Below are 56,549 nucleotides of genomic sequence, written 5' to 3'. Positions count from 1 at the left end.
GGCGCCGGCCGCGCCAAGGCGGTCCAGCAGCCTGACGGCACCTGGCACATCGAGGGCGTCAAGCGCTTCATCACCAGCGGTGAGCAGGACATGACCGAGAACATCTTCCACCTGGTGCTGGCCCGCCCGGAGGGGCACGGGCCCGGCACCAAGGGACTGTCGATGTTCCTGGTGCCGAAGTTCCACGTCGACCTGGAGACCGGCGAGCTCGGCGAGCGCAACGGCGTGTACGTCACCAACGTCGAGAAGAAGATGGGCCTGAAGGTCTCCACCACCTGCGAGCTCACCTTCGGCGACAAGCACCCGGCGATCGGCTGGCTGATCGGCGACGTGCACGAGGGCATCAAGCAGATGTTCATGATCATCGAACACGCCCGCATGATGGTCGGCACCAAGGCCATCGCCACGCTGTCCACCGGCTACCTGAACGCCCTGGAGTACGCCAAGTCGCGGCTGCAGGGCGCCGACCTGACGAAGATGTCGGACAAGACCGCCCCGCGCGTGCCGATCATCGACCACCCGGACGTACGCCGCGAGCTCATGCTGCAGAAGTCCTACGCCGAGGGCATGCGCGCGCTGGTGCTCTACACCGCCACCCTCCAGGACACCATCCAGGTCAACCCTGGGGACGAGCACGCGCAGGCGCTCAACGACCTGCTGCTGCCGGTGGTCAAGGGCGTCGGCTCGGAGCGTTCGTACGAGCTGCTCTCCCGCTCGCTGCAGACTCTCGGCGGCTCGGGCTATCTGCAGGACTACCCTATCGAACAGTACATCCGCGACGCCAAGATCGACTCCCTGTACGAGGGAACGACCGCGATCCAGGGCCTGGACCTGTTCTTCCGCAAGATCCTGCGGAACCAGGGCGTGGCCGTCGGCGCGCTGCTGACCGAGATCAACGAGTTCGCCGCGTCCGAGGCCGGCAACGGCCGACTGAAGGAGGAGCGCAAGCTGCTCACCGAGGCGGCCGCGGACATCAAGGCCATGGGCGACACGATGGCCGGCTGGGCGCTGGGCTCGCTGGAGGCTCCCAGCGAGGTCTACAAGGTCGGCCTGAACTCCACCAGGTTCCTGCTCGCGCTGGGCGACCTGGTGATCGGCTGGCTGCTGCTGCGGCAGGCCGAGGTGGCGCTGGGCAAGCTGTCCGACGGCGAGGACAGCTTCTACCGGGGCAAGGTGGCCGCCGCCTCGTTCTTCGCCAAGACCGTGCTGCCCCGCCTGGCCGCCGAGCGCCAGGTGCTGGCCGCCACCGGCCTGGAGCTCATGGAGCTCCCGGAAGAGGCATTCTAGACCCCCTCCAGGCCCCTGGACCCTCTGCCTCCCGCGGCAGTCACAGGGAGAACGCCCACTCCGATCCCGGAGCGGGCGTTCGCCGTTATGGAGCCGTCGCCCCGCGGCGGGTGTGTTCGCCCATACTCGGGTATGACCGTGGGCGTACTCGTTCTTTGCTCAGGAGGCCGTTATGGGTGTCGGGGTCAGCATCTTCTTCCTCACGCTCGGCGCCATCCTGAGATTCGCGATCGAGCCCGACGTGTTCGGCGAGAGCGTGCACATGGACATCATCGGCCTGATCTTCATGATCGTCGGTGGTGTCGGCATCGTGCTGAGCATCGTGCTGGCGCCCAGGCGCGGCCAGACCTCCGACAACCGGCTGATGCACCGCGAGAACAACCCGCCGGACGTCTGATGATCGGCTAGCAGCTGAACTGCACGGCCGCCCGGCTCGCCAGGATCGGGGTGATGAACGCGTCGATCAGCGCGCGATGCGCGGGATGGTCGCGATAGACCCGGTAGTCGTCCTCGTTGTCGAAGTCGGCGTTGACCACGAAGTCGTGATTGCCGGGGTTGAGGCCGAGGTCCGGGCCGAACTTGTAGGAGCGGATCTCGGGAATCCGGCCGGGGAGCTCGGCCAGCTCGGCCGCGAGCGCGGCCTTCTGCTCCTCGGTCGTGTCCTCTGACCAGGTGAAAAGCACCACGTGACGAATCATGCGGCGAATCCTATCGACAGCGCCGCGTCACCCTGGTTATTCTCATAGAGAGATTTACTCAGCTTGAGAAGGACATGGGTGGATGGAAGAGTTCCTGGCCTCGTACAACCCGCGGCTCTACGCGCCGGTGGCGGTGACCGTGGACGTGGTGGCGCTGACCGTTCGTAACCGGCGGCTGCACGTCCTCATCGTCGAGCGCGGCGTCGAGCCGTACGCGGGGAGCTGGGCGCTGCCCGGCGGCTTCATCAAGCCGGACGAGGACCTGGCGGAGGCGGCGGTGCGCGAGCTGGCCGAGGAGACCGGGCTCGACACCCGGCCCGCGCACATCGAGCAGCTCGCCAGCTACGGCGCCCCCGCCCGGGATCCGCGCATGCGCGTGGTGTCGATCTCCTACCTGGCCTTCGCCCCCGACCTGCCCGACCCGCTGGCCGGCAGCGACGCGGCCGCCGCCGTCTGGCATCCGGTCGACGACCTGCCCCCGCTCGCCTTCGACCACGGGCGGATCCTGGCCGACGGGGTCGAACGGGCCCGGTCCAAGCTGGAGTACACCCCGCTGGCCACGGCCTTCGCGGGCGACACGTTCACCATCTCCGAGCTGCGGCTGATCTACGAGAGCGTCTGGGGGACGCCGCTGCACGCGGGCAACTTCCACCGCAAGGTGCTGTCCGTCCCCGGGTTCGTGGAGGGCACCGGCGAGACGACCGAGTCCGGCGGCGCCAGGGGCGGTCCCCGGGCCAAGCTCTACCGCGCGGGCGACGCCCGGCTGCTCCATCCCGCGCTGCTCCGGCCCTCGCGCGAGGAGGAGATCCGATGACCGCTCCGATGACCACGGCCGAGGCGGAGGCGATCGTCACCGGGGCGCGATCGGCCGCCGAGCTGTTCGCGGGCGGCTCACCGGTGGGCGTGTACCGGCGGCTGGCGCGGTTGCTGCACCCCGACGTGTCCCCCGGCTCGGTGGCGGCGTTCGGCCGGCTGGCGACGCTGTGGGAGATCCACAACCGGGGGCAGCGCGTCGGCCGCTACCGCGTCGGCCCACCCCTCCACAAGGGCCGCACCGCCGTCCTCTACCCGGCCACGCCGGACGCCGACCCGGGCACCGGGCCGGGCACCGGGCCGGACGCCAGGTCGGGTGCTGGGCCGGGCGGCGCGGGCGGGTCGGGTGGGTCGGGGCCGGCAGGAGTGGAGGCGGTGCTCAAGGTGGTGCGGGTGGCGGCGGACGGTCATCTGCTGGTGCGGGAGGCCGCGGTGTTGCGGGAGCTCGCCGTCAACGCCGACCCGCGTTTCCTGCCATACATCCCCCGCTTGATCGACAAATTCCGCTACAAGACCGGCGATACGGTACGGCAGGCGAACGTGATCAGCCGGGCCCCCGACGGGTTCGTCGGCCTGGACCGGATCGGCACCGGGCTCGATCCCAGGGACGTGGCGTGGATCTGGCGGCGCATGCTGGTGGCCGTCGGCCTGGCCCACCGCGCCGGGATCGCGCACGGTGCGGTGCTCCCCCGCCACGTTCTCGTCCACCCCATGGACCACGGCCTCATCCTCGTCGACTGGTGCCAGGCCCAGGACCTCACCCCGAACGGGAGCGGCGCCGGGGCTCGCGGGGATGTCCAGGCCGTCACGCGGTGCGTCGCCGGGTTGCTGGGCGAGCACCCCGGGGCGATGCGCGCCTTCGTGCGCGGCTGCCTGCTGCGCCCGCCGGCCGACGCCTGGGCGCTGCTCGCCGAGCTGGACGAGCTGCTCGAAACGCTTTACGGGCCGCGCACGTACCGGCCCCTTCACCTCTAGAGAAGGATCCCCCATGGGAAGCGGAATCTGGTCCACCGACGTCTACACCTCAGCCGCCAACTACCGGGCCGCCACCGGCGCCAGTGCTTTCGCCCACACCGACAGCGGCGCCACCACCACCCACCCCGACCTCTCGCCGTACAAGATCCACAGGGAGAGCCGCGACTCCGCCGAGCACCCGAACTCGCTGGCCATCTCGGTGCTCTTCGACGTGACGGGCTCCATGGGGCACGTGCCGCGCAGGCTGCAGACCAAGCTGCCGGACCTGCTCGGGCTGCTGCTGCGCAAGGGGTACGCCGAGGACCCGCAGATCATGTTCGGCGCGATCGGCGACGCCACCTGTGACCGGGCGCCGCTGCAGGTCGGGCAGTTCGAGTCCGACAACCGGATGGACGAGCAGCTCGGCCGGATCCTCCTCGAAGGCGGGGGCGGCGGCCAGAAGAGGGAGTCGTACGAGCTCGCCATGTACTTCATGGCCCGGCACACCTCGATCGACTGCTACGAGAAGCGCGGCCGGCGCGGCTACCTGTTCATCATCGGCGACGAGCTGCCCTACCCCAGGGTCAGCGGCAAGATGGTGCACACGCTGATCGGCGACCCCCGAGAAGGTGACATCAAGGTGGCCGACCTGGTCACCGAGCTGACCAGGAAGTACGACGTCTACTACATCCTGCCCTCCGGGACCAGCTACGCCGGCGACCGCGAGGTGCTGTCGGTCTGGCGCGGCCTGCTCGGGCAGAACGTGCTGGAGCTCGACGACCTCGACGCCGTCTGCGAGACGATCGCGCTCACGGTCGGGCTCGGCGAGGACGCCATCGACCTGGCCCAGGGGCTCGACGACCTGGCCGGGCTGGGATCCGGCGCCGGGGCGTCGGTGTCGAAGGCGCTGGCCAAGCTGGACCGGGGCACACTGGTCGTGTCCGAGCCGCTCGACGGGCTCGACGGTTGAACGAGCACGTGATCGTCGCCGACCTCGGCTACGGCGACGCCGGCAAGGGCACCGTCGTGGACTGGCTGTGCTCCCGCGAGCGCTCTCGCGAGCCGGTAGTGGCGGTGGTCCGGTTCAACGGCGGGGCCCAGGCGGCGCACAACGTGGTGCTGCCCGACGGCAGGCAGCACACGTTCGCGCAGTTCGGGTCGGGCACGTTGCGCGGTGTGCCGACGTACCTGTCGAGGCACGTGGTGGTCGATCCGCTCGCCCTGTCCGCCGAGGCGGCCCACCTGGCCTCCATCGGCGTGCGGAGCCCGTACGAGCTGCTGGGTGTGGACCGTGAGGCGCTGCTCGCGACGCCGTACCACGTGGCGGCCGGGCGGCGGCGTGAGCTGGCGCGCGGGGCGGACCGGCACGGGTCGTGCGGGATGGGGGTGGGCGAGACGATGGCGTTCGCGCTGGCCCGGCCGGAGCTGGCGCCGCGTGTCGGCGACTGCGCCCGGCCCCGGGTGCTGGCGGGCAAGCTGCATGCGGTGCGTGAGGCGCTGGGGGTGAGCGGGCCGCCGGTGGAGGACTGCGTGGCGGCCTACGGCGCGTTCGCCTCGGCGGTGACCCTCACCGATGACGATCATCTGGCACGGCTGCTCAGGCGGGGGCCGGTGGTCTTCGAAGGGGCGCAGGGGGTGCTGCTCGACGAGCGGCACGGCTTCCACCCGTACACGACCTGGAGCACCACCACGTTCGGCAACGCGGTCGACCTGCTGGCCGGCGTCGGCGCGGCGCGGCTGGGCGTGCTGCGCACCTACACCACCCGGCACGGGCCGGGGCCGCTGGTCACCGAGGACCCCACGCTGGAGCTGCCCGAGGCGCACAACGGCACGGGACCATGGCAGGGGGCGTTCAGGCTGGGGCACTTCGACGCGGTCGCGCACCGGTACGCGCTGGAGGCCGCCGGCGGGTGCGACGGGCTGGCGCTCACCCACCTGGACGCGCCGGTGTCCCGGATATGCGTGGCTTACGAAGGTGGCGCGCCCGCCGTCCTGGAGGCGCAGGTGGGAGAGGAGCAGGCGCTGGCCCGGCAGGGCGCTCTCGCCGCCCGGCTGTCGCGGGAGAGGCCGGTGTACGGCGAGCCGGTGACGGACTGGCCGGCCGCCGTGTCCGAGGCGCTGGGCGTGCCCGTGGTGCTGGGGTCGTGGGGGGCCACCTCCCGCGACAAGCGGCTGCTCACCGGGGTGGGAGGGCGCTGAGGGCGCCCTCCCGGCAGGTCAGGTCCAGGCCAGGACCCGGAGCGGGTCCTCCCGGCGGGTCAGGTCCAGGCCAGGACGCGGAGGGGGTCCTCCAGCATGGCGCCCACGTCGCGGAGGAAGAGCGAGCCGAGCTCGCCGTCCACCACGCGGTGGTCGAAGGAGAGCGACAGGGTCGTCACCTTGCGTACGGCGAGTTGGCCGTCCACCACCCAGGGCTGGTCCCTGATCTGGCCGAAGGCGAGGATGGCGGTCTCGCCGGGGTTCAGGATCGGGGTGCCCGCGTCCACGCCGAACACGCCCACGTTGGTGATCGTGATCGTGCCTCCCGCCATCTCGGGCGGCTGGGTGCGGCCCGCTCTGGCGGTCTCCGTGAGCTGACCCAGTTGCGTGGCCAGGTCGGGGAGGGAGAGCTGGTGGGCGTTCTTGATGTTGGGCACCACCAGGCCGCGTGGGGTCGCGGCGGCTATGCCCAGGTTCACGTAGTGCTTGACGATGATTTCCTGGGCTGCCTCGTCCCAGGCGGAGTTGATCATCGGGTGGCGTTTCGCGGCGGTGAGGACTGCTTTGGCCACCAGAAGGAGGGGCGAGACCTTGACCTCGGCGAACTCGGGCAGCGTCCTCAGGCGCTGGACGGCCTCCATGGTCTTCGTAGCGTCCACCTGGAGGAACTCGGTCACGTGCGGGGCTGTGAAGGCGCTGCCGACCATGGCCTGGGCGGTCATCTTGCGCACGCCCTTGACGGGGATGCGCTCTTCCAGCTGCTGTACGGGCCGCGGCGCGCCGGGGGCTTCCTGCGCTGCGGCGTGGACGTCCTCGCGGGTGATGGAGCCTTGCGGGCCTGTCCCGGTGATGGCGGCGAGGTCTACGCCGAGGTCCTTGGCCAGTTTGCGTACCGGTGGTTTGGCCAGGACGGTTGTCCGGCTGACGTCCGTGGTCGTTGCGCCGGGCTCCGCCGTACCCCTGCTCTCCGCCCCGGCGCGGGGGGAGGGCGGAGGTGGGGGTGCAGGTGGAGGTGAGGTGGGGGCGGGGGCGGTGGCGCCGGGGAGCTCTGTTCGGTCGGGGTTGGCTACCGGGGGGGCTGGGATGGTCGCGGGGGTTCGGGTTTTGCGGGGGCGGCGTTTGGTGGCGCCGGTTCTGACGCCGTAGCCCACCAGGACCGCCTGGCGTTGCTCCTTGGGGGCGGGGCTGCCGTGGGCGCCGGGCTCGACGGCGCCTTCGGCGGGTGGGGGCGGCACAAGGTCCTCCGCCAGCGCGCGCCGCTCCTCGGTGACGCCCGTGTCAGGGGCCGGCTCGCCGGTTTCGACGGCGATGATGGGCAGGCCCACCTCGACGGTCTCGCCCTCGGCCGCCAGGAGGTCCGCCACCACGCCGTGCCACGGGATGGGCAGCTCGACGATGGACTTGGCGGTCTCGATCTCGACGACGATCTGGTTGACCTTGACCTCGTCGCCCGGCTGGACGTGCCAGCGGACGATCTCGGCCTCGGTCAGCCCTTCGCCCACGTCGGGGAGCTTGAATTCACGTCTCACGAACGGGTCCCCCTGTCAGAAGCCGAAGGCGCGGTCGACGGCGTCGAGCACCCTGTCGAGGTCGGGTAGGTAGTGCTCCTCCAGCTTGGACGGCGGATAGGGGGTGGAGAATCCGCCGACGCGCAGCACGGGCGACTCCAGGTGGTAGAAGCACTGCTCGGTGATGCGCGCGGCCAGCTCGGCGCCGAAGCCGCTGTTGACGGGGGCCTCGTGCACGACCACGACCCGGCCGGTCCTGCGCGCGGAGTCCATGACGAGGGGGGCGTCCAGGGGGTTGAGGGAACGCAGGTCGATGACCTCCAGGGAGCGGCCGTCCTCTTCGGCGGCCGTGGCGGCCTCCAGGCAGGTCTTGACCATGGGCCCGTAGGCGAGCAGCGTCGCGTCGGCGCCCGGCCTGACCACCTTGCCCCGGTCCATGGGGGTCCACCAGCCGGTGTCGGAGGTGTCGACGTCGGCCTTCTCCCAGTAGCGGCGCTTGGGCTCGAAGAAGATGACCGGGTCGTCGCACTGGATGGCCTGCTGGATCATCGCGTAGGCGTCGGCCGGGTTGGAGCAGGCGATGACCCGCAGGCCAGCCGTGTGGGTGAAGTACGCCTCGGGTGACTCGCTGTGGTGCTCAACCGCGCCGATGCCGCCGCCGCAGGGAATGCGTACGACGACCGGGAGTTTGATCGCGCCGAGTGAGCGCATCGGCATCTTGGCGAGCTGGGTGATGATCTGGTCGGCGGCGGGGAAGACGAACCCGTCGAACTGGATCTCGCACACCGGCCTGTAGCCGCGCAGCGCCAGCCCGATCGCGGTGCCGACGATGCCGGACTCGGCCAGCGGCGTGTCGATCACCCGGTCCTCGCCGAAGTCCTTCTGCAGGCCGTCGGTGACGCGGAAGACGCCGCCGAGCTTGCCGACGTCCTCGCCCATGATGAGGACCTTGGGGTCGTCCTCCATGGCCTTGCGCATGCCCTCGTTGAGCGCCTTGGAGAGGCTCAGCACGGTCATCTCTCGAACCCCTCCAGGTAGGTGGCGTACTGGGCGCGCTCCTCGTCCATCAGCGCGTGCGGCTCGGCGTAGACGTGGTCGAAGATGGCGAGCGGCCCGGGGTCGGGCATGGCCAGGCAGCGGGTGCGCAGGTCGGCGCCGAGGGCCTCGGCCTCGCCGTCCACGGAGTCGAAGAACGCCTGGTCGGCCAGCTCGTTCTTGAACAGGAAGGCCTTGACGCGCTCGATCGGGTCCTTGAGCTTCCACGCCTCCAGCTCACTGGCCACGCGGTAGCGGGTGGGGTCGTCGGTGGTGGTGTGGGCGCCCATCCGGTACGTGAACGCCTCGATGAGGGTGGGGCCCTGGCCTTCGCGGGCGTTCTTCAGCGCCTGGCGGGTGACGGCGAGGCAGGCGAAGACGTCGTTGCCGTCGACCCTGATGCCGGGGAAGCCGAAGCCGGAGGCCCGGCGGTAGAGGGGGATGCGGGTCTGCTTCTCCAGCGGCTCGGAGATGGCCCACTGGTTGTTCTGGCAGAAGAACACGATCGGCGCGTTGAAGACGCTGGCCCAGATGAACGACTCGTTCACGTCGCCCTGGGAGGTGGCGCCGTCGCCGAAGTAGGCGATGGTCGCCGCGGTGGCGTCGTCGCGCTGGATGCCCATGGCGTAGCCGACGGCGTGCAGCGTCTGGCTGCCGATGACGATCGTGTACAGGTGGAAGTTGTGCTCCTTGGGGTCCCAGCCGCCGTGGTTGACGCCCCGGAACAGGCCGAGGAGCTTCACCGGGTCGACGTCGCGGCACCAGGCCACGCCGTGCTCGCGGTAGGTGGGGAAGGCCATGTCGGTGTCGGTCAGAGCTCTGCCCGAGCCGATCTGGGCGGCTTCCTGGCCGAGGAGGGAGGCCCAGATGCCGAGCTCGCCCTGCCGTTGCAGGGCCACGGCCTCAAGGTCGATGCGCCGTACGAGGACCAGGTCCCGGTAGAGGGATCTGATCTCCTCCGGAGTCAGGTCGATGTCGTAGTCGGGATGCTCGACCCGCTCTCCCTCGGGGGTGAGCAACTGCACGAGCTCAGGGGGTGCTTCAGCACCACGAGAGGCGTCGACGGTCACGTGCCACTCCTGTGCGGTCAGGGCCGGTCTCGATGGGGTCGCCACTGGACCGGCCTGCTGTGCGCCGGACCATGTGATGGTGGTTCGTGCGCGTTTGGGGCCATAGTGGCAGACGTCACAGCCCTTCGCGCAAGCCCCATCTCCTCCCCGTTCCCGTTGTGCCCGCTGCCACACGCGCCGGTAGGCTGTCCTTTGCCAACCCCGCCTTACCCAGGAGGAACGCAGTGGCGCGCGTCATCGTAGACGTCATGCTGAAGCCCGAGATTCTCGACCCGCAGGGCCAGGCGATCGCCCGTGCGCTGCCCCGGCTGGGGTTCTCCGGCGTGTCAGCCGTACGGCAGGGCAAGCGGTTCGAGGTGGAGCTCGACGGTCCGGCCGACGAGGCGGCACTTGCGGACGTCCGAAAGATGGCCGAGACCCTGCTCGCCAACACCGTGATCGAGGACTTCACGCTGCGTGTCGAGGGGTAGAACACCACATTTGATACCTGAAATGGCCCTGACGGGCCAAAGCGGGGTTCTGGCGTGCCACAATGCCACGGCCCGGCCAACACTAAATAACAACAGCGTGATTTTGCGGTTAGCCCCGATTTCACGGGGAAACTTACTCCAGGTGACATTCCGGAGCCCGGAGGAGTCCGGTGGACATTGAGTTCTCGTTGGCACTGCCTCGGGATGCGATCGGCATCCCGATGGTCAGGCGAGTGCTCGGCGACGCGATGCGCTCGTTGCACGTGAGCGAGTCGTGCATCGCCGACATGCTGCTCGCGGTCTCCGAGGCCTGCTCCAACGCGGTGCGGCACGGCGGTCCCGCCAACCGCTACGAAGTGACGGCGTCGATCGGATACGGCCGCTGCGACGTGCGGGTGGCAGACAGCGGAGGTGGTCTGCCGTCGGTGCCGCTGCACTTTCCACCCGCCGACACCGAGAACGGCCGTGGTCTGCTGATCATGCGCTCGGTGGTCGACGAGATCTCCTTCGGCATCACCCCCGGCCGCGGCACGACCGTGCACATGCGCAAGCAGCTCGCCTGGGACGACGCGGCCGACGACCGCTCCCGCGAGCTCGCCGCCGTCTGAGTCCAGGGCCCTGACCTGGCATTTCCCTGCGGCAAGCGGGAACTGTCCCCTGGTTCATGTCAGAGTTGCCCCCTCCGCATGTCAGAAACGTCCATGATCAACTGTCATTTCCGTCCGCGCCCTGCTCGTCGATCACCGCCGAGGACTCTGCAGGTGGGAGGTTGATGAGGAGCATGGGGACGTACCCGATAACCTGAAGTGACCGCCGCCTGCCACGGGGATGGCGGCTGCGTAACTCCACTGCGTAACTCCACTGCGTAACTCCACTGCGCAACTCCTCTGGAGGGGACGACTGTCATGAGCGCTGCCCGCGTGGGCGTAGTCACGTTTCCCGGCACTCTCGACGACCAGGACGCCGCCAGGGCCGTAGGGCTCGTGGGGGCGCAGGCCGTGCCCCTGTGGCACGGCGATCACGACCTCAAGGGGGTCGACGCCGTGTTCCTGCCCGGCGGCTTCTCCTACGGCGACTACCTGCGGTGCGGGGCCATCTCCCGGTTCGCGCCGCTGATGGAGGAGCTCATCCCGGCCGCCCACGCGGGGCTGCCGGTGCTGGGCACGTGCAACGGGTTCCAGATCCTGTGCGAGGCGCACCTGCTGCCCGGCGCGCTGACCCGTAACGCCTCCCTGCACTATGTCTGCCGTGACCAGCGGGTCCGGATCGAGTCCACGGAGACCGCCTGGACCGGCGCGTTCGAGGCGGGCCAGGAGATCGTGCTGCCGGTCAAGCACGGCGAGGGCCGCTACGTCGCCTCCGCCGAGACGCTGGCCGAGCTTGAGTCCGCCGGGCGGGTGGTCGTGCGCTACCTCGACGGCAACCCCAACGGGTCGATGAACGACATCGCGGGCATCCGCAACGAGGCGGGCAACGTCGTCGGCCTCATGCCGCACCCGGAGCACGCCGTCGAGGACCTGGTCGGCGCGCCGAGCACCGACGGCCTCGGCTTCTTCACCTCCATCCTCAAGAATCTGGTGAACGCATGAGCACCGACTCCGTCAGCAGGGCAGAGGGCACGCCCGACGAGCCGATGCCCTACGCCGAGCTGGGCATGAAGCGGGAGGAGTACGACCGGGTCCGCGAGATCCTGGGCCGTCGCCCCACCGGCTCCGAGCTGGCCATCTACAGCGTCATGTGGTCCGAGCACTGCTCCTACAAGTCGTCCAAGGTGCATCTCAAGCAGTTCGCCACCAAGGCGCCCAAGTCCGAGGCGCTGCTGGTCGGCATGGGTGAGAACGCCGGCGTGGTGGACATCGGCGACGGCTGGGCGGCCACGTTCAAGATCGAGTCGCACAACCACCCGTCCTACGTCGAGCCGCACCAGGGCGCCGCCACCGGCGTCGGCGGGATCGTGCGCGACATCATGTCGATGGGCGCCCGCCCGATCGCGGTCATGGACGCGCTCCGCTTCGGCGGCGCCGACCAGGACGACACGCGCCGCGTGCTGCCGGGCGTGGTGGAGGGCATCAGCCACTACGGCAACTGCCTGGGCCTGCCCAACATCGGCGGCGAGGTCGTCTTCGACCCGTGTTACATCGGCAACCCGCTGGTCAACGCGCTCTGCGTGGGCCTGCTGCGCAAGGACCAGATCAAGCTCGCCGTCGCTCCCGGCCCCGGCAACAAGGTGGTGCTGTTCGGCGCCTCTACCGGCCCTGACGGCATCGGCGGCGCCAGCGTCCTGGCCAGCGCGACCTTCGAGGACGAGTCGCACGCCAAGCGGCCCGCCGTGCAGGTCGGCGACCCGTTCATGGAGAAGCTGCTCATCGAGTGCTGCCTGGAGCTCTACGCCGCCGACGTGGTCGTGGGCATCCAGGACCTGGGCGCGGCCGGTGTGTCCTGCGCGACGACCGAGCTGGCCGCCAAGGGCACCGGCGGCATGCACGTCGACCTCAACCTGGTCCCGCTCCGCGATCCCTCCCTGCTGCCGGAGGAGATCCTGATGAGCGAGTCGCAGGAGCGGATGATGGCCGTCGTACGGCCCTCCGACATCGACGCGTTCATGGCGATCTGCGAGCGGTGGGACGTTCCCGCCACCGTGATCGGCGAGGTGACCGACACCGGCAGACTGGTGATGACCTGGGACGGCGAGACCATCGTCGACATCCCGCCGGGCACCGCCGCCGACGAGGGCCCGGTCTACGAGCGGCCCCTGCACGAGCCCGCCGGCCAGGTCGCCCTCAACTCCGACACCCCCGACGGCCTGGCGCGGCCCGCCGATCTGCGAGCCACGCTGCTGCAGCTCCTCGGCTCGCCCAACCTGGCGTCGAAGGAGTGGGTGACCGGCCAGTACGACCGCTACGTGCGCTCCAACACCGTGCTCGCCCAGCCGGCCGACGCCGGGATGCTGCGCATCTCCGAGGCGATCGCCGGCGCCGAGCCGACCACCAGGGGCATCGCGCTGTCCACCGACGGCAACGGCCGCTACGCCAAGCTCGACCCCTACGCCGGCGCCCAGCTCGCGCTGGCCGAGGCCTACCGCAACGTCGCGGTGACCGGGGCCAAGCCGCTGGCCGTCACCAACTGCCTCAACTTCGGCTCCCCCGAGGACCCGGAGGTGATGTGGCAGTTCGCCGAGGCCGTGCGCGGTCTGGCCGACGCCTGCAGGACCCTCGGCGTGCCGGTCACCGGCGGCAACGTCTCCTTCTACAACCAGACGGGCTCGACCCCGATCCACCCGACGCCCGTCGTCGGCGTGCTCGGTGTGATCGACGACGTCGCCAAGCGGGTGCCGACCGGGTTCACCGCCGATGGGCTGCGGGTCGCGCTGCTCGGCGAGACGAACGAGGAGTTCGGCGGCTCGGAGTGGGCGCACGTCGCCCACGGCCACCTCGGCGGCCTGCCGCCGCAGGCGGACCTGGTGGCCGAGCAGGCGCTCGGCGCGGTGCTGGTCGAGGCGGCCAGGCGCGGCCTGCTGGAGGGCTCGCACGACCTGTCCGACGGCGGGCTGGCCATCGCGCTGGCGGAGTCCTGCATGGCACGCGGCGTCGGCGCCACCGTGGCGCTGAGCGGCGAGCCGTTCACCGGCCTGTTCAGCGAGTCGGCGTCCCGGGCGCTGGTCGTGGTCCGGCCGGAGTCCTTCGACGAGCTCGCGGTGCTCTGCGCCGAGCACGACGTCCCGTGCTACGGCCTCGGCGTCACGGGCGGCACGTCGCTGGTGGTGGAGGACGTGCTGGAGGTCCCGGTCGAGGAGCTCCGCGCGACCCACACGGCCACGCTGCCGGCGCTGTTCGGCTGATCGTCAACCCTCAAGGGCCGGTACGGACTCCGTACCGGCCCTTGGTCGTTCAGCCCCTTCTTCAGGCATGACGACGTAGACCATGCCGACCGTTCATCCACGTAAAAAGCCACAGCAACAGGCGCGGCAGCACGTGGATAATCAAGGACGTTCGCAGCCATAGCGCGTCGAAGGCGGAAATGACCTTGTCCACTCCCAGCCCGTACCTGCCGCCCGCCACGCAGCCCGTGCGCGGGGTCGTCTGGGCCATCCACCTGGGATTGCCCCTGCTCGGACTCTGGCTGCTGCTGGCCCAGCCGCAGCTGAACATCATGTGGGAGCACAACTCCAGTCACTTCTGGCTGATCCTCCTGGTGGCCGGGCTTAACGTGGCGCTCGGCATGCTGATCAGCGAGGCGTCACGCAGGAGGCAGGACGCCAGGCTGTTCCTGGTGTCGATGGTCTTCCTGAGCAGCGCCGGGTTCTTCTTCCTGCACGGGCTGGCCACTCCGAAGATCATCCTGCCCACCGGGTCGCTCGGGTTCGACATCGGGCAGCAGGTGGGGCTCTCGATCGCGTCGCTGTTCGCGTTCGCCTCCGCCTTCCCGCTGGGCGAGAAGGCCGCGCAGGTGGTGCTGCGCTCGCAGCACCTGGTGCGCGGTGTGCTGGTCGGATTCATGATCCTCTGGGGGCTGGCGTCGCTGATCCCCGGCCTGACGCCGCTCAGCCGGCCGCCGCTGCTCACGCCGGTCGACTGGCTGGCGATCGGGTCGCTGCCCGGCCTGGCGCTGTACCTCGCGGCCAGCGTGATGATGTTCCTGCTGCACAGGCGGCGGCCGTCGGCCATGCTGATCAGCCTCATCACCGCCTACGCCCTGCTGGCCGAGTCCATGGTCGCCGGGATGTCGCAGCTCAACTGGCATCTGTCGTGGTGGGAGTGGCACATCCTGCTGACGTTCGCGTTCGTCTTCGTCGCCTATAGCGCCTATCTGCAGTTCAGGCGGGAGGGGTCGAGCGCGGGGCTGTTCGACTCGGTGGCGCTGTCGGCGACCGTGCGGCGCATCCAGCGCGACTACGACGCGGCCCTGGAGGAGCTGGTCGAGCACGTGCGGCGGGGTGAGCCGCTGGCCGCGACCCGGATGTCGGGCAAGTTCCGGCTGAACGAGGGGCAGGCCGCGGTGCTCGACCGGGCCGGCCGGGCGCTGGCCGAGGAGCGGGAGCTGTCCGAGCGGCTGGCCGCGCTGGTCGAGGTGAGCGCCCAGACCCGGATCGGCCTGCCGGAGACCGAGCTGCTGGCGACCGCGCTGGAGAGCGTCCGGCAGGCGTACGGCGACGTACGGATCGGCCTGGTGTCCGAGGGCAAGGCCCAGATCGGCTCACGTGAGTACGAGTTCACCGGGACCACGCCCATCAGGCGCGACAGCCTGGTCGCCTACCCGCTGACCGTCAAGAACCATCTGGCCGGGGTCCTGGAGGTGCCGCTCGGACGCACCGGCCAGGACGAGGCGCTCGCCGCCACCCTGGCCGGCCAGCTGTCCATCTCGCTGGAGAACGCCCGCCTCTATCAGGAGCTCGACACGCTCTTCCGCCAGTACATGTCGCCCGACGTGGCCCAGGCCCTGCTGGCCGACCCCACGCAGGCGGCGCTGGGCGGCGAGCTCAAGGAGCTGACCGCGCTCTTCGCCGACCTCAAGGGCTTCACGACGTTCTCCGAGCGGGTCACGCCCGGCGAGATCGTGGAGATGCTCAACCGCTACCACACGGCCGCGGTGCCCTGCATCCTCGACAACGGCGGCACGATCGTGCAGTTCGTCGGTGACGCGCTGCTGGCCCTGTTCAACGCCCCCGCCACCCAGGGCGACCACGCCGCGGCGGCCTGCCGGGCGGCGCTGGCGATGCAGCAGGCGGCTGCCGAGGTGGCGGAGGAGGCCGCCTGGACGAAGGGCGACGTCGAGTGGCCGACGTTCCGGGTCGGGGTCAACACCGGTCCGGCGCTGGTGGGCAACATCGGCAGCCCCCGGCTGCGCGGGTTCAACGCGATGGGCGACTGCGTCAACGTGGCCGCCAGGTTGCAGGCGCTGGCCGAGCCCGGCACCGTGGTGATCGGCGCGACCACGCGCAAGCAGCTCGGCGCCGGCGCGACGGTGCGGCCGCTGGGCAAGCTGAGCCTCAAGGGCAAGGAGGAGCCCGTGGAGGCGTACGTTCTGACGGCGCTGACATAGAAAGGTCACGCGCTGTACGGACATAATCAGGCACATGAAGCCAGAGCCCGGCGAGTTCCTAGCCATGTTGACCCCCGAAGACATCGAGGTCCTGCGTGCGGCCGGCCGGCCCCGGCGGTGGGATCGTGGGACGACCGTGATGTCCGAGGGCGACACCTCCGACTGGGTGCTCGTGCTGACCGAGGGCCGGGTGAAGGTCTCCTCCCACACCAGCAGCGGCACCGAGGTGGTGCTGGCCGTGCGCGGCCCCGGCGCGCTGCTCGGCGAGATGTCGGCCATCGACGGCTCGCCGCGCTCGGCCACCGTGACCACGCTGGAGCCCATCGCGGGCATCGCCATCCGTGATTTCACCGGCTTTCTGCAGGAGCACGGGCGGATCGCCGTACTGCTCATGCAGCTTGTCACCGGGCGGCTGCGGGACGCCGACCGGAAGCGGATCGAGTACGGCGCGTTCGACACCACGGGACGGGTGGCGACCCGCCTGCTGGAGCTGGCCGAGCGCTACGGCGAGAAGACGAACGACGGGGTCCGCGTGGCGCTGCCGCTGTCGCAGGACGAGCTGGCCGGGTGGACCGGCGCGTCCCGGGAGGCCGTCAGCAAGGCGCTGCGGACGCTGCGCGACCGCGGGCTGATCGAGACGGGCAGGCGGCGCGTGGTGGTCCACGACATGGAGGGGCTGCGCAAACGGGCACGCTGACCCAACCGTACGTACGCCGTACGTCATAGTTAGGGGCATGGCCGCGAGCACCTCCGATGACGCCGGCCGCCTGCGCTACGCCTGGCGGGTGTGCTCGGTCACCAGCCTGGGGCTGGTCCTCATCGGTATCGCGGGCAGCACGCTCAACGTGGCGCTGCCCACGGTCGTGCGGCACTTCCACGCCACGCCGTTCCAGTCGGGCTGGATCCTGCTGGCGTTCCTGCTGGTCAACACCGCGAGCCTGGTGTTCTTCGGGCGGGTGGCCGACCTGCTGGGCAGGCGTGAGGTCTATCTGACCGGGTTCGCGCTGTTCACGGTGGCCTCGCTGCTCGCGGGGCTGTCGCCGGACGTGTGGTTCCTGATCGTGATGCGGGTGCTGCAGGCGGTCGGCGCGGCGATGATCCTGGCCAACGGCACAGTGATCATCACCGAGGCCTTCCCGCCCGACCGGCTCAGCCAGGGCATGGGCGTCTACATGGGCACCCTGTCCGTGGCGCAACTCGCCGGCCCCACCCTGGGCGGGCTGATCGCCGCGACCGCGGGCTGGCAGTGGATCTTCTGGGTGAACGTGCCCGCCGGGCTGGTCGCGATCATCTGGGGCGCGATCATCCTGCGCAAGGTCCCGAAGGGACCGAGACGCCCGGTGGACGGGATGGGCAACGCGCTGGTGTTCGCCGCGCTGACGGCCATCATCCTGGCCCTGTCCGAAGCCGGCTCCAGCGGGCCGACGAGTCCGGTCGCGCTGATCGGGGCGGGCCTGTTCGTGGTCCTGGCGCCGCTGATCGTGCTGGTGGAGCGGCGGGCCGCCAATCCGGTGCTGGACCTGCGGCTGTTCGGCGGGCGAATGCTGGCCTGCGCGAACCTGGCCTCCTTCTGCAACGCCGTCGCCCGTGCGGCGCTGATCCTGGTGGTGGCGCTCTACTTCCAGGCGGCCAGGGGGGTGGACCCGTTCACCGCCGGGCTGAGCGTGCTGCCGGTGCCGGTGGGCATGGCGCTGTCCTCTCCCATCGTCGGGCTGCTCGGCCGCAGGGTCTCGCCGTACCTGCTGTCCATCGGCGGCGCGCTGATGAGCGCGGCCGGGCTCGGCGTGCTCATGCTCACGGCCGACCCCGGCACGCCGTACTGGATCATCGGGATCGGCCTGTTCGTGGCCGGCTGCGGCAGCGGCACCTTCCTCACCGGCAACACCACGCAGGTCATGAGCGCCCTGCCGACCGGCAGCCTCGGGGTGGTCAACGGCTTCCGGCTCATGGTGATGAACGTCGGCATCGTGCTCAGCGTGGGCCTGTCGCTCAGCGTGCTGGGCAGCGCGGTGAGCCCGGAGGTGCGGGCCCAGGTGTACGCGGGCACCCTGTCCACGCTGTCACCGGTGGCGGTGGGGCAGCTCATGCAGGGCTTCGAGCGCACGTACGGGGTCCTGTTCGCGGTCGCCCTGGCCGGCGCCCTCCTCGCCGCCCTGGCCCGCTCCCCGCGCCGCTGAGCGCGCCCATCGAGCTTGCTATGAGCGGCGGGCGGCGAGGGTTTCGATGCCGGACAGGATGAGGTCGACGCCGAAGGAGTCGTAGAGACTCGGGGGGCAGTCGACCATGGGGCCGGCCATTCTGACCAGGTACGGGTAGGCGTCGGCGGGGAGCGACTCCAGGCCCAGGCGCTTGACCCGGACGATCTCGGCGATCTCCTCGTCGCTGTGGCCGGGGCGGAAGTGCACGGGGACGTCGGCGATGGAGATCGCGCTGTGCAGCAGGTACTTGGAGATGAGGCAGCACTCCTCGTCGGCGAACCCGGCGGCGTGGGTCAGCCCCAGGGCCTCGTTCCAGACGGTCAGGTAGCTCGGCACGTCCTCCTGGTCGACCTGCTCCAGCACCGTGCGTGCGCACGGGTGGGCGCGAAGGACGCGGACGAGCCCTTCCACCAGCTCGCGTAGCCGCTGCTGCCAGGGCCGGTCGTCGGCGGGCTCGGGCGCGAAGTTCGCGATGAGGTGATCGGCCATGCCGATCAGGAGCTGCTCCTTGTTCTTGAAGTGCCAGTAGAGGGCCATCGGGGTGACGCCGAGGTCGGTGGCCAGCCGCCTGATGGTCACGGCGTCGAGGCCCTCGGTGTCGCCGATCAGGAGGGCGCGCTCGACGATCGCGGGGGCGGTCAGTTTTCCCATCACGGTTGACAACTATACGCCGTACGAGTTGAACTATACGGCGTACAAGTACGCCGTATAGGGGGATTGCCGTGGACCGGAAGTGGTGGGCGCTGATCGCGCTGACGCTGGGCACCTTCATGACCGCCCTGGACAACAACGTGGGCAATGTCGCCTTACCGACGATCCAGCGGGAGCTGGGGCTGACGATCTCCGGCCTGGAGTGGATCGTGAGCAGCTACATCCTGGTGTTCGCCGGGCTGATGCTCGTCGGCGGCAGGCTCGCGGACCTGTTCGGAGCCCGGCGGGTGTTCGTCGCCGGACTGATCGTCTTCACCGTCGCCTCGCTCGGCGCCGGGCTCGCCACCAGCGGCGGGACGCTGATCGCCGCCCGCGCGGTGCAGGGCGTCGGCGCGGCGCTGCTCACCCCGACCTCGCTGTCGCTGCTCTCCCAGATCTTCACCGATCCGGCCGAGCGCGGCAGGGCCGTGGGCATCTGGAGCGCCTCCGGCGCCCTGTCCATGGCGCTCGGCCCCGTCACCGGCGGTTTCATCAGCGAGAACACGCACTGGGGGTGGATCTACCTGATCAACGTGCCCATCGGAGCGGTGACGCTCGGGCTCGCGCTGTGGGCGGTACGACCCGCCTTCACCCGGGTACGGCACAACCTCGACCTGCCGGGCCTGGTCACCTCCGCCCTCGCACTGCTCAGCCTGACCTACGCGCTCATCGAGGGCGAGGCGGCCGGCTGGACCTCACCGGGGATCCTGGCCGCCGTCGCCGTCTCGCTGGCGTCCGCGACCGCGTTCGTGCTGGTCGAGAGGCGGTCCGCGGAGCCGATGATCGACCTGTCGCTGTTCCGCGCCAGGCAGTTCACCGGTGGCGTCATCACCAGCGGCATCTGGTCGTTCGGCGTGTTCGGCATCTACTTCTTCAGCGCGCTCTGGCTGCAGAACGTGCTCGGTTTCAGCCCCACCGAGGCCGGGGCCGCGTTCGTGCCGATGGCGCTGATCATGGCGGTGGTGGCGGTGCTGTCCCAGCGGATCAGCGCGCTGCTCGGCATCGGGCGGACGGTGGCGCTCGGGATGGCGCTCATGGGGGCCGCCATCCTCATGCTCGCCGGCGTCGGCGCGGACGCCGGCTACGCGGACGTGCTTCCGTGGTTCATGCTGTACGGCCTGGGCGGCGGCATGCTGGTGCCCCTGACCGCCGCCGTGCTCAACGGGATGCCGGCGGGACGGTCAGGGGTGGCCTCCGGGGTGCTGAACGTCTTCAGGGAGGTGTTCGGGCTGCTCGGCATCACCGTCCTGGGCGCGCTGCTCAGCGCCAGGCAGGCGGCGAGCGACCGGCCGCCGCTGACCGCCTTCCTGGAGGGCTACCAGTTCACCCTGGTGGTCGCGGCCGTCGTCGTGCTGGTGGGCATCCCGGTCGCCCTCTTCACGATGCGCGGGACGCGTACACCTGAGAAAGGGCAGGAGGAGCGGCCTCAGGCCGCGATGGCCGGGTCGGCGAACTGAGTGCGGTAGAGCTCCTCGTAGCGACCGCCGTCGGCGAGCAGCTGGGCGTGCGTGCCGCGCTCGACGATCCGCCCGTCCTCGATGACCAGGATGACGTCGGCGGCGCGGATCGTGGAGAGCCGGTGCGCGATCACCACCGCGGTCCGCCCGGCCAGCGCCTCGGCCAGCGCCTCCTGCACGGCGGCCTCCGAGGTGGAGTCGAGCGCCGCGGTGGCCTCGTCCAGGATCACCACCCGGGGGCCGGCCAGCAGCAGCCGGGCGATCGTCAGCCGCTGGCGCTCGCCGCCCGACAGCCGGTAGCCGCGCTCGCCCACCACCGTGTCCAGCCCGTCGGGCAGTGACTCGATCATGGTGGCGAGCCTGGACCTGCGCAGCGCGTCCCACAGCTCCTCCTCGGTCGCCTCCGGCCGGGCGAACAGCAGGTTGCCCCTGATCGAGTCGTGGAACAGGTGGCCGTCCTGGGTGACCATGCCGAGCGTCTCGCGGATGGAGTCGGCGGTCAGGTCCCGCACGTCCACGCCACCGATCCGCACCGCGCCCTCGTCCACGTCGTACAGCCTCGGCAGGAGCTGTGCGATCGTCGACTTGCCCGCGCCGGAGGAGCCGACCAGGGCCACCATCTGGCCCGGCTCGGCCGTGAAGGAGACGCCGTGCAGCACGTCGACCCCGCCACGGCTGTCCAGCGCCGCCACCTCCTCCAGCGAGGCGAGCGACACCTTGTCGGCCGAGGGGTAGGCGAAGCGCACGTCGTCGAACTCCACCCCGACCGGCCCGGCGGGCACCTCGCGCGCGCCCGGCCTGTCCTGGATGAGCGGCTCCAGGTCGAGCACCTCGAAGACCCGCTCGAAGCTGACCAGCGCGCTCATCACGTCCACGCGGGCGTTGGCCAGCGCGGTCAGCGGCGAGTACAGACGGGTGATCAGCAGCGCCAGCGCCACCACCGAGCCCGGGTCGAGCTGGTCGCGCAGCGCGTAGAAGCCGCCCAGGCCGTAGACGAGCGCCAGGGCCAGCGCCGACACCAGCGTCAGCGCGGTGACGAAGACCGACTGGGTGAAGGCCGTGCGCACACCGATGTCACGCACCCGCCGCGCCCTGGCCGCGAAGTCGGCCGACTCCATGGCGGGCCTGCCGAACAGCTTCACCAGCGTCGCGCCCGGCGCCGAGAACCGCTCGGTCATCTGGGTGCCCATGGTCGCGTTGTGGTCGGCCGCCTCGCGCCTGAGCCGGGCGATCCGGACGCCCATCCGGCGGGCCGGCAGCACGAACACCGGCAGCAGCAGCAACGCCAGCAGCGTGATCTGCCAGGAGATGCCCACCATCACGGTGAGCGCCAGCAGCAGCGTCACCACGTTGCCCGCCACGCTGGACAGCGTGTCGGTGAACGCCCGCTGGGCGCCGATCACGTCGTTGTTGAGCCTGCTCACCAGCGCGCCGGTGCGCGTCCGGGTGAAGAACGCGATCGGCATCCGCTGCACGTGGTCGAACACGGCCGTGCGCAGATCCAGGATCAGCCCTTCGCCCAGCCCGGCCGACAGCCACCGGGTCACCAGGCCGAGCCCGGCCTCGGCCACCGCCAGCCCCGCGATCAGGCCGGCCAGGCCCACCACCACGCCGGCCGGCGCGCTCTGCCCGATCGCGTCCAGCACCCGGCCGGCCAGCACCGGCGGAGCCACCGCCAGCGCCGCCATCACCACGCTCAGCGCGAGGAAGACCGCGATCCTGCCACGGTGCGGCCGGGCGAACCCCCAGACGCGGCGGAGCGTCGCCTTCGACACCTGGCGACGCTCCGAGCGGTTGTTCAGCGAATACAGCTGGTTCCATGCGGTCACTTCCATGCTCATGGCATGGAGACTAGGACCTCAAGTTAACTAGAGGTCAACTGCCGATCTTCTTGCCCTTGTCGTGCCACACCACCGCGACGGACGGCCGCGGCTGGTCACCGTCGGGCCAGCGGCTCGCCGGCTTGTCCGGGCTCGCCCCGTCGACCTCACCCGGGTGCTGCACCGCCACGAACACGCTGCGCTGGTCATCGGTGATCATCGGGCCACAGGTCTCCGCCCCGATCGGAACCGTGAGGAACTGCCGCACATGGCCGCGCTCCCGGCCGCGCACCGGCATCACGAACAGGCCGTCGTGCCCGCCGAGCTGGTTGCCGTCCGTGGAGATCCACAGGTTGCCGTCACGGTCGAAGGCCAGGTTGTCCGGGCAGGAGATCGGCGACACCTTGGACTTGTCGTAGCCCGCGAAGTACGTCGAGGCGTCGTCAGGGTTGCCGCAGACCAGCGGGATCGACCAGGCGAACGACTCGGCCGCCGCGTCGTTACGGCGCTCCACGATCTCCAGCACGTGACCGTGCTTGCTCTTGGTGATCGGGTTGGCCTCGTCCGTCTGCGCCGCGGTGCGGTTGCTGTTGTTGGTCAGCGCGACGTAGACGGCGCCCGTCACCGGGTTGCGCTCCACGTCCTCCGGGCGGTCCATCTTCGTGGCCGTCACCTTGTCGGCGGCGATACGCGTGTAGACCAGCACCTCGGCGGCCGTCATGCCCTCCACGTGCGACTTGTCGCCCGTGACCAGCGGGATCCACTCGCCGGCGCCGTCGAACTCGCCGTCCTTCGGCAGCTTGCCCGAGCCGTCGATCTCGTTCGCCGGGCTGTCGCCGGTGAACCTGGCCACGTACAGCGTGCCCTCGTCCAGCAGGGTGCGGTTGTGGCGATCGTTGCCGCGGCGGTAACGCTCCTTCGAGACGAACTTGTACACGTACTCGAAGCGGGAGTCGTCGCCCATGTAGACCACCAGGCGGCCGTCGCGGGCCAGCGACGTGGTCGCGGCCTCGTGCGCGAACCGGCCCAGCGCGGTCCGCTTGACCGGCGTCGAGTCCGGGTCGAACGGGTCGATCTCCACGATCCAGCCGAACCGGTTGACCTCGTGCGGGTGCTTGGCCAGGTCGAAGCGCTCCTCGATCCGGTCGAAGCGCCGGTTGTCGTCGGGGACGCCCTTCGTGATCGCGTACCGCTCGATGGAGGGCGCCTGCTCCGCGGGCACCTTGTCACCGTTGACGAAGTACTGGTTGAAGTTCTCCTCCGCGGTCAGCACCGTGTCCCACGGGGTGGTGCCGCCGGCGCAGTTGTTCAGCATGCCCAGCGGCTTGACGCCCTGCGGGTCGGCGGCCGTCTTGAGCAGGTCGCTGCCGGCGGCCGGGCCGGTGAACCGCATCGCCGTCTGGGCGGTGATACGCCGGTTGTAGCGGCGGCGGCCCTTGGTCACCAGCTTCCACTGGCCGTTGGCGTGCGCCCGCTCCACCTCGACGACCGAGCCGCCGTGCGCGGCCAGCGCGATCTTGATCTGCTCCTCCGTGGCGGCGTCCCCGGTCGTGTAACCGCGGAACATCAGCACCTCGTCGGTGTACTCGTGGTTCACCCAGAGCAGGCCACGGCTGCGGCCCATCGGGAAAAGGGTGACGAAGTCACAGTTGTAACCGAACTGCTTGGCCTGCGCCTCGGCGGTCTGCTTGTCGAAGTCGAACGCCGGCGCACCCGGCAGCACCGGGTCGCCCCAGCGCACCACCACGGACGAACGGTAGCCGCTGGGCACACGGAGCGCGTCGTCGGTGTTCGGCGGGACGGGCGTGAAGTCGATGCCGCCACCGGGGCCGCCATGCTTCGCCGCGGGCTTGGCCGGATCGGCGAACGCCGGCGCGGCACCGGTGACGCCGACACCCGCGACCAGCGCGCCGAGCGCGCCCGCGCGCAGCGCGCCCCGCCGCGACAGCGCCTGCTCGGCCACCTCACCGAAGTACGGATTGGCGCTGGTGTTGGCCACATCGTGCGCACACGCGTTGCCGCACCGGAACTGACAGGTCATCGCGGAACGGCCACCCTTGTGCGGGGTGGAAAGCAGCGGCAGCAGCCGGCGCGGCGACAGATTCGCCACAGGTCCTCCAAGGTAGTGCGGTCTTCGGCCGGGACACTACGGTTACAGCGAAAACCGCAGATGAACGACGCCCTCCGGCACGATGAACGCTTCCAGGGAGCACAATGGGCCGGTGGCACCACGCAAACCGGACCCGGACAAGCTCAGAGCCGCCCTCGACGCGCAGTTGGTCGCGCTCGACGAGCCGCCGTACGACGGCCCCGCCGCCTCACTGGCCGACGCGCTCGTACAGGCCGTGCTCGCCGCCTACGACCGCGGTCTGCGGCCCGAACGCGACGCCGCCCGCCAGGCCGTGCGGCACCTGCTCGACCGGCTCACCGCCGCCGCGCCCGGCCGCACCGTCGAGGTACGCGTGCCGCCGTACGCCGCCGTACAGGCCATCGCCGGACCCCGGCACACCCGCGGCACCCCGCCCAACGTGGTGGAGACCGACGCCCGCACCTGGATCGAGCTGGCCGTCGGGCGGATCACCTGGGCCGAGGCGATGGCCAAGGGCGCCGTCTCGGCCAGCGGCGCCCGCGCCGACCTCTCCGACCACCTGCCCCTCCGGGCCGATGCCTGATCGGCCGGTCACCCCCCTGGCAGATGGACGTCCTGTGCCTGCGGATCCCAGATGGCCAGGCGAAACTCCGCCGCGAGCTCCTCGATCGCGCTGATCGCCGCGTCGCTCCTCGACGAGAAGCTCAGCTGCACGATCACGTGGTCGATGCCGACCGCCAACGGCGTCGACATCCATGGAGAGTCGGAGGCGTAGGGCGGCTGGTCCGGGAACCGCGAGCGCAGCCGCTCGTAGAACCCGGCCACCCGCTCATCCACCTCGCCCTCGACATGATCGCCGGAGACGCAGCGCTCGAACATCGCACGCGCCGCAGCGGCGTCAGCCGACCCGTCCATCGCGAGAACCGCAAGATCGAAGCTCACGAGCCCATCTTCTCCCCAGCCTGCTTACCTAGGGGCCAGCCAGGGGATGCGCGCCTCCAGGCAGCGGTCGGCGAGCCCGTTGGGGAGCTGGCCGCACTCCTGCACCACGCTCCAGAACCACAGGGCCAGGGCGGTGAAGATGATCAGAGCGAGCACGCTGAACGCGATCCCGGTGATCGCCCGGCCCTTGCCCGTCCGCCGGACGATCGCCACGATGCCGAACACGATCGACAGGATCGCGGTCAGCAGGCCGACGAAGCAGACGAAGACCAGGAACGGACTCGCCACCCCCAGCACCAGCGACGCCGTGGCCAGCCCGTTCCCCGGCTGACCGGGTGCCCGCCAGTCGGGCGGGTACTGCCCGCCAGGCGGGTACGGCACGGACGAGCCGGGCGGCGGCGTGTAGGCGGCCCCGCCCACGGGGGCACCGTAAACAGGCCCGGCTCCCGGCGGCCCGCCGTACGGACTGGAGGGCGACGTCCCGGGCACCGCGGGCTCCTGCTCCTGCCCGTACGCATCGGCAGGCAGGCGGCAAACCTCCTGCGCCTCCTTACCGTCCGAACCCGAAGGCCTGGCACCAGGCTGTTCCCCGTACGCACCCGAGGGCGTAGCACCCGGCTCCCCGTACGGACCTGAAGGCGTGGTGTCGCCGTGTGCCGGTTCTTGTTCTTGGGAGCCGTCTTCGTACGGCCTGGAGGGTGAAGGCGTGCCGCTGTCGGGGCGGTCCTGGCGCGGTGGGGTGGCTGCGGGCTCCTGGCCGCCCGGGGTGATCGCTCCTCCCTCCGTGAGTCGCTCCGGGGAGGGCTGTTCTCCGTACGGCGTCTCCCTGCTTCGGTCCTTGGGGGCGCCCTCGCCCGGGGTCGCGCCGCTGGAGGCCGACGGGCCTTCACCCGGTGGCTGGGTGGGCGGGTCGTAGCGGGACGGGGGCCGTACGGCTGCGGGGCCGGGCTCGTCGCCTGTGTCGGCCTCTTCCCAGCCGGGGTAGGTCGGGATGCTTCCAGGCTGGCGAGGCGGCGGTCCGCCTGGGCGGCTCCGGTCGCGGGTCTCGAAGACCGCCGTACGCTCGGCGTCCGTCTCGTCAGGAACCTGGATCGGCTCGGGGACCTCAGGCGAGGTGGGCAGATCGGGATGCCGAGGCTCGCCGGGCCCACCACCAGGCGCCGGCCCAGGCCGCCCCGGCTCAGGCACAGGACCAGGTCCTGGTCCTGGTCCTGGTCCAGGTCTGGGTCCAGGCTCAGGACCGGGACCGGGCGCAGGACCAGGCACAGGCACAGGACCGGGACCGGGGCCCGGCACAGGACCCGGACCCGGCACAGGGCCTGGTTCGGGCGCAGGTCCCGGGTCGGGGCCGGGTACAGGGCTTGGGCCTGGGTCAGGCACAGGGCCCGGACCTGGGCGGGGTACCGGGCTCGGGCCAGGGGCGGGTGGCTCGTCGGTGAGCGGCACGACGGGAGGTGCGGGTGTGACGGGCTCCTCGCCCGGCTCCTCCTCAGGCACCCGCTCCCAGGAGCGCCGCTCCTCGGATTCGCGGTGGGACTCACCCGGCGAGAGGGGCTCGGATTCGCGGTGGGACTCACCCGGCGGGAGGGGGCCGGATTCGCGGTCGGGCTTCCCCGGCGGGAAGGGCTCGGATTCGCGGTGGGACTCACCCGGCGGGAGGGGGTCGTCGTCGGCGTAGCGACGTGCCGCCGTGCCGGGTTCGGGGGCGGGTGGCTGGTCCTCCGGGACGCCCTCGGCCCACCAGGGGACCTCCTCGGGCGGCTGGGAGGCCGGGTCACGGCCGGGTTCGTCCGGGTTTGGACGGTCCTCGCGCGCGCGAGGCTGGTTCGGGTCCCCAGGTGTGGTCACGTCTGCGTCTCCCGATGGGTCTGCATGCCGGATACTTCACCTTTTCGCGGAAGCCGCCATTGAAACCCTCTGACACGGTAAGACCCCGGTCATTCTTGGGCCACTATGTGCCAAATCCCCAGGCGGTAGGCAAGACGAGGGCATCCTGGACGCGTTCCGACGCCCCGGATCGGCCGTGGCGCCGGGCCTGCCGCACCCGCCGGGGAGCGCCCTCGGCGGCGGATCCGTACACAACTCCCAAGCCGGCGGAGCCGCCCGATCCGTCCTGATCTCGGCCCTGGTGTGCGAGCACGAGAGACGCCGACCTAGACTGAAGTACGTGCTGAAGGGCGACGGCCGACTCGGTCATGACCTGGACCCCGAAGACCGCGCACCGAAGGACGCATGTGGCGTCTTCGGCGTTTGGGCGCCAGGCGAGGAAGTTTCCAAACTCACCTACTACGGGCTGTACGCGTTGCAACACCGCGGCCAGGAGTCCGCGGGCATCGCAGTCAGCGAGGGCAGCCGTATCCTCGTCTACAAGGACATGGGCCTGGTGGCCCAGGTCTTCGACGAGTCGGTGCTCGGCACCCTGCGCGGCCACCTGGCCGTCGGGCACTGCCGCTACTCCACGACCGGCTCCAGCGTGTGGGAGAACGCTCAGCCGACGCTGAGCTCCACCGACGTCGGCGGGCTCGCGCTCGCCCACAACGGCAACCTGATCAACACTCCGGAGCTGGCCCAGCGCCTCGCTCCGGGCGCCACCAGGGCGACCACCGACACCGAGGTGCTCACCGCGCTGCTGGCCCAGGATCGCACCCGTTCCATCGAGGACTCCGCGGCTGAGCTGCTGCCGCAGGTCAAGGGCGCCTACACCCTGGTGTTCATGGACGAGAAGACGCTCTACGCGGCGCGTGACCCGCAGGGCATCCGCCCGCTGGTCCTGGGCCGGCTGGAGCGGGGCTGGGTCGTCGCCTCCGAGACGGCGGCGCTCGACATCGTGGGCGCCACCTTCATCCGCGAGGTCGAGCCCGGCGAGATGCTCACCATCGACGAGCGCGGCGTGCGCTCGCGCAGGTTCGCGCTCGCCGAGCCCAAGGGCTGTCTGTTCGAGTACGTCTATCTGGCGCGTCCCGACACCACCATCGCCGGGCGCGGCGTCCAGGTCACCCGGGTCGAGGTGGGCAAGGTCCTGGCCCGCGAGCACCCCGTCGAGGCCGACCTGGTCATCCCGACACCGGAGTCCGGCACCCCCGCCGCCGTGGGCTACGCCCAGGAGAGCGGGATCCCGTACGGCCAGGGCCTGGTGAAGAACTCCTACGTGGGCCGCACGTTCATCCAGCCCTCGCAGACCATCCGCCAGCTCGGCATCCGGCTCAAGCTCAACCCGCTGCGCGAGATCGTCGAGGGCAAGCGCCTGGTCGTGGTCGACGACTCGATCGTGCGCGGCAACACCCAGCGCGCCATCGTCAAGATGCTGCGCGAGGCGGGCGCACGCGAGGTTCACGTACGCATCTCCTCGCCGCCCGTGTCGTGGCCGTGTTTCTACGGCATCGACTTCGCCACCAGGGCCGAGCTCATCGCGGGCTCGCTCTCGGTCGAGGAGATCCGCGCCTCGCTGGGCGCCGACAGCCTCGGTTACATCTCACTCGAAGGGCTCACCGAGGCCACCACCATCCCGGCGGATCGGCTGTGCCGGGCGTGCTTCGACGGCTCCTACCCCATTCCGATCGACCAGGACAACGTCGGCAAGTTCGTGTTGGAGAGCAAGGCGTGAGTACGTACGAGGCCGCTGGTGTGGACATCGAGGCGGGTGAGCGTGCCGTCGCGTTGATGAAGGACAAGGTGGCCCGCTCGCGCCGGCCCGAGGTGGTCGACGACGACAGCGGCTTCGCCGGGCTGTTCGACGCCTCGGCGCTGCTGCGGTACAAGCGGCCGTTGCTGGCCACCTCCACCGACGGCGTCGGCACGAAGGTGATGCTGGCGCAGCGGTGGGGCAAGCACGACACGATCGGGATCGACCTGGCCGGGATGGTCCTGGACGACCTGGTGGTGTGCGGGGCCGAGCCGCTGTTCATGACCGACTACATCGCCTGCGGCAAGGTCGTGCCCGAGCGGATCGCCGAGATCGTCGGCGGGGTGGCCGAGGGCTGCCGTCTGGCGGGCGCGGCGCTGGTGGGCGGCGAGACGGCCGAGCACCCGGGCGCGATGGGCGCCGACGAGTACGACCTCGCCGGAGCGGGCACCGGGGTCGTGGAGGCCGATCGGATGCTGGGCCCCTCCCGGGTGCGGGAGGGTGACGTGGTGCTGGGCCTGGCCTCGTCCGGCGTCCACTCCAACGGCTACTCCCTGGTGCGCCATGTGATCAAGACCGCCTCGCTCGATCTTGACACGGTGCTGCCGGAGCTGGGGCGGCCGCTGGCCGAGGAGCTGCTGGAGCCGACCCGCATCTACTCACTCGACTGCCTGGAGCTGGCCCGCTCGGTCGACGTGCACGCCTTCGCGCACATCACCGGCGGCGGCGTGGAGAGCAACCTGTCCCGTTCGCTGCCGGGTCACCTCGGCGCCGTGCTGGACCGGTCGTCGTGGACTCCGCCCGCCGTCTTCGAGGTGCTGGCCGGTCACGGCCGCATCGCGCAGAAGGACCTGGACCGCACCTTCAACCTGGGCGTCGGCATGGCCGCGATCGTCGCGGCCGAGGTCGCCGACGAGTCGATCCGGCTGCTGAAGAGCCGGGGCCTGCCCGCGTGGGTCCTGGGCGAGATCGTGCCGGGCGCCGGCGAGGCGGCGTACGGCTAGTACGGCTAGTACGGCTAGTACGGCTAGGACACGACGAAAGCCCCACGGTCACCCGTGGGGCTCTGACGCACTTGAACGGATGGACCCGCGCCGGAGCGCGTGTCCATCCTCACTCTGAAGAACGGCTAGCGGCGTCCGGACGTACGATCATCGTCGTCGTCTCCGGGGCCGTAACCCTCGGCGTAATCGGCATAGCGATCCGCCAGCTCGTCGTTGATGTCGTCGGCGTCGTCGTTATGGTCGGGCTCGCCGACCCCGAGTTCGTCGCGAAGTCGGTCAAGATCCGTGCCACCGCTGTTGTACTTCAGCTGGCGAGCAACCTTGACCTGCTTGGCCTTTGCTCGGCCGCGCCCCATTGGCTCGACCCCCTCGTGTGGGGTCGTCCCCGACCCCTCGTCGCTAACGCACCACACACTGACGTCGCCCTGACTATGGACGTCAGCCTATCGTTCGCCTATTACCGTACCTGTTTTGTGCCCAGCTCGGTACGTCGTATGGGCGCGGGGCGTCAGCCGCCCAGCCAAATGCCCCTTAGACGCCCTACTTCCGACATTCTGCGCTCGGCCAGCCTATCTGCTGCGACCGCCGGAGGAACTCCCTCCTCAGCGGCGATCCCGAAGATCTTCAGAGTCGTGTCGTAGATCTGGGCCGCCTTGGCGCGCGCCCGTTCCATCACGAATCCGCCGATCTCATCGGCAACCTGGATCACGCCGCCCGAGTTGACGACGTAGTCAGGCGCGTAGAGGATGCCACGCTCGTCGAGCTGCTTCTCGACGCCGGAATGGGCGAGCTGGTTGTTGGCCGCGCCACAGACGATCCTGGCCCGCAACCTGGCCACGGTGGCCTCGTCGAGCGCGCCGCCCAGGGCGCAGGGGGCGAAGACGTCGATGTCGCCCCCTGTCATGGCCTGCGCGTCCGCCACCACGTCGACCTCCGGGTGGCGCCGGCGTACGCGCTCGATGGCCTGCTCGCTGACGTCGCAGATCACCACCTCGGCGCCGTCCTCGCGCAGCAGGTCCACCAGGCGGTGGCCCACCTTGCCCACGCCCTCGACGCCCACCCGCCTGCCGCGCAGCGACGGCGTGCCGTAGACCCGCTCGGAGGAGGCGCGCATGCCCTGGAAGACGCCGAACGCGGTGAGGATGGAGGAGTCGCCGGCGCCGCCGTGGGAAAGGGTGCGGCCGGTCACGAAGCGTGACTCGCGGGCGACGAGGTCCATGTCCTCGCTGTAGGTGCCGACGTCGCAGGCGGTGACGTAGCGCCCGCCGAGCGACTGGACGAACCGGCCGTAGGCGCGCAGCAGCGCCTCGCTCTTGTCGCGGCCCGGGTCGCCGATGATGACGGCCTTGCCGCCGCCGTGGTCGAGCCCGGCCAACGCGTTCTTGTACGACATGCCCTTGGCGAGGCTGAGCACGTCGGCCAGCGCGGCGTGCTCGTCGGAGTACGGATAGAACCTGGTGCCGCCGAGCGCCGGTCCCAGTGCGGTGCTGTGGACGGCGATGATGGCACGCAGGCCGCTCTGCTCGTCGGCGCAGAACACGACCTGCTCGTGAACGTCCTTGTGGGACGAACTGAAGACGTCGGTCACGGTAGTGACTCCCTGTCCGGTCCGCCGCACCTTCGCGGCGGAGATCGCCTTCCAGCGTAGTAGGCGCGATGCGCGGCAGGTTGGCTTCGTGACACGATGCCTCCGTGCTGCCCTATGCCGCCTACCTCCGCGTCTATGAGCCGCTGACCGCGTTCGCCGAGTCTGAGCGCAAGGTCTGGGCCGACTACGCCGATTCGCGCGACCGTCCACGCCGCGCCAACGCCCTGCACGCCGAGCACGCGGAGTCGCTCAGGCGACTGCTCGGCATGCCCCCAGAGCCCGTTCCGTCACAGGAGAGCCCCAACGCCTACCTGCGGCGCGTTGAGGACAGACTGTACGTCTGCCCATGGCAGACGCGGTTGCGCTCGTGGCTGGCGTTCTCACGGCTACGCGGCAGCACTCCCGCGAAGCTGATGGACCATCTCGTCCCTCATGCCATCGCCGAGCAGACGGCCGACGACTTCGACCGTTTCAAGCGCAGGGGTGACTCCTCGATGCTGCGCACCCACATCCGCACCACGGCCTGGCACGTGCCACCGTCGTGGTTCGTGCCGTTCGACGGGAACGAGCGCTGGCTGGTGCTCGGCGCCGCCGCGCCCGGACAGGACGTGACCACCGCCACGGGGCGCAACCTCATCTACGTCACCTCCATGGCGCAGGCCCGGCGGCGGGCGGCACGGGCGCTGCAGGTGATGCGCCGGCATCTGGGCGAGACCACGCCCAACTTCGACGTCGAGGACATCGCGCGCTGGCTGGAGGAGTTTCATCCGCACTCGCTGGTCGAGCTCGACTACGGCGGCCTGGTGCATCTCATGGACGACGACGCTTTGCAGGCGGACCAGTCCGTCGCGGAGCTTTCGGCGGCTTTGACAGGGCTGGACACGGGTCAAGAAGAACTTGCCTACGCCATGTATCAGAGGGTCATCCTTCGCTGGAAGTCAATGCAACTTCTGGAATCTGCCAACTGAACCCCAATACGACCGTCTGACCTGCATGAGTAGGTCACGACTCGCGGCTGCACTCTTCTGCGAACTGAGTAGTTTGCCGTTTTCACTGCGATACCACGAAACGTGTCGCTAGAATCACCGAGCGTGACATCGCCATGGGGGCGGGCAGTTGAGTCGAAAGAAGGGCTCGCCAATCGCTCTGCGTGGCTGTATGGTCACATCGGGTGATACCGCATATGGCCCAGAAAAGCCGCACGCTCTGGACCATAGAGGGACATCCGTGACAGGCGCACAGGCAGTCACAGGATCGCGAAGCCGGTCCACACGGAGGAGAGGCCGCACAAATGTCAGCTCGTACACCCGAGGCCGAGCCACTGCTCACGCCCGCCGAGGTCGCGACCATGTTCAGGGTCGACCCCAAGACCGTTACCCGGTGGGCCAAGGCGGGCAAGTTGACGTCGATTCGTACCCTCGGCGGTCACCGGCGTTACCGGGAGACCGAGGTCCGCGCTCTGCTCGCGGGGATTCCGCAGCAGCGCTCGGAGTAGTGCCAGGGTCGTCACGAACCTCAGGGGGGTTGAACGGTGGGCCAGGTCGGCGCGACCCGGTCCACCCCTGTGACGACACAACGTCGCAAGGGGAGTTGGCGCCGCCCGCCCGGCGCCATTCTTCTTCTTGACAGCACCGACCGTGACACAGCCGGCTCAGCGCCTCCAGCCGGTCGACCTCGGTGTCGTAGCCGGCCGCCACGCCGAACGACGCGATCAGCGTCCGCTCGCCCCCGCCGCCTCCTCGGGAGCGATCCACGACCTCGGTGTCGTGCGCCACTCAGCTGCACTCCAGCATGAGCCCGAAGCTCACCGTGCCGACCTACCGGTGATCGCACATGCAAGTCGTCGCGGCGATCGACCGATTACCGGCCTCCCTCATTTCAGGCCGTACCCTGCGGCGAACTCGATCGTTTGGTGAGACAGGTGCCCAACTTCGCATCGCGGGGGAGACACATGTCAGGTCCGCCAGTCAAGACTTCAACCATCACCAAGCTGAGAGAGGTAGACACGCTGCCTCGGCCACGACCCACCATCCGCAACGTCGCCGAACGAGCCGGCGTCTCCAAATCGCTGGTCTCACTCGTGCTGCGCGGATCCCCGCACGTGAGTGAGCACAGACGCCAGGCCGTGCTGCAAGCCGCCCGCGAGCTCGGCTACCGGCCGAACGCGGTGGCGCGCAGCCTCGTCGAAGGGCGCACCCACCTCATCGGAGCGCTCGTCGCCGACCTGCACAATCCCTTCTACGCGGAGTTCCTCGACGGGCTGCAGGAGAGCCTGCACGGCGACGGCCTGCGCATGCTGATCGGGAACAGCCAGTGGGACCCCGCCTTCGAGGACGAGGCCGTGGAGGCCTTCCTCGAGCTCAGGGTCGACGGACTGGTCCTGTTAGGCATCGCGCCGACCAACGAGACGCTCATCGAGGCCACCGCCTACACCCCGACGGTCGTCGTAGGGGAACGTGACATCGAGCTGGAGAGCGTCGACATCGTCGTCGACGACGACCAGCTCGGCGCCCGGCTGGCCATCGACCACCTGGTCGAGTCCGGTCACAAGCGCATCGCACACATCGAGGGCGCCCGGCCCTCCCGCTGCGAGGGCTACCTCGTGGCCATGCGCAGGCACGCGCTCGCGCCGTACATCATGGTCGAGGCCGCGGACTCGACCGAGAGCGGCGGCAGGGACGCGGCGCTCGCCCTGCTGACCCGCGAGCCCAGGCCCACGGCGATCTTCGCCGCCAACGACGTGGTGGCGCTCGGCGTGCTGTCGGCCGCCGACCAGCTGGGCCTGCGCGTGCCGGAGGACCTGTCGGTGGTCGGCTACGACAACACCCATCTGTCGGCGTCCGGCCGGATCTCGCTGACCTCCGTCGACCAGCCGCGCCGCACCATGGGCAGGACGGCCGCCGCACTGCTGAGCGACCGGATCACCAACCCCACCACACCCGCCCGCCTGCGTGAGGTGACTCCGGAACTGATCGTGCGCCGCAGCACGGGACGGGCCTAAGAGCAGGCCAAGGCTGGGTCAACATGCTTCGCGACACCGCCGCACGGCGGTTTACTCACCAGGGTCATGCTAGTTGTGGCCGGATTCGATCCGGCCACGATCTGATCCGGGGGGACAGCCATGCGTGATCCAGAACTGGTGTCGTGTGCCCAGCGCGCCGCGGCCGAGCTCGAACGCGCCTGGGCGCAGTGGCGGGCTGGACGAGGGAGGGGAACCGACGTCGGCGCCGAGTCCGTCGCCAGCTACGTCGCCCACTCCCTCGACCACCCGTGGGGCCGCCCCCGCGTCGTGCTCGGCCTCGACGCCGAGGACGCGCGGGAACTGGCCGCGCTGCTCCAGCGCCAGGAAGTCGGCGAGCACGTCTGGTAGGGCCGCCGCGTTCGCCCGCCTGTGGGGGCGTTCGCCCGCCGGAGCGCGGTGTGCCCGTTCGGCGCGTTCGCCGGAGTCCGGAGGCGGCTTGACGTAAGTTGGAGCCCATGCGTGCTCTACCAGCCTCCGTCCTCGCCGCCTGCGGCCTGATCGTCTGCGCGTGCGGCGGCGCCGCCTCCAGCGGGTCCACGGCAGGCCAGGCCGTCGAGCAGGCCCCGGCGCGAGCCGGCGGCGCATCGACAGAACACACCGCCAAACCGCAGGCCGACGGCACCGGCGCGGCCTCCAGGCCCGCGCCGGCCGTCGACGAGCCCGCGGCCGTGCCGCTCGACGGCAAGGTCGTGGTCATCGACCCCGGCCACAACGGAGGCAACTTCCGCGATCCGAAGGCCATCAACCGTCAGGTCAACGTGCTGACGAAGTGGAAGGCCTGCGACACCACCGGCACCGCCACCGCCAACGGCTACTCCGAGGCGGCATTCACCTGGGACGTCTCCACCCGGCTCGCCAAGATCCTCAAGAGCCGGGGAGCCACGGTCAAGCTGACCAGGTCCAACAACACCGGCGTGGGACCGTGCATCACCAAGCGGGCCGCCATCGGCAACCGCAACAAGGCCGACGCCGCGATCTCGGTCCACGCCGACGGCTCGGCGACCCACAACCGCGGCTTCCACATCATCATGCCGAAGAAGATCAACGGCCCGGTGGACCCGGTGGTGAACGCCTCCAGCAGCCTCGGCAAGGCCGTACGCGACGCCTTCCGCAAGGGCACCGGCCTGCCCTACTCCACCTACATCGGCAACAAGGCCCTCGACTACCGCGACGACCTGGGCGGGCTCAACCTCTCGACCGTGCCGAAGATCTTCCTTGAGGCGGGCAACATGAAGAACCCGACCGAGGCGGCCAAGTTCCAGGACCCGCGCTTCCGGCAGAAGATCGCACTGGCTTTGGCCAACGGTTTGCAGCAGTATCTCCAATCATGATTCCTCGCCCGAAGGTGCTCAATCCGCTGTCCGGCTCCTACGACCTGGCCGCAGGCTCCACCATCTCCGGGCCCGACACTCTGGTCGAGCCGATCCGGACCGCGCTGCCCATGCTCGACCTGCGGCCGGGCGACGACGGCGCGATCGCCACCAGGCACGATCCGGCGCTCGGCGCCGAGGCCTACCGGCTGATCGCAGGCTCGCGCGGGATCGAGATCACCGCGGGCGGCCCGGCGGGCGCCTTCTACGCCGCCCAGTCGCTGCACCAGCTCCTGCCCGACGCCTCCTACCGCGTCACCGCGCGGGGATCGTGGACCGTGCCCGGCGTCCGGATCGAGGACTCGCCCCGCTTCCCGTGGCGCGGCCTGCACCTCGACGTGGCCAGGCACTTCTTCCCCAGGCGGGAGGTCATGCGGCTGATCGACCTGATGGCCGTGCACAAGCTCAACCACCTGCACCTGCACCTGGCCGACGACCAAGGGTGGCGGGTGGAGAGCAGGGCCTATCCCCTGCTGCACGAGGTCGCCTCGCACCGGCCGCGCACCGCAGTCCACTTCTACCGCGAGGACGAGGCCTACGACGGCGTCCCGCACGGCGGCTACTACACCCTCGCCGACCTGGCCGAGCTCGCCGACTACGCCCGCGCCCGCGCCGTCACGATCGTCCCCGAGATCGACGTGCCCGGCCACGCGTCGGCGATCCTGGCCGCCTACCCGTCGCTCGGCGTCACGGACGAGCCCCATCAGGTGATGGAGCGCTGGGGCATCTCCCCCGCCATCCTGTCGCCGTTCCCGTCCACCATCGAGTTCCTCACCACGATCTTCGACGAGCTCCTCGAAGCCCTCGGCGACACCCCGTACGTGCACATCGGCGGCGACGAGGTCGTGCTGGACCGGTGGACGTCCTCCCCCGAGATCGTCGCCTACCGCGACTCCCTCGGCCTGGCCACGTCCAACGACCTGCAGGCGTGGTTCCTGCGGCAGCTCGCCGACGCGCTGGCCGAGCGGGGCTCCCGCGCCGTGGTCTGGGACGAGGCGTTCGTCAGCGGCGGTCTCAGGCAGGACACCGTCGTGATGCCCTGGCGCGGCATGAACGTCGGCCGCCGCGCCGCCACCGCGGGCCACGACGTGGTCGCCACCGCCGTCTTCCCGCTCTACTTCGACTACGCCGAGGCGGCCTCCGCCGACGAGCCGATGGCGATCGGCGAGACCATCACCGTCGCCGACGTGGCCGCCTTCGACCCCGCACCCGGCGACTGGTCCCCCGACGAGCGATCCCACGTCCTGGGCGCGCAGGCCCAGCTCTGGACCGAACGCGTGCCGGACGCCCGCACCATGGACTACCGGCTGTGGCCGCGCGCCTGCGCGGTCGCCGAGATCGCCTGGGGGCCGCGTGACGACTTCGACGGGCGGCTCGACGCCCACCTGGGCAGGCTGGACGCGCTCGGCGTGGAGTACCGGCCCCCGGCGGGCCCCCGGCCCTGGCAGCGCCGCCGCCCCCACCGGCCGGGGCTGAACGACGTGTCGGCGGTGATGTCCCGCATCGACGAGATGACCCACGACGCGGAGTCGACCCGCCCAAGCGTCTGAACCTGTGCCGGTCAGGGATTTGGTAACTGTTGCTTATTTAGTGTTCATGAGTGACCATCACTGATCAAGATTTGTATAGCATCTTGTCTTGTGAACCTGACGGAATGGGCGCGAGCGCAGGGAGTTGCTCCCCGCACCGCGTACCGCTGGTTCCGTGAGGGCACGTTGCCGGTACCTGCGGAGCGAGTGGGGCCACGCACGATCCTGGTCAACATCGACGCGAACACCTCACCGCCGGTGACCGGAGGCGTGGGTCTGTATGCCCGCGTCTCCTCCCACGATCAGAAGGCGGATCTGGACCGCCAGGTCGCCCGGCTGTCGCAGTGGGCGGCGACGGCGGGGCACACGGTCGTTCGTGTGGAGTCCGAGGTCGCGTCCGGTATGAACGGCGGCCGGGCGAAGGCCCGTCGTCTGCTGGCCGATGCGAAGGTGACAACGGTGGTGGTCGAGCATCGTGACCGGCTGGGCCGGATGAACACCGAACTCGTCGAAGCCGCCCTCGAAGCCGCTGGTCGTCGTCTTGTCGTCCTGGATGACGGTGAAGTCGAAGACGATCTCGTGCGGGACATGGTTGAGGTGCTGACCTCGTTCTGCGCCCGCCTGTACGGTCGCCGCTCGGCGAAGAGCCGGGCGACCAAGGCCCTGGAAGCAGCGGCTGCCGATGAGTGAGAGGCCGAAGAAGAAGCGGCTGCGCGCCATCGATGCGCCGTTCGTCGCCCTCGGCCCGTCCGGTGTGGCGATACGCGACCGTCTCAAGAACCTCACGATCGCCGACGATCGGGTGTTGCGGCTGATCGGTGATCACCTGGGCGCGCTGGCGTCGCTGGACCTCAAGGCACGCTGCGCAGACGGAAGCGATCACGACTCGGAGAAATGGGCGGCCCGTAAGCAGCGGCTGACTTCCGAGTCTTCGTCCCGGTGGGCCGGGTCGATCACGAAGGCCACGCACGATCAGTGGGCTCTGTCACGCCGTTGCCAGCTCGCCCACATGGAAAACCTCGAAGCCGGTGTGCGCATGCTGATGCACCGGCTGTCGCAGCCACTCGGGGACAAGGGCACCAAACGGGCTGCGGGCGGCTACCGCTCGAAGGGCGAGTGGTTCTACAAGTCCCGTCGCCTGCACATCCTTCAGCACCGCCTCGAAAGGGCCCGCACCGATCGCGAAGATGGGCGCGTGCATGTGGTGCGCGGCGGCAAGCGCCTGCTGGGCACCCGCCACAACCTCGACAAGGCCCAGCTCACCGAGCATGAGTGGCGGCAGCGGTGGGAAGCTGAGCGCTGGTTCCTCGCCGCCGATGGAGAGTCGGGCAAACGCTTCGGCAACGAGACGATCCGCCTCACCCCGGACGGCGAAGTCTCCATCAAGCTCCCGGCCCCGTTGGCGCACCTGGCCAACAGCGAGCACGGCCGGTACATCCTCGCCTCCAAGGTCACCTTCGCGCATCGAGGACACGAGTGGCGCGACAGGATCGACAGCAACCGGGCCGTGGCCTACCGCATCCACCTCGACGTGGCACGCGGACGCTGGTACCTGACCGCATCCTGGCAACGCCCGGTCGTCAAAACCATCCCGCTGGAGACCGCCCGCGCGAACGGCATGATCGGTGTCGACACCAACGCCGATCACTTCGCTGCCTACCGGCTCGACCGGCACGGCAACCCGGTCGGTGAGCCGCACCGGTTCTCCTACGACCTGTCCGGGTCGGCCGATCACCGTGACGCGCAGATCCGGCACGCCATCACCCAAGTCCTGCACTGGGCCAATAGCTGCGGCGTGGCTGCCATCGCGATTGAAGACCTCGACTTCACCGCCGAGAAGACCCGTGAGAAGCACGGCCGTAAGAAGCGGTTCCGTCAGTTGATCTCCGGCATGCCCACCGGCAAGCTCAAGGCTCGGTTGATCTCGATGGCCGCCGAGGCAGATCTGTCAATCGTTGCGGTCGATCCCGCCTATACCTCTCAGTGGGGAGGCCAGCACTGGCAAAAGCCGCTGGTCTCCCCGCGCCGCACAATGTCCCGTCACGATGCCGCCGGTATCGCGATCGGGCGACGCGCCCTCGGGCACCCGATCCGGCGACGGACGGCACCGCCCCCACACGACCAGAGCGATCGTGTGGGGCATCGGACAGTCCAGGCCGAGCCGGGTATCCGAGGACGTGAGGAAACCCGCCCACCCGCCACGGAGCGTGCACACGATGCACGTACCCGAACGGGGACCACACGAGGAACGCGGGCAACCAGTGCATCCAAAACCGCTCGGGATGCGCGCAATGCCGGGACGTGGGTCCAAGACCCACTTCTGATCATTGATTAGGAACGGTCCGTCAACAGGGTCAGGCGCTGCGGGAGGGCGGTGTTCCGCCGGTCGCCCAGGCGGCGTACGGCGAGCTCCAGGGCGTCGCGTTGCCCGACCAGGACGACCCAGGTCCTGGCCCGGGTGATGAGGGTGTAGAGGAGGCGGCGGCGGAGCATGATGCCGCCCGATTCGGCGACGATGGGGGCGACGACGAAGGGGTATTCGCTGCCCTGGGAGCGGTGGACGCTGATGGCGTAGGCGTGGGTGAGCTCGTCCAGCTCGTCGAAGGCGTACTGGACCTTGTGGGCGTCGTCCGTCAGGAGATCCACCAGCCGGTCTCTCGGGTCGATCCCGGTGACGGTGGCTATCTCGCCGTTGAAGATGCCCTTGTCATAGTTGTTGCGGATGGACATCACCCGGTCGCCGACCCGGAAGACCGTGGAGCCGTACCAATGCTCGTCGACGTCGTCCCTGCGCGGGTTGAGGCGGTCCTGGAGTCTGCGGCCGAGCTCGATGGTGCCGGTCTCGCCCTTGCGCATCGGGCACAGGACCTGGACCTGCTCGGGGCCGATGCCCTGCTTTCTGGGGATCGCCTCCGTCGCCAGGTGGATCACCCGCTCGGCCACCGCGGCCGGATCGTCCAGCTCCTCGAACCAGAAGCCGCCCCCGCCCGGCAGGTACGGCAGCTCGCCGCCGCGGATGCGGTGGGCGGCCTGCACGATGCCACTGTCCTGCGCCTGCCGGAAGATGTGCGTCAGCCGGATGCGCGGGATCTCCGCCACGCTGAGCACGTCGGCCAGCACCCTGCCGGGCCCGATGCTGGGCAGCTGGTCGCTGTCGCCGACGAGCAGCAGGTGGCTGCCGGACGGGACGGCGGCCGTCAGCCGGGTGGCCAGCTGCAGGTCCAGCATGGACGCCTCGTCCACCACGATGAGATCGGCCTCGGCGGGGACCTCCTGGAACAGCATGCCGTCCTCCAGGTCGGGCTGCCGGGCGAGCATCCGGTGGACGGTCATCGCGGGCAGGCCGGTGAGCTCCGACAGGCGCTTGGCGGCCTTGCCCGTCGGCGCGGTCAGCGTCACCCTGCCGCCCATCGCCCGCACCGTGGCGGCGATGGCGGCGACGGTGTGGCTCTTGCCGCAGCCGGGGCCGCCTGTCAGCACGGACACGGTGCTGGTCAGCACCAGGTTGACGGCGGTGCGCTGGTCCTCGTGCAGCCGCTGGTCCTCCGCGAAGGGCCGTAGCCGCAGCGTCGAGCGGGCCTGGAGGAGCCGGGCCAGCTGCGTGGCCAGCGCGACCTCGCGGCTGTGCTCCTGCTTGCCGTAGACGACCGCCTGGCTCGCGTCGGTCATGGACGCCTCCACGACCACCCGGCGCTCGGCGTGGAGCGCGTCGATGGCCCGCCGGATCGGCTCCTCGTCCTGCTCGACCAGGGCCGACACCTGGGCGACGAGGGCCCGCAGCGCGACGAAGCAGTGGCCGCCGCCGGCCGCCGCCGCCTCCAGCCGGTCCACCACCGCCGCCATGATCCGCTGTCTGCTGCTCGCCGGCACCCCGGAACGCAGCGCGATGCGGTCGGCGGTGTGGAAGGCGATCCCCCGCACCCGGCCCACCAGCTGGTAGGGGTCGGTGGTCAGGACACGCAGCGCGTCGTGACCGTACGACTGGTAGATCTTGGTGGCGAGCAGGGGGCTGACGCCGTATCCCTGCAGGGCGACCATCAGCTCGGCGACGGCCTTCTGCTCGGCCCACGCCTCGACGATCTGCGCCTGCCGGATGGCGCCGATGTTGACGACCTCACGCAGGCGCTCCGGCTCGGCGTCGATGACCTTGAGCGTCCGCTCGCCGAAGTGGCTGACGATGGCGTGCGCCAGCCGGGGCCCCACGCCTCGGATCAGCCCGGACCCCAGGTAGAGGGTGATGGCGCGGACTGAGGACGGCGCCACCCGCTCGCACCTTCTGACCAGCAGCCGGCCGCCGTAGCGGGGGTGCTCGCCCCATTCGCCGGACAGCAGGAGCCGCTCCCCCGGCTGCGCTCCCCCGAGCGCCCGCCCGGAGGCGACGAACGCCCCCGCGTCGTCGGAGCTCATCCGGGCCACGGTGTAGTCGTCCTCGCCGACGTGCACGAGCTGCTCGACGGAGGCCTCCACCTCCGCCTGCTCCGGTCTCGCGAGCGCCGTCACGCTGAACTCCCCGCCATCGCCGGCATCCGACGCACGGACACTAACTCCCCGCTACGACAGTCCCGCGCCGCACCCCGCCTATGCCGTGCGGCCGATGATGTCGGTGATGGAGGACAGGCGGTGCCGGCGGGCGCGGCGGGCCAGCTGCCGGTGGATGCGCGCGGCCCACAGCGGCCCGCCGTAGATCCAGCCGGTGTAGCCCTGCACGAGGGTGGCTCCGGCCAGCAGGCGCTCCCAGACGTCGTCCACGTCCTCCACGCCGCCGACCGACACCAGCACGATGCGGTCGCCCACCTTGGCGCGCAGGCGGCGCAGCACGTCGAGGGAGCGGGCCTTGAGCGGGCGGCCGGACAGGCCACCGGTCTCGCCGGCGTGCTTGATCGTGGTGTTGGTGGCGATGATCCCGTCGAGCCCGAGCTCCAGGGCCAGCGCGGCGACGGCGTCGACGTCCTCGTCCGCCAGGTCCGGGGCGATCTTGACGAGCAGCGGGGTGCGGCGGGGGGTGCCGTCGGCGACCTCCTTGACCGCCGTCAGCAGCGGCCGCAGCAGCGAGACGGCCTGCAGGTCGCGCAGGCCGGGCGTGTTGGGTGAGCTGACGTTGACGACGAGGTAGTCGGCCAGCGGCGCGAGCTTCCTGGCGCTCGCCACGTAGTCGGCGACGGCCTCGGACTCGGGCACCACCTTGGTCTTGCCGATGTTGACGCCCACCACGACCGGCACCCCGCGGGTCCGGCGCAGCCTGCGTGCGGCGGCGGCGGCCCCGGCGTTGTTGAACCCCATCCGGTTGACGACCGCCCGCTCCGGCACCAGCCGGAACAGCCGGGGGCGGGGGTTGCCCGGCTGGGCGTGCGCGGTGATGGTGCCGACCTCGACGTGCGCGAAGCCCAGCGCGGCGATCCCTTCCGCGCAGGCGGCGTCCTTGTCGAACCCGGCGGCCAGCCCGAGCGGGCCGGGGAAGTGCACGCCGAAGGCGCTCACCCGCAGGACGGGGTCGTGCGGGGCGAACGTCCGGTGCAGGAGTCGCTTGAGCAGGGGCAGCCTGGCGAGCAGCGCGAAGGCCCTGACGGTCCGGTGGTGCACGGTCTCGGCGTCGAACCGCCGCAGGACCCACATGAACAGGAGGCGATACATCACAGGTCAGGCTACCAATCCGGCTTCGTGGGCGACGATGGCGGCCTGGACGCGGTTGCGCACGTCGAGCCGGGTGAGGATGGTGCTGACGTACGCCTTCACGGTGCCTTCCACGATGTGCAGCCGCCGGGCGATCTCCGCGTTGGACAGTCCGGCGCCGACGAGGGCGAGCACCTCGCGCTCGCGCTCGGTGAGGCCCTCGATGCGGTCGCGGGCGGCGGCGCCGCGTGCCATGCGCCCGCCGGCGAGCTGGCTGATGACGCGCTGGGCGACCTTGGGCGACAGGTAGGCGGCGCCGTCCGCGACGGCGTGCACGCCGGCGATGAGCTCGCGCGGATCGCCCGACTTGAGCAGGAATCCGCTCGCCCCCACGTCGAGCGCCTTGGCGATGTAGTCGTCCTCGCCGAATGTGGTCAGCATCACCACGGCCACCCCCGGCGCGGCCCGGCGGATCTCGGCCGCCGCCGCGAGCCCGTCGAGCCGGGGCATCCGGATGTCCAGGAGCGCCACGTCGGGATGATGGCTGATGGCCAGGTCGACCGCCTCCCGCCCGTCGGCGGCCTCGGCGGCCACGTCGAGCTCCGGATCCGAGGCCAGAATGGCCCGGATCCCGGCGCGGATCATGGCTTCGTCGTCGGCGAGCAGTATGCGAATCACCTGTCTATAGTGGCCGACATGGCTCAGGTGAAGGTTTACGGGCGGCGCGACGTGTGGGCGGGGCGGCAGCGAGAGGTGTCGGATCTGCTGCACTCCTGCCTCGTCAGCGCCTGGGAGTTGCCCGAGGACAAGAGGTTCCACCGGTTCCTGCTGCTGGACGCCGACGACCTCATCTGCCCGCAGCGCGGCGAGGGCTACCTGATCATCGAGGTGGTCTGTTTCACCGGCCGCAGCGATTACGCCAAGCGCGCACTGATCCGGACGATCTACGAGACCCTCCCCTACCCGGCTGACGACGTGGAGATCACGATCATCGAGATGCCGAAGACGAACTGGGGGATTCGCGGCGTTCCGGCCGAGGAGTTGAGCTTGCCGTACAACGTGGAGGTCTAGCCACAGGGGTGAGGGTCAGGGGCGCACCTGGACGAGCGGTATGGTCCGACTCATGAGCACTCACTATGACGTCGTCGTTCTCGGCGCGGGTCCGGGGGGATACACGGCAGCGGTCCGCGCCGCCCAGCTCGGCCTGCGCGCAGCGGTCATCGAGGAGAAATACTGGGGTGGCGTCTGCCTGAACGTGGGCTGCATCCCGTCCAAGGCTCTCCTGCGCAACGCCGAGCTCGCCCACATCTTCAACCATGAGGCCAAGACCTTCGGCATCAGCGGCGAGGTCACCTTCGACTACGGCGCGGCGTTCACGCGCAGCCGCAAGGTGGCGGACGGCCGGGTCAAGGGCATCCACTACCTGATGAAGAAGAACTCCATCAAGGAGTACGACGGCCGCGGCACCTTCCTTGACGCCAACACGCTGCAGGTGAACGACGAGACGATCACCTTCGACAACTGCATCATCGCCACCGGCGCCACCACCAGGCTGATCCCCGGCACGTCGCTGTCGGACCGCGTGGTGACGTACGAAGAGCAGATCCTCAGCGAGGAGCTGCCGGAGAGCATCATCATCGCGGGCGCGGGCGCGATCGGCGTGGAGTTCGCGTACGTGCTGCACAACTACGGCGTCAAGGTGACGATCGTGGAGTTCCTCGACCGGATCGTCCCCCTGGAGGACGCGGAGGTCTCCGCCGAGCTGGCCAAGCGCTACAAGCGGCTCGGCATCGAGGTGCTCACCTCCACCCGCGTCGAGAACATCGAGGACAACGGCTCCTCGGTCAAGGTGACCGTCTCCCGTGACGGGCAGCAGCAGGTGCTCGAGGCCGGCAAGGTGATGCAGGCGATCGGCTTCCAGCCGCGGGTCGACGGCTACGGCCTGGAGAAGACCGGCGTCGCCCTCACCGACCGGGGCGCCATCGCGGTCGACGGCCGGCTGCGCACCAACGTGCCGCACATCTTCGCGATCGGCGACGTCACCGCCAAGCTCATGCTGGCCCACGCCGCGGAGGCGATGGGCGTCATCGCCGCGGAGACCATCGCGGGGGCCGAGACCATGGAGCTCGACTACGTCATGATCCCGCGCGCCACCTACTGCCAGCCGCAGGTGGCCAGCTTCGGGCACACCGAGGCGCAGGCCCGCGACCTGGGCTATGACGTCAAGGTGATCAAGTTCCCGTTCACCGCCAACGGCAAGGCGCACGGCCTGGGCGACCCGAACGGCTTCGTCAAGATCCTCAGCGACGGCGAGCACGGCGAGCTGCTCGGCGCCCACCTGATCGGCCCCGAGGTCACCGAGCTGCTGCCCGAGCTGACGCTGGCCCAGCAGTGGGACCTCACGGTGCACGAGGTCGGCCGTAACGTGCACGCCCACCCGACCCTCGGCGAAGCGGTCAAGGAGGCGATCCACGGCCTGGCCGGCCACATGATCAACATGTGACAGGAGCCGCCGCGGAGATCAGTGATCGGTGCGGGATCCCGTGCCGATCATTGCCATGCCCACAACCCCACCCCGATGAGCAGCAGGGCGACGACGTTCGCGACGGCGCGGACCGTGTTCCAGCGGGTCCAGCGGGCCCCGTAGCCCTGCCAGTCGAGCTCGCCGGCGTCGAGCGCGTTGTTCATCGGCACGTTGAGCACCGCCGTCGGCAGGAACGAGCCCAGGGCGTAGACCACGCCGGCCGCGATGAGCCAGATCGCGGCCTCGGTCTCGCCGAGCAACAGCAGGAGCACGCCCGCGCCCGCCGAGGCGAACGGCGACAGCACGAACAGGGTGAGGAACCCCGGGTTCAGGATCTTGCGGTTGATGCTGCGCATGGCCGAGGCGGCGGGTGCCGGGTCGATCGCGTCGAGGCCCGGCGTGATCGAGTTGGAGAACGCGAAGAAGATGCCTGCCATGAGGCCGTTCATCAGCAGGGCGAGGGCGGCCACGATGGGGGCCAGGACGGACAGCATGCCCCTATGATCCCGCTTCGACCCGTCGGCGCACCAGGCGGATTCAGGCGGATTCAGGCGAAGAAGCGGCGCAGTTCGCCGGCCACCACATCCGGTTCGCCGCCCAGGTCGGTGTTTCCGGAGCCGCCGTGGTCGAGGCCCGCGAACTCGACCCGCCTGGCCTCCGGCATGACCCGCTCCAGCGCGTCGAGGGCGGCCTTCAGGTAGGCGGGGCTCTTGCCGCCGCCGAGCAGGAGCGCGTCCGCGCGCACGTCCCGCTGGGTCTGGGCCAGCTCGGCGACCAGGCGCGCCTCGTGGCGCAGGGTCGGGGCGAGCATCCGCATGGTGACGTCGCCGGGTCCGGCCCTGCCGTCCTGCGCCGCCATCATCCGGCCGGTCAGGAACTCCAGCAGCGGACGCGGCATGAACCGGAAGATCGGCGGCCCCATCCGCGCCGCCAGCATGGCGGTGACGAGCGCCGCCGCGACCCGGCCCGCGGCCATCTCCCGCTCGTAGCGGGCCACCCAGTCGGTGGGCGCGGGGCCGTCGGCGAACAGGGGCGGCTCGTAGACGGCCACCTTGCGGACGGCCGGCAGCGCGGTCGCGGCCCGGAGCGCGACGAGCGCGCCGACACTGACCCCGAAGACCCACTGGGCGCCCGTGGCCGTGAGGACCGCGTCCAGGTCTTCGACCTCCCGCTCGCTGTCGTGCGCCGCGCCGTAGGGGCCGCTCAGCCCGCGACCCCGGCGGTCGGGCAGGTAGACCGTGTGCGTGCCGGCCAGGGCCTCGGCCAACTGCCGGTGGCTCTGCGCGGACTCCATCTGGCCGTGCAGCACCACCAGCGCCGGGCCGTCGCCGAGCCGGTGGTAGCCGATGACGGTGCCGTCAGCCGAGGTGACGTGACCGGTTTCCGTCGCGTTCGTCATGGTCGCTCCTCCCGGGCGAAGAACTCCAGCCAGGTCCGGACATACTCCGGCTGCTGCAACGACTCGATCAGCCCCACGACGAAGCGGCGCTCGGCCTCCAGCAGGGACAGCCGGTAGTCCTCCTCGATGAGGAACACCCAGCCCACCCCCTGCTCGGCCGCGCCGCGCATCAGGTCGCGGATCTCGCCGAGCTCGCCGTCCAGGGCCCGCTCCCGCTGCCGGAGCAGCTCCACGGACTCCTCGGGCGAGAGCACGCTCAGCAGCGACAGCGCCACCCCGAACCGGGGATATTCGTGCTGCGGCTCGCTGACCAGCTCCCGCATCCAGTCGTAGAACTCGGCGCGCCCCTCGTCGGTGAGCGCGTAGAGGGTGCGCTCAGGCCGCTGGGTGTCGCGCACGGTGGCCTGCTCGGCGATGAAGCCGGCCTTGCGCAACTGCTCGACGACCATGTAGAGCGAGCCGCGGTTGTACTTGATGTTGCGGTCCTGACCGCTCTCCTGCAGCCGCCGGCCCAGCTCGTACGGATGCGTCGGCTCCCTCATCAGCCAGGCCAGCACCGCCAGCGCCAGCGGATTGGCCACCTTCCGTTTCTTCATCGTGTCGATCCTCCTTAGTCAGGATCAACTATCCGCCTTCAAATAGTCAGTGTCAACTATAGATAAAGTCGGGCCCGCCATGACGAACATCGATGCACCGCCACAGGCAGTGGGAAACCGGCTCGGTTGGCTGGACGCGTTACGCGGCGTCGCCGCCCTCGTGGTGGTGTACGAGCACGCGCTCAACCCGCTCTACCCGGAGCTGCGGGAGGTCACCGGCCCGTGGTTCGACGCCGGGATGTACGGCGTCATGGTGTTCTTCCTCGTCAGCGGCTACGTCATCCCGGCCTCGCTGGAACGTCACGGCAGCGTGTCCGGCTTCTGGATCGGCCGCGTGTTCCGGCTCTACCCGCTGTGGGCCGTGGTGGTGACCGCCGCCCTGCTGCTGGCGGCCACCGGCATCGACCCCCTGCACATCTGGCTGACGGACCGGCCCGCCTCGGCGGTCCTCGGGCACCTCACGATGCTCCAGGACCTCCTGAACGTGCCCAACGTGCTCAACGTGCTGTGGACGCTCTCGTACGAGATGGCCTTCTACCTGCTGGTCACGGCGCTCTACCTGGCCAGGGCGCATCTGCGCAGCGCGGAGATCGCCTGCGGGTTCGGGGTGGTGGCCGTGGCGGCGGGCGGGATCCTGCCCTCGGTGCTGCTGTCGCGCGGCGCGGACGCCACGCTCGCCACCACGCTGGCGGTGATCGCGCTGGCGGGCGGCGGGCTGGCCGGGGTGCTGAGCTCCCACGCGCTCCTGCGGCGGGCGGGCGCGGCGGCGCTCGGCCTGGTCACGCTGGGGCTGCTCGCGGTCAACGGGCGGATCCCCGCCTGGCAGAGTCTGATCATCCTGGCGACCATGTTCGCCGGTACGGCGCTCTACCGGGCCCGGTCCGGCGAGATCGACCGGTCACGGGCGCTCGCCCTGGCCGGGAGCGTGCCGGTGGCCGCCGTCGCCGCGGGGATCTGGCACAGCCCGGACTTCCCGTGGGCATGGGTGATCACGGTGGTGGCCGCCTGGACGACCTTCGCGGCCGGGATGCTGCTGGCCGGGCGCCGGGTGCCCGCCGTGTGGGCGTGGCTCGGGATGGTCAGTTACTCGGTCTACCTCCTGCACCCGATCCTGCTGGAGATCGTCGACGGGCTGCTCGCCGATCCGGCGGCGGTCGCCTGGCCGTACCGGGTGGGGCTGGGCGTGGTGACGCTGGCGGTGCTGCTGGGCTGCGCGGCGGGGACGTACCGGCTGGTGGAGGTGCCGGCGCGGCGCGCGGGACGGCGGCTGGCCGCGCGCGCCCGCTGACCGTCACAGCGGGAACCACCCGTTGCCGAGGTGCCAGTGGCCGCCGGCGCGCAGGTGGCCGACGATCGCGCGCTCCAGCGTGGTCCGGGGGGTCAGGGCGTCCACCGGCAGGCCGGGATCGCCGAAGACGAACTCGATCGGCCCGTCGCTGGGCTGCTCGTCCCGGTAGCCGGGTCGGAAGCGGCGCTGGAAGCCGACGATGTTCGAGCCGGCCGGCAGGTGATCGGCCAGCTGCGGGTCGAGCAGCCAGGAGTGGCAGACGGCCACGGTGTACGGCTCCTCGGGGAAGTGACGGGGGAAGAAGTCGCGGGCCCGGGTCAGCGAGTCGTCGCAGGCAGCGGGCGTCAGCGGGCCGGAGAAGTCGGGAATGTGCAGGCTCAGGGCAGGGTCGCCAGGGCCGACGGGCAGCGCGGCGGCGACCGCCGTCCCCATCCGCGTGCCCAGGGTCGCCCGCTGGAACTGCAACCGTCCCAGCTGGTAGACCTCGCCGCGGAAGTGCAGCTTGAGCCAGGAGGGATGGACCACGCCGCCGACGCCGTGCCGCCTGCGGTGCACGGCGAGGTTGCGGCCGAGGTCGGCGAGGGTGTGCCGGGAGATGTCCGCCGGGATGCCCCGTTCGCGGTGGTAGGCCCGCACGTACGGCAGCGTCGCGACGAAGACGAAGGCGTAGAAGTATCGGTCGAGAAGGGGCAGGTCAGGCAGGTCGAAGGGGTCGTCGACGGCTCCGATGCCGCGCACCAGCCGCTGGACGCACCGCTCCAGCAGCCACCGGAGCTCGGGATCGGCCCGCAGCTCCCCGGCCAGCGTGAGCAGGGGGTTGACGTCCTCGTACGGGACGGCGAGATCCAGCAGGACCTCGGGGGTGGGCAGGACGATCTCGACGTCCGGGAGGTCGTCGTCCTCCAGGGCGGCCAGCCAGGCGGCCGTCCGGGGGGCCGCGCGGAGTGGGTCGAGGGTGGTCGTCACCGGCGTGTTCTCCTGTCTCGTGCATACCTGGTCAGTTACGGTCGGTCATGTTCCCCGGTGAGATGCCTGGCGTTATGTACTGATTAATCCGATCTGGTTACCGTGCCCCGCATGAGACGTGCACTGATCGCCCTCGGCGCCGCCGCGCTGGTCAGCGGCCTCGCCGCGCCTGCCGCCGCCACCCCCGAGCCCCGCGAGTTCGGCAGGGCCACCCTGACCGGGTTCGCGACCCTCCCCGCGGAGACCTTCGTGCCCGGCAGCGAGGCGTCCGGCGCCGCCCTCGGCTCCGCACCGGTCAACGGGCTCACCCCACCCTTCGCCGGGCAGCCCGTGCAGGGGTTCAGTGGCATCGTGCGCCGGGGCGGCGGCGTCTACGACATGCTGTCCGACAACGGCTTCGGTGCCAAGGCCAACAGCGCCGACTTTCTGCTCCGGGTGCACCAGGTCAAGCCCGACCTGCGCACCGGCGCGGTGAAGGTGCTCGGCGGGTTCGGCCTGAGCGACCCCGACCGCCACATCACCTTCCCGCTGACCCGCGAGGACCGCAAGCTCACCGGCGCCGACTTCGACGTGGAGTCGATCGTCCGCGCCGCCGACGGCACCTACTGGATCGGCGACGAGTTCGGCCCGTTCGTGCTGCACTTCTCCTCCTCGGGCACGCTGCTCGACGCGCCCGTCCCGCTGCCCGGCGTACAGGCTCCGGAGAACCCGTTCCTCAACGGCGCCCAGCCCAACCTCGGCCGCAGCAAGGGCTTCGAGGGCATGGCCCGGTCCGTCGACGGCAAGCGTCTCCACCCGCTGCTCGAAGGCACCGTCAACGGCGACCCGGCCGGCACGCTGCGGATGTACGAGTTCGACCTGCGGAAGAAGCAGTACACGGACAAGCGCTGGGCCTACGAGCTGGACGCCGCGAACCACGCCATCGGCGACGCCGTCGCCGTCGACCGGCACCGCTTCCTGATCATCGAGCGTGACGGCGCCCAGGGCGACGCGGCCAAGGTCAAGCGCGTCTACCTCGCCGACACCCGCGACCGCGACCGCGACGGGGCGATGGACAAGACGCTCGTGGCCGACCTGCTCGACGTGGCCAACCCCAAGGGCCTCGGCGGCTTCGGCGAGACCTTCCGCTTCCCATTCGAGACGATCGAGGACGTGGCCATCCTCGACGACCGCACGCTGATCATCGCCAACGACAACAACTTCCCGTTCTCCTCCGGCCGCACGGCCGGCAAGGCCGACAACAACGAGTTCATCACCGTACGACTCAGCCGGCCGCTCAAGGCCGACCACCGCGCCCTGCGCGGGTAGTGCTGGACCGACCCCGCCTGCGAGCCATCCGGCATATTTCACCGCAGAAGACGCGTAACAACCGGAGGGCTCGCACCACTACCTGGTGTCAGAAGAGCGCATCCGGGACGAAGGGGCGGGGCGGTGACGGATGATGAGCACCGGTTCACCGGCATGTACGACGAATGCCGGCAACGCGTGTGGGCGTACGTGGTCAGTCGTGCGGGCCGGCAGGTGGCGGACGAAGTGGTGAGCGAGACCTTCGCCATCGCCTGGCGGCGGCTGGAGGACGTACCGGAGCCGGCCCTGCCGTGGCTGCTCGGGGTCGCGCGCAACGTGCTGCGCGACAACATCCGCGCGCAGGCGCGGCGGGAGGCGCTCGGCGCGGAGCTGCGCGCCTGGACCGAGGGCGACGTGACCGGCGTTGTGGCCGGCGTTGTGGACGACGACGTGGCCGACAAGGTCGCCGAGCGGATCAGCGTGCTGCGGGCGCTGGCCGAGCTGCCCGAGGACGACCGGGAGATCCTCGTCCTGGTGGCCTGGCAGGGGCTGTCCCCGAGGGACGCCGCCCGGGTGATCGGCTGCTCGTCGGCCACGTTCCGGGTCCGGCTGCACCGTGCCCGCAAACGGCTCGGGCAGGCGATGGAGTCGCCCCCGCCGCCCCGTCCCCGCGTGCCGAGCCTCAAGGAGGAGTGGTCATGAACCCCATCGACGAGCTGCGTGCCGCCCGGCCCGCCCATCTGGGCGACGCGCCGGTGGACGAGCGCACGAGGGCGGCGGAGCTCTCCTACGCCATGTCGCGGCCCCGGCAGGCCCGCCAGAAGCGCAGGGCCAGGCCGGTGTGGGGCATCAGCCTGGCCGGCGCGGCGGCCGTGACGGCGGCCGCCGTCGTCGTGACGGGCACCGGTGGCGGCACGCCGCCCGACCCCGACGCGGCCCGAGCCACGACCGCCCTGTCCACGACCACACCGCCCACGACCGCCCTGTCCACGACCGCCCTGTCCACGACCGCACCGCCCGCCCCCACGCCGTCCACGGCCGCGCCGAAGGTGACACTGTCGGCGCGGGAGGTCCTGCTGGCCGCCGCCGAGAAGGCTGATCGCCAGCCGGACGACACAGCCGCCTACTGGCACACGGCATCGGTGAGCCGCTCGCTGTACAAGGCCGTGGACGGCGGCTACCTGGTCTGGGACCGATCGCGCATCGAAGGCTGGACGCCCAAGGCCACCGGCGGCGACCAGTGGAGCCGCAACCGGTCGCTGGGCGCGCGGCCGGCCACCGAGGCGGACGAGACGGCGTGGCGGCAGGCCGGCTCCCCGGCCGAGATCAAGGTCGAGATGCCGGCCAAGATGGGCGAGCTGACCCTGTCCACCTCTCCTCGCGCCGCCAAGACCGGCCACGCGCCGCTCGTCGACGGCGACAAGGTGTTCTGGCTGGGCCGCAACGTGACCATGAAGGACCTGCGCGGCCTGCCCTCCGACCCGGGCGAGCTCAAGGCGTGGCTGCTGCGCTCCTACGGCGGGCACGGCACCGAATCGTCGAGCGACCCGATGTCGGCCGACGTCTGGCTGTTCACGGTGAGCGCGGGGCTGATCACCGACATGCCGGTCACGCCGGAGGTGCGCGGGGCCGCCTTCCGGATGCTCGCCGGCCTCGACACGGTCGAGGTCATCGAGAACGTCACCGACGCCGAAGGACGTCAGGGCACGGCGGTGGCGATCGAGCAGACCGTGCGGACCAAGGACAAGAAGTCCACCGGCGTCCTGGAGAACCGGTTGATCTTCGACCAGGCGACCGGCCGGGCGCTGGCCAACGAGAGCGTCGTGGTGAAGCCCGGCGGCTACCAGGCCGCTTTCGAGCCCGGCACCGTCTGGAACTCGACGGCCGTGTTGGAGGCCGGCTGGACCGACAGCAAGCCCTGAGCCTGCAAGGAGGCGTGACACCCGCCGGCAAGAAGGATGAAAGCGGTCCATCCGACAGTACGGTCACCATCGCAGGAAAGGACCGCTCCAATGTCGATCTCCCGCCCCCTCGCAGTCCTGGCCACCGTCGCCGCCGTCCTCTCGATCGCCCCCGCCGCCGCCCAGGCGGCGGCCCACTCCGACGCGGTCTCCGCCGGCGAGACGGCACGCGCGTGGGGCCCCTACTACGCCCCCGGCAACCAGGCCAGGACGGCGGGCTCGCTGGTCGCGTCGGGCGAGGACCACGGCGACATCCCGACCGCCGACACGGTGAAGATCTCCGGCAAGCTGTACGACCAGACCCGCAGGACGTCGACCTGTGGCTGGGCCGTCTTCCGCATCACCTACAAGGCGCCCGGCAACAACCTGCCGCACAAGCACCGCAGCATCAGGGACTGCTCCTACCGGACCCCCGCGTCGTACTCGTTCTCCTCTCACGACGTCTACCAGGTGGAACTCAAGGTCTGTGCCGAGGGCAAGGGGACCAAGCCGTCGCTCAACTGCCTGTACGCGGGCACCTGGAAGACGCTCTACCTGTCGAAGTAGCCCTTCAGGGGACGCCGCGAGACGCGCGGCGTCCCCTTTGATCTGCGCGGACGCAGCGGATAATCCAGAACGGACCTAGTTGCTAGGCTGAGGGCATGACCGCCATGGCACCAGCCCGCACAGAACCGGACCTGTCGTTCCTGCTGGACCACGCCGGCCACGTCCTGCGAACACGGATGGCGGCGGCGCTCGCCGAGATCGGCCTGACGGCACGCATGCACTGCGTGCTGGTGCACGCCCTTGAGGCCGAGCGCACGCAGATCCAGCTCGCCGAGATCGGCGACATGGACAAGACGACGATGGTGGTCACGGTCGACGCCCTGGAGAAGGCGGGGCTCGCCGAGCGCCGCCCGTCCAGCACGGACCGGCGGGCCCGCATCATCGCCGTCACCGCGAAGGGCGCCGAGGCGGCGAGGCGGAGTCAGGAGATCGTCGACGCCGTGCACCGGGACACGCTGGGCGCGCTGCCCGACGACGAGGCCGAAGTGCTCGTCAGGGCGATGAACCGACTGGTCAAGGGCCATCTGGCCACTCCCGTGGAGGCTCCGCAGTCAGCCCGCCGATCGCGGCATCGTACAAAATAGATCCGTCGAGGATCGTCTATAACAAAACTATCTGCTACGGTCTCTCCTGTTCCTCTTTGAACAGGAGACGGCCATGTCGTACACCGCACCTTCCCCTCCGCGCACCGGATCCCGCGGGCTCGCGCTCGCCGTGCTGTCGGCCGCGATGCTCATGACGATCCTGGACGGCAGCATCGTGACCGTGGCGATGCCGGCCATCCAACGGGACCTGGGTTTCTCGCCAGCCGGGCTGAGCTGGACCGTCAACGCGTACCTGATCGCCTTCGGCGGGCTGCTGCTCCTGGCGGGCCGGTTGGGCGACCTCATCGGCCGCAAGGTCATGTTCCTGGCGGGGAACGCGGTCTTCACCGCGGCGTCCCTGCTGGCCGGGTTCGCCACCGGGCCCGGGATGCTGATCTTCGCCAGGTTCGTCCAGGGCGTCGGCAGCGCCATGGCCTCCGCCGTCGTACTGGGCATCCTGGTGACGTTGTTCACCGATGCCAGGGAGCGCGCCAAGGCGATCGGCGTGTTCAGCTTCACCGGCGCCGCCGGGGCCTCCATCGGCCAGGTGCTGGGCGGGGTGCTCACCGACGCGCTCAGCTGGCACTGGATCTTCTTCATCAACCTCCCGATCGGGCTGGCCACGATCGCGCTGGCCATCCGGGCGCTGCCCGACGAGCGCGGAGCCGGGCTCGCCGCCGGAGCCGACGCGCTCGGCGCGGTGCTGGTCACCGGCGGGCTGATGCTGGGCATCTACACAGTGGTCAAGATCGAGGAGTACGGCTGGCTCGCCGGGCGCACACTCAGCCTCGGAGCCGTGTCGCTGGCCCTGCTGGCCGCGTTCTTCGTCCGCCAGACGCGGGCCAGGACCCCGCTGATGCCGCTGCGGATCCTCCGCTCGCGCAACGTCTCGGGCGCGAACGTGGTCCAGATGCTGACGCTGTCGGCCATGTTCGCCTTCCAGATCATCGTCGCCCTCTACATGCAGAAGGTCCTCGGGTACGGCGCACTCCCGACCGGCCTGGCGATGCTGCCCGCGGCGGTGTCCATCGGCGGTGTGTCCCTGTTCGTCTCGGCCCGGCTCAACACCCGCTTCGGTGAGCGGGCCGTCCTGCTGGCGGGCCTGCTGCTCCTCATGGGGGCGATGGGCTGGCTCACCCGGGTCCCGGTGCACGCCGACTACGTCACCGACCTGCTCCCGGTGATGCTGCTCATCGCGGGCGGCGGGCTGGTGCTCCCGGCGCTGACGTCGCTCGGCATGTCCGGCGCCCGCGCGGACGACGCCGGCCTCGCGTCCGGGCTGTTCAACACCACCCAGCAGATCGGCATGGCTCTCGGCGTCGCCGTGCTGTCCACGCTGGCCGCTTCCCGCACCGACGAACTGCTCGCCGCCGGCAGCGGCGAGGCGGCGGCGCTGACCGGCGGCTACCGCCTGGCCTTCACCATCGCCGCCGCCCTGCTCGTGGCCGCCTTCGCCGTCACCCTCGTCGTCCTACGGCAACCGAGAGCGCCCCAGGCTCGATGATCCAGGCGCTCGCGTGATCTCGGAGCGGTACGGCGGCGTCACGCTCTGGCGTGCGCCGCCTCGGCGAACCAGTCGAAGACCGGCGCCAGGCTACCGGGGGCCGGCCAGCCGTTGATGACGGCCAGCCGCTGGAGATAGGCCTCCCTGCGGGGATCGTTCGCCGCCTCCACTCTGGTCAGCAGCCGGCGCAGGAGGTCGGCGTCGTCGGGGCGGCCGGACAGGTCCGCGTACTGTTCCCTGATCGCCGCGACGACGGAGTCGGCCCGGGGCGAGGCCGGATCGACGCCCGCCGCCAGCGCCGGCCCGACCCGGTCACGCACCACCGCGGCGAAGTGGCGGCGCAGACCGGCCCCCTGGCCCTCGGCGTGCTGCTCGGCGATCCGCCGCATGACGGCGCGGAAATCCGGGTCCTGGGACAGCTCGGCCAGCTCCACCCACGCCTCCACCTGCTCGGGCTCGGGGTTGTCGGGCAGCTCGGGGGTCATCGAGCGCCTGATACCGTCGAAGAGGTCCAGGCCGCCGAAGGCGGCGTCGAGGAAGTCGGCGATCAGCCGGTGGCGCTCGTCCTCCGACAGCTTGGCCAGCTTGTGCATGAGATCCATCTCCTCAGGGGTCGACCCGCGCTTGGCCACCGCAGTCAGCACCGCCCGGCGCAGCCGCAACGTCCGGATCTGCACCGCCAGCGCCTCGGCGTGCGCCGCGGCGACCTCGGCGATTGAGACCTCCCGGTCCACGACCTTCCGGATGGTGGGCAGGTCCAGCCCCAGATCGCGCAATGTCCGTACGTGATCCAGGCGGGCGACGGCGTCGATGCCGTAGCGGCGGTGGCCGGCGGGGCTGCGGGTGGTCGGCGGCACGAGACCGCAGTCGGCGTAGAACC

53 protein-coding genes (2 of these 53 cut by a window edge) are annotated in these 56,549 nt (G+C 70.4%); 34 read left to right on the top strand and 19 right to left on the bottom strand.

The window, feature by feature from the left end; genetic code table 11:
• Both ACIBQX_RS48170 and ACIBQX_RS48165 read left to right on the top strand, forming a co-directional pair.
• Positions 1–1,287, top strand: the 3' portion of a protein-coding gene (locus ACIBQX_RS48170; protein WP_397017100.1) for an acyl-CoA dehydrogenase. The gene continues 519 nt to the left of window position 1, outside the view; only the last 1,287 of its 1,806 coding nucleotides appear in the window; the start codon falls outside the window, past its left edge; it ends in the stop codon at positions 1,285–1,287.
• A 172-nt stretch (positions 1,288–1,459) separates the two neighbouring features.
• A complete protein-coding gene (locus tag ACIBQX_RS48165; protein WP_397017098.1) occupies positions 1,460–1,684 on the top strand; it encodes a DUF6458 family protein in 225 nt (74 codons plus the stop codon).
• 7 nt (positions 1,685–1,691) lie between these two features.
• Here ACIBQX_RS48165 and ACIBQX_RS48160 read toward each other — a convergent pair whose 3' ends face one another.
• Positions 1,692–1,985: a Dabb family protein gene (locus tag ACIBQX_RS48160; protein ID WP_397017097.1), complete on the bottom strand. Its 294-nt coding sequence runs from the start codon at positions 1,983–1,985 to the stop codon at positions 1,692–1,694.
• Between the two features lie 82 nt (positions 1,986–2,067).
• Here ACIBQX_RS48160 and ACIBQX_RS48155 point away from each other — a divergent pair, with 82 nt between their 5' ends.
• The 4 genes from ACIBQX_RS48155 to ACIBQX_RS48140 are packed head-to-tail and all read left to right on the top strand — an operon-like array spanning position 2,068 to position 5,951.
• Positions 2,068–2,799: an NUDIX hydrolase gene (locus ACIBQX_RS48155; RefSeq protein ID WP_397017095.1), complete on the top strand. Its 732-nt coding sequence runs from the start codon at positions 2,068–2,070 to the stop codon at positions 2,797–2,799.
• Positions 2,796–3,773, top strand: coding sequence for a molecular chaperone DnaJ (locus ACIBQX_RS48150; RefSeq protein ID WP_397017093.1), 978 nt, complete (start codon positions 2,796–2,798; stop codon positions 3,771–3,773). Before ACIBQX_RS48155 ends, ACIBQX_RS48150 begins: the two co-directional genes overlap by 4 nt.
• 13 nt (positions 3,774–3,786) lie before the next feature.
• Positions 3,787–4,722 (top strand): hypothetical protein, encoded by a 936-nt coding sequence (locus ACIBQX_RS48145; protein ID WP_397017091.1) that lies wholly within the window; start codon positions 3,787–3,789, stop codon positions 4,720–4,722.
• Complete coding sequence (locus tag ACIBQX_RS48140; RefSeq protein WP_397017089.1) at positions 4,719–5,951, top strand: adenylosuccinate synthetase; 1,233 nt, start codon at positions 4,719–4,721, stop codon at positions 5,949–5,951. Before ACIBQX_RS48145 ends, ACIBQX_RS48140 begins: the two co-directional genes overlap by 4 nt.
• Positions 5,952–6,010: 59 nt before the next feature.
• Here the strand turns inward: ACIBQX_RS48140 and ACIBQX_RS48135 are convergent, their stop codons facing one another.
• The 3 genes from ACIBQX_RS48135 to pdhA are packed head-to-tail and all read right to left on the bottom strand — an operon-like array spanning position 6,011 to position 9,564.
• Positions 6,011–7,480, bottom strand: coding sequence for a dihydrolipoamide acetyltransferase family protein (locus tag ACIBQX_RS48135; RefSeq protein WP_397017087.1), 1,470 nt, complete (start codon positions 7,478–7,480; stop codon positions 6,011–6,013).
• 15 nt (positions 7,481–7,495) lie between these two features.
• The gene (locus ACIBQX_RS48130; protein ID WP_397017085.1) at positions 7,496–8,476 is read right to left on the bottom strand and encodes an alpha-ketoacid dehydrogenase subunit beta; all 981 of its coding nucleotides are present in this window, start codon (positions 8,474–8,476) and stop codon (positions 7,496–7,498) included.
• On the bottom strand, positions 8,473–9,564 hold the full coding sequence (gene pdhA / locus ACIBQX_RS48125; RefSeq protein WP_397017083.1) for a pyruvate dehydrogenase (acetyl-transferring) E1 component subunit alpha: 1,092 nt from the start codon (positions 9,562–9,564) through the stop codon (positions 8,473–8,475). Before pdhA ends, ACIBQX_RS48130 begins: the two co-directional genes overlap by 4 nt.
• Positions 9,565–9,788: 224 nt before the next feature.
• Between pdhA and purS the strand changes: the two genes are divergently transcribed.
• The 7 genes from purS to ACIBQX_RS48090 all read left to right on the top strand — a co-directional run bounded on the left by purS (position 9,789) and on the right by ACIBQX_RS48090 (position 18,250).
• Positions 9,789–10,034, top strand: a complete 246-nt coding sequence (gene purS, locus ACIBQX_RS48120) for a phosphoribosylformylglycinamidine synthase subunit PurS (protein ID WP_189142685.1) — start codon at positions 9,789–9,791, stop codon at positions 10,032–10,034.
• A 170-nt stretch (positions 10,035–10,204) separates the two neighbouring features.
• Positions 10,205–10,642 (top strand): ATP-binding protein, encoded by a 438-nt coding sequence (locus ACIBQX_RS48115; protein ID WP_397017081.1) that lies wholly within the window; start codon positions 10,205–10,207, stop codon positions 10,640–10,642.
• 297 nt (positions 10,643–10,939) lie between these two features.
• Positions 10,940–11,623 (top strand): phosphoribosylformylglycinamidine synthase subunit PurQ, encoded by a 684-nt coding sequence (purQ, locus tag ACIBQX_RS48110; RefSeq protein WP_397017079.1) that lies wholly within the window; start codon positions 10,940–10,942, stop codon positions 11,621–11,623.
• Complete coding sequence (purL, locus tag ACIBQX_RS48105) at positions 11,620–13,872, top strand: phosphoribosylformylglycinamidine synthase subunit PurL (protein WP_397017077.1); 2,253 nt, start codon at positions 11,620–11,622, stop codon at positions 13,870–13,872. The genes purQ and purL overlap by 4 nt, the downstream gene beginning before the upstream one ends.
• Before the next feature lie 179 nt (positions 13,873–14,051).
• Positions 14,052–16,073 (top strand): adenylate/guanylate cyclase domain-containing protein, encoded by a 2,022-nt coding sequence (locus ACIBQX_RS48100; protein WP_397017075.1) that lies wholly within the window; start codon positions 14,052–14,054, stop codon positions 16,071–16,073.
• Positions 16,074–16,107: 34 nt separating this feature from the next.
• Complete coding sequence (locus tag ACIBQX_RS48095; RefSeq protein WP_397017073.1) at positions 16,108–16,770, top strand: Crp/Fnr family transcriptional regulator; 663 nt, start codon at positions 16,108–16,110, stop codon at positions 16,768–16,770.
• Between the two features lie 37 nt (positions 16,771–16,807).
• On the top strand, positions 16,808–18,250 hold the full coding sequence (locus ACIBQX_RS48090) for an MFS transporter (protein WP_397017071.1): 1,443 nt from the start codon (positions 16,808–16,810) through the stop codon (positions 18,248–18,250).
• Positions 18,251–18,268: 18 nt separating this feature from the next.
• Here ACIBQX_RS48090 and ACIBQX_RS48085 read toward each other — a convergent pair whose 3' ends face one another.
• Positions 18,269–18,922 carry a TetR/AcrR family transcriptional regulator gene (locus ACIBQX_RS48085; protein WP_397017119.1) on the bottom strand — a complete coding sequence of 218 codons (654 nt, stop codon included), beginning with the start codon at positions 18,920–18,922 and terminating at the stop codon, positions 18,269–18,271.
• A gap of 71 nt (positions 18,923–18,993) precedes the next feature.
• Here ACIBQX_RS48085 and ACIBQX_RS48080 point away from each other — a divergent pair, with 71 nt between their 5' ends.
• Positions 18,994–20,418, top strand: coding sequence for an MFS transporter (locus ACIBQX_RS48080; protein ID WP_397017069.1), 1,425 nt, complete (start codon positions 18,994–18,996; stop codon positions 20,416–20,418).
• Here the strand turns inward: ACIBQX_RS48080 and ACIBQX_RS48075 are convergent.
• Both ACIBQX_RS48075 and ACIBQX_RS48070 read right to left on the bottom strand, forming a co-directional pair.
• Complete coding sequence (locus ACIBQX_RS48075; protein WP_397017067.1) at positions 20,388–22,259, bottom strand: ABC transporter ATP-binding protein; 1,872 nt, start codon at positions 22,257–22,259, stop codon at positions 20,388–20,390. The genes ACIBQX_RS48080 and ACIBQX_RS48075 overlap by 31 nt on opposite strands.
• Positions 22,260–22,293: 34 nt before the next feature.
• On the bottom strand, positions 22,294–24,348 hold the full coding sequence (locus ACIBQX_RS48070) for a PhoX family protein (RefSeq protein WP_397017065.1): 2,055 nt from the start codon (positions 24,346–24,348) through the stop codon (positions 22,294–22,296).
• An 82-nt stretch (positions 24,349–24,430) separates the two neighbouring features.
• Here ACIBQX_RS48070 and ACIBQX_RS48065 point away from each other — a divergent pair, with 82 nt between their 5' ends.
• The gene (locus tag ACIBQX_RS48065) at positions 24,431–24,910 is read left to right on the top strand and encodes a sterol carrier family protein (protein ID WP_397017063.1); all 480 of its coding nucleotides are present in this window, start codon (positions 24,431–24,433) and stop codon (positions 24,908–24,910) included.
• An 8-nt stretch (positions 24,911–24,918) separates the two neighbouring features.
• Here ACIBQX_RS48065 and ACIBQX_RS48060 read toward each other — a convergent pair whose 3' ends face one another.
• The gene (locus tag ACIBQX_RS48060; protein ID WP_397017061.1) at positions 24,919–25,269 is read right to left on the bottom strand and encodes a hypothetical protein; all 351 of its coding nucleotides are present in this window, start codon (positions 25,267–25,269) and stop codon (positions 24,919–24,921) included.
• Between the two features lie 24 nt (positions 25,270–25,293).
• The gene (locus tag ACIBQX_RS48055) at positions 25,294–26,457 is read right to left on the bottom strand and encodes a hypothetical protein (RefSeq protein ID WP_397017059.1); all 1,164 of its coding nucleotides are present in this window, start codon (positions 26,455–26,457) and stop codon (positions 25,294–25,296) included.
• Between the two features lie 979 nt (positions 26,458–27,436).
• Here ACIBQX_RS48055 and purF point away from each other — a divergent pair.
• The gene (purF, locus tag ACIBQX_RS48050) at positions 27,437–28,873 is read left to right on the top strand and encodes an amidophosphoribosyltransferase (protein WP_397017057.1); all 1,437 of its coding nucleotides are present in this window, start codon (positions 27,437–27,439) and stop codon (positions 28,871–28,873) included.
• Positions 28,870–29,895: a phosphoribosylformylglycinamidine cyclo-ligase gene (gene purM / locus ACIBQX_RS48045; protein ID WP_397017055.1), complete on the top strand. Its 1,026-nt coding sequence runs from the start codon at positions 28,870–28,872 to the stop codon at positions 29,893–29,895. The genes purF and purM overlap by 4 nt, the downstream gene beginning before the upstream one ends.
• Before the next feature lie 125 nt (positions 29,896–30,020).
• Here purM and ACIBQX_RS48040 read toward each other — a convergent pair whose 3' ends face one another.
• Entirely contained in the window at positions 30,021–30,251 is a 231-nt protein-coding gene (locus ACIBQX_RS48040; RefSeq protein ID WP_397017053.1) for a DUF3073 domain-containing protein, read from the bottom strand.
• A 152-nt stretch (positions 30,252–30,403) separates the two neighbouring features.
• Positions 30,404–31,483 (bottom strand): Glu/Leu/Phe/Val dehydrogenase, encoded by a 1,080-nt coding sequence (locus ACIBQX_RS48035; protein WP_397017051.1) that lies wholly within the window; start codon positions 31,481–31,483, stop codon positions 30,404–30,406.
• Between the two features lie 104 nt (positions 31,484–31,587).
• On the opposite strand from ACIBQX_RS48035, the gene ACIBQX_RS48030 reads away from it, so the two are divergent.
• The 8 genes from ACIBQX_RS48030 (at position 31,588) to ACIBQX_RS47995 (ending at position 39,739) form a co-directional block, all read left to right on the top strand.
• Positions 31,588–32,451: a hypothetical protein gene (locus tag ACIBQX_RS48030; protein WP_397017049.1), complete on the top strand. Its 864-nt coding sequence runs from the start codon at positions 31,588–31,590 to the stop codon at positions 32,449–32,451.
• Between the two features lie 323 nt (positions 32,452–32,774).
• Positions 32,775–32,978 carry a developmental transcriptional regulator BldC gene (gene bldC / locus ACIBQX_RS48025; protein WP_013133571.1) on the top strand — a complete coding sequence of 68 codons (204 nt, stop codon included), beginning with the start codon at positions 32,775–32,777 and terminating at the stop codon, positions 32,976–32,978.
• A 456-nt stretch (positions 32,979–33,434) separates the two neighbouring features.
• Positions 33,435–34,484, top strand: coding sequence for a LacI family DNA-binding transcriptional regulator (locus ACIBQX_RS48020; RefSeq protein WP_397017047.1), 1,050 nt, complete (start codon positions 33,435–33,437; stop codon positions 34,482–34,484).
• 120 nt (positions 34,485–34,604) lie between these two features.
• Positions 34,605–34,853, top strand: a complete 249-nt coding sequence (locus ACIBQX_RS48015) for a hypothetical protein (protein WP_049572779.1) — start codon at positions 34,605–34,607, stop codon at positions 34,851–34,853.
• Between the two features lie 107 nt (positions 34,854–34,960).
• Positions 34,961–35,836 carry an N-acetylmuramoyl-L-alanine amidase gene (locus ACIBQX_RS48010; RefSeq protein ID WP_397017045.1) on the top strand — a complete coding sequence of 292 codons (876 nt, stop codon included), beginning with the start codon at positions 34,961–34,963 and terminating at the stop codon, positions 35,834–35,836.
• Entirely contained in the window at positions 35,833–37,425 is a 1,593-nt protein-coding gene (locus tag ACIBQX_RS48005) for a beta-N-acetylhexosaminidase (RefSeq protein ID WP_397017043.1), read from the top strand. The genes ACIBQX_RS48010 and ACIBQX_RS48005 overlap by 4 nt, the downstream gene beginning before the upstream one ends.
• A 90-nt stretch (positions 37,426–37,515) precedes the next feature.
• Positions 37,516–38,094 carry an IS607 family transposase gene (locus ACIBQX_RS48000; RefSeq protein WP_397017041.1) on the top strand — a complete coding sequence of 193 codons (579 nt, stop codon included), beginning with the start codon at positions 37,516–37,518 and terminating at the stop codon, positions 38,092–38,094.
• Entirely contained in the window at positions 38,087–39,739 is a 1,653-nt protein-coding gene (locus ACIBQX_RS47995; RefSeq protein ID WP_397017040.1) for an IS200/IS605 family accessory protein TnpB-related protein, read from the top strand. Before ACIBQX_RS48000 ends, ACIBQX_RS47995 begins: the two co-directional genes overlap by 8 nt.
• Here ACIBQX_RS47995 and ACIBQX_RS47990 read toward each other — a convergent pair.
• From ACIBQX_RS47990 to ACIBQX_RS47980, 3 genes are all read right to left on the bottom strand, one after another.
• Positions 39,736–41,904: an ATP-dependent RecD-like DNA helicase gene (locus ACIBQX_RS47990; RefSeq protein ID WP_397017038.1), complete on the bottom strand. Its 2,169-nt coding sequence runs from the start codon at positions 41,902–41,904 to the stop codon at positions 39,736–39,738. The genes ACIBQX_RS47995 and ACIBQX_RS47990 overlap by 4 nt on opposite strands.
• A 78-nt stretch (positions 41,905–41,982) precedes the next feature.
• Positions 41,983–43,035, bottom strand: a complete 1,053-nt coding sequence (locus ACIBQX_RS47985) for a quinone-dependent dihydroorotate dehydrogenase (RefSeq protein WP_397017036.1) — start codon at positions 43,033–43,035, stop codon at positions 41,983–41,985.
• Between the two features lie 6 nt (positions 43,036–43,041).
• Complete coding sequence (locus ACIBQX_RS47980) at positions 43,042–43,692, bottom strand: response regulator (protein ID WP_397017034.1); 651 nt, start codon at positions 43,690–43,692, stop codon at positions 43,042–43,044.
• Between the two features lie 18 nt (positions 43,693–43,710).
• Here ACIBQX_RS47980 and ACIBQX_RS47975 point away from each other — a divergent pair, with 18 nt between their 5' ends.
• Together ACIBQX_RS47975 and lpdA are read left to right on the top strand one after the other, a co-directional pair.
• On the top strand, positions 43,711–44,085 hold the full coding sequence (locus tag ACIBQX_RS47975; protein WP_397017032.1) for a tautomerase family protein: 375 nt from the start codon (positions 43,711–43,713) through the stop codon (positions 44,083–44,085).
• A 52-nt stretch (positions 44,086–44,137) separates the two neighbouring features.
• Positions 44,138–45,517, top strand: a complete 1,380-nt coding sequence (lpdA, locus tag ACIBQX_RS47970) for a dihydrolipoyl dehydrogenase (protein ID WP_397017030.1) — start codon at positions 44,138–44,140, stop codon at positions 45,515–45,517.
• A gap of 47 nt (positions 45,518–45,564) precedes the next feature.
• Here lpdA and ACIBQX_RS47965 read toward each other — a convergent pair whose 3' ends face one another.
• The 3 genes from ACIBQX_RS47965 to ACIBQX_RS47955 are packed head-to-tail and all read right to left on the bottom strand — an operon-like array spanning position 45,565 to position 47,533.
• The gene (locus tag ACIBQX_RS47965; RefSeq protein WP_397017028.1) at positions 45,565–46,032 is read right to left on the bottom strand and encodes a DUF1772 domain-containing protein; all 468 of its coding nucleotides are present in this window, start codon (positions 46,030–46,032) and stop codon (positions 45,565–45,567) included.
• 53 nt (positions 46,033–46,085) lie between these two features.
• A complete protein-coding gene (locus ACIBQX_RS47960; RefSeq protein WP_397017026.1) occupies positions 46,086–46,937 on the bottom strand; it encodes an alpha/beta fold hydrolase in 852 nt (283 codons plus the stop codon).
• The gene (locus ACIBQX_RS47955) at positions 46,934–47,533 is read right to left on the bottom strand and encodes a PadR family transcriptional regulator (protein ID WP_397017024.1); all 600 of its coding nucleotides are present in this window, start codon (positions 47,531–47,533) and stop codon (positions 46,934–46,936) included. Before ACIBQX_RS47955 ends, ACIBQX_RS47960 begins: the two co-directional genes overlap by 4 nt.
• Before the next feature lie 79 nt (positions 47,534–47,612).
• Between ACIBQX_RS47955 and ACIBQX_RS47950 the strand changes: the two genes are divergently transcribed.
• Positions 47,613–48,821, top strand: a complete 1,209-nt coding sequence (locus ACIBQX_RS47950; protein ID WP_397017022.1) for an acyltransferase family protein — start codon at positions 47,613–47,615, stop codon at positions 48,819–48,821.
• A gap of 3 nt (positions 48,822–48,824) precedes the next feature.
• Here ACIBQX_RS47950 and ACIBQX_RS47945 read toward each other — a convergent pair whose 3' ends face one another.
• Positions 48,825–49,787 (bottom strand): acyltransferase domain-containing protein, encoded by a 963-nt coding sequence (locus tag ACIBQX_RS47945; protein WP_397017020.1) that lies wholly within the window; start codon positions 49,785–49,787, stop codon positions 48,825–48,827.
• 111 nt (positions 49,788–49,898) lie between these two features.
• Here ACIBQX_RS47945 and ACIBQX_RS47940 point away from each other — a divergent pair, with 111 nt between their 5' ends.
• From ACIBQX_RS47940 to ACIBQX_RS47915, 6 genes are all read left to right on the top strand, one after another.
• Positions 49,899–51,095, top strand: a complete 1,197-nt coding sequence (locus tag ACIBQX_RS47940) for an esterase-like activity of phytase family protein (RefSeq protein ID WP_397017018.1) — start codon at positions 49,899–49,901, stop codon at positions 51,093–51,095.
• Positions 51,096–51,218: 123 nt separating this feature from the next.
• Positions 51,219–51,776, top strand: coding sequence for an RNA polymerase sigma factor (locus ACIBQX_RS47935; protein WP_397017016.1), 558 nt, complete (start codon positions 51,219–51,221; stop codon positions 51,774–51,776).
• Positions 51,773–52,996, top strand: a complete 1,224-nt coding sequence (locus ACIBQX_RS47930) for a CU044_5270 family protein (RefSeq protein ID WP_397017014.1) — start codon at positions 51,773–51,775, stop codon at positions 52,994–52,996. The genes ACIBQX_RS47935 and ACIBQX_RS47930 overlap by 4 nt, the downstream gene beginning before the upstream one ends.
• 90 nt (positions 52,997–53,086) lie before the next feature.
• The gene (locus ACIBQX_RS47925) at positions 53,087–53,581 is read left to right on the top strand and encodes a hypothetical protein (RefSeq protein WP_397017012.1); all 495 of its coding nucleotides are present in this window, start codon (positions 53,087–53,089) and stop codon (positions 53,579–53,581) included.
• Between the two features lie 95 nt (positions 53,582–53,676).
• A complete protein-coding gene (locus tag ACIBQX_RS47920; protein WP_397017010.1) occupies positions 53,677–54,165 on the top strand; it encodes a MarR family winged helix-turn-helix transcriptional regulator in 489 nt (162 codons plus the stop codon).
• Positions 54,166–54,238: 73 nt separating this feature from the next.
• Positions 54,239–55,669, top strand: coding sequence for an MFS transporter (locus tag ACIBQX_RS47915; protein WP_397017008.1), 1,431 nt, complete (start codon positions 54,239–54,241; stop codon positions 55,667–55,669).
• 38 nt (positions 55,670–55,707) lie between these two features.
• On the opposite strand, the gene ACIBQX_RS47910 is transcribed toward ACIBQX_RS47915, so the two are convergent.
• Positions 55,708–56,549: the 3' portion of a MerR family transcriptional regulator gene (locus ACIBQX_RS47910; RefSeq protein WP_397017006.1), read on the bottom strand. Its footprint extends 70 nt past the window's final position; only the last 842 of its 912 coding nucleotides appear in the window; its start codon lies beyond the right edge, outside the window; the stop codon is at positions 55,708–55,710.

Origin of the sequence: Nonomuraea sp. NPDC049714 (assembly GCF_044465295.1) — a bacterium.
Lineage (GTDB): Bacteria > Actinomycetota > Actinomycetes > Streptosporangiales > Streptosporangiaceae > Nonomuraea.
This window is presented reverse-complemented; position numbering and strand designations above follow the sequence as displayed.

Coding starts and splice junctions, on each gene's coding strand:
- bldC (WP_013133571.1), top strand. CDS start 32,775: ATGTCAGCTCGTACACCCGAGGCCGAGCCACTGCTCACGCCCGCCGAG.
- ACIBQX_RS48150 (WP_397017093.1), top strand. CDS start 2,796: ATGACCGCTCCGATGACCACGGCCGAGGCGGAGGCGATCGTCACCGGG.
- ACIBQX_RS48165 (WP_397017098.1), top strand. CDS start 1,460: ATGGGTGTCGGGGTCAGCATCTTCTTCCTCACGCTCGGCGCCATCCTG.
- ACIBQX_RS48005 (WP_397017043.1), top strand. CDS start 35,833: ATGATTCCTCGCCCGAAGGTGCTCAATCCGCTGTCCGGCTCCTACGAC.
- ACIBQX_RS48085 (WP_397017119.1), bottom strand. CDS start 18,922: ATGGGAAAACTGACCGCCCCCGCGATCGTCGAGCGCGCCCTCCTGATC.
- ACIBQX_RS47995 (WP_397017040.1), top strand. CDS start 38,087: ATGAGTGAGAGGCCGAAGAAGAAGCGGCTGCGCGCCATCGATGCGCCG.
- lpdA (WP_397017030.1), top strand. CDS start 44,138: ATGAGCACTCACTATGACGTCGTCGTTCTCGGCGCGGGTCCGGGGGGA.
- ACIBQX_RS48095 (WP_397017073.1), top strand. CDS start 16,108: ATGAAGCCAGAGCCCGGCGAGTTCCTAGCCATGTTGACCCCCGAAGAC.
- ACIBQX_RS48100 (WP_397017075.1), top strand. CDS start 14,052: ATGACCTTGTCCACTCCCAGCCCGTACCTGCCGCCCGCCACGCAGCCC.
- ACIBQX_RS48020 (WP_397017047.1), top strand. CDS start 33,435: ATGTCAGGTCCGCCAGTCAAGACTTCAACCATCACCAAGCTGAGAGAG.
- ACIBQX_RS48155 (WP_397017095.1), top strand. CDS start 2,068: ATGGAAGAGTTCCTGGCCTCGTACAACCCGCGGCTCTACGCGCCGGTG.
- ACIBQX_RS47955 (WP_397017024.1), bottom strand. CDS start 47,533: ATGAAGAAACGGAAGGTGGCCAATCCGCTGGCGCTGGCGGTGCTGGCC.
- ACIBQX_RS47925 (WP_397017012.1), top strand. CDS start 53,087: ATGTCGATCTCCCGCCCCCTCGCAGTCCTGGCCACCGTCGCCGCCGTC.
- ACIBQX_RS47920 (WP_397017010.1), top strand. CDS start 53,677: ATGACCGCCATGGCACCAGCCCGCACAGAACCGGACCTGTCGTTCCTG.
- ACIBQX_RS47985 (WP_397017036.1), bottom strand. CDS start 43,035: ATGTATCGCCTCCTGTTCATGTGGGTCCTGCGGCGGTTCGACGCCGAG.
- purQ (WP_397017079.1), top strand. CDS start 10,940: ATGAGCGCTGCCCGCGTGGGCGTAGTCACGTTTCCCGGCACTCTCGAC.
- ACIBQX_RS47950 (WP_397017022.1), top strand. CDS start 47,613: ATGACGAACATCGATGCACCGCCACAGGCAGTGGGAAACCGGCTCGGT.
- ACIBQX_RS47975 (WP_397017032.1), top strand. CDS start 43,711: ATGGCTCAGGTGAAGGTTTACGGGCGGCGCGACGTGTGGGCGGGGCGG.
- ACIBQX_RS47915 (WP_397017008.1), top strand. CDS start 54,239: ATGTCGTACACCGCACCTTCCCCTCCGCGCACCGGATCCCGCGGGCTC.
- ACIBQX_RS48015 (WP_049572779.1), top strand. CDS start 34,605: ATGCGTGATCCAGAACTGGTGTCGTGTGCCCAGCGCGCCGCGGCCGAG.
- ACIBQX_RS48090 (WP_397017071.1), top strand. CDS start 16,808: ATGGCCGCGAGCACCTCCGATGACGCCGGCCGCCTGCGCTACGCCTGG.
- ACIBQX_RS48075 (WP_397017067.1), bottom strand. CDS start 22,259: ATGAGCATGGAAGTGACCGCATGGAACCAGCTGTATTCGCTGAACAAC.
- ACIBQX_RS47940 (WP_397017018.1), top strand. CDS start 49,899: ATGAGACGTGCACTGATCGCCCTCGGCGCCGCCGCGCTGGTCAGCGGC.
- ACIBQX_RS47930 (WP_397017014.1), top strand. CDS start 51,773: ATGAACCCCATCGACGAGCTGCGTGCCGCCCGGCCCGCCCATCTGGGC.
- ACIBQX_RS47960 (WP_397017026.1), bottom strand. CDS start 46,937: ATGACGAACGCGACGGAAACCGGTCACGTCACCTCGGCTGACGGCACC.
- ACIBQX_RS47965 (WP_397017028.1), bottom strand. CDS start 46,032: ATGCTGTCCGTCCTGGCCCCCATCGTGGCCGCCCTCGCCCTGCTGATG.
- purL (WP_397017077.1), top strand. CDS start 11,620: ATGAGCACCGACTCCGTCAGCAGGGCAGAGGGCACGCCCGACGAGCCG.
- ACIBQX_RS48145 (WP_397017091.1), top strand. CDS start 3,787: ATGGGAAGCGGAATCTGGTCCACCGACGTCTACACCTCAGCCGCCAAC.
- ACIBQX_RS48130 (WP_397017085.1), bottom strand. CDS start 8,476: ATGACCGTGCTGAGCCTCTCCAAGGCGCTCAACGAGGGCATGCGCAAG.
- ACIBQX_RS48040 (WP_397017053.1), bottom strand. CDS start 30,251: ATGGGGCGCGGCCGAGCAAAGGCCAAGCAGGTCAAGGTTGCTCGCCAG.
- ACIBQX_RS48065 (WP_397017063.1), top strand. CDS start 24,431: ATGAACGCTTCCAGGGAGCACAATGGGCCGGTGGCACCACGCAAACCG.
- ACIBQX_RS48160 (WP_397017097.1), bottom strand. CDS start 1,985: ATGATTCGTCACGTGGTGCTTTTCACCTGGTCAGAGGACACGACCGAG.
- ACIBQX_RS48010 (WP_397017045.1), top strand. CDS start 34,961: ATGCGTGCTCTACCAGCCTCCGTCCTCGCCGCCTGCGGCCTGATCGTC.